Raw genomic sequence first — 57,671 nt, 5'->3', positions numbered from 1 at the left:
CAGCCGTCCGAGATCATGAAGATCGCGATGCCGCTCATGCTCGCGTGGTACTACCAGCGGCGCGAGAGCAATATTCGCTGGTGGGACTACATCGTCGGCTTCGTGATTCTGATGCTGCCCGTCGGCCTGATCGCGAAGCAGCCGGACCTCGGCACGGCGGTGCTGGTGTTCGCGGCGGGCGTGTTCGTCATCTATTTCGCCGGGCTCAGTTTCAAGCTGATCGTGCCGGTGCTCGCGGCGGCGGTGGTCGTGGTGGCGAGCGTCGCGGTATTTCAGGACCGCATCTGCCAGCCCGAAGTCAACTGGCCGCTGATGCACGATTATCAAAAGCACCGCATCTGCACGCTGCTCGATCCGACATCCGATCCGCTGGGCAAGGGCTTTCACACCATTCAGGCGGTGATTGCAATCGGCTCGGGCGGCACGCTGGGCAAGGGCTGGCTCAAGGGCACGCAGGCGCACCTCGAATTCATCCCTGAAAAGCACACGGACTTCATCTTCGCGGTGTTTTCGGAAGAGTTCGGGCTGGCGGGCGGGCTCGTGCTGCTCTTTCTCTACATGGCGCTGATCGCGCGCGGGCTGTACATCGCGGCGAACGGCGCGACCTTCTTCGGGCGATTATTGGCCGGATCGCTCACGCTCGCGTTCTTCACCTACGCGTTCGTCAACATCGGCATGGTGAGCGGCATTCTGCCGGTCGTGGGCGTGCCGCTGCCGTTCATGAGTTACGGGGGCACGGCGTTGACCACGCTGGGCGTCGCGGTCGGGCTCATCATGAGCGTCGCGCGACAGAAACGGCTGATGCAAAGCTGACGCCGCGAGCGATTACTGCGGCTGCGCCTGTGGCGGCGGCTTCTGCTGCTCTATCTCGGCGCTCAGCTGCAGGTATTTGAGCTTCGCAGCCGGATCACCCTGCGCCGCGGCCGCCGCGTAGTACGCGCGCGCGACGTTGAGATTGCGCTCGACGCCATCGCCGCCGCGCTCATAGAACGATCCCGCGACGTACTGCGCCGTCATGTCGCCGCCCTGCGCGGCCTTCTTGTACCAGGTGAACGCCTGCGTGTTGTCGCGAGCGGTGCCGCGGCCGTCCAGAAACTGATTCGCGAGCGCCAATTCCGCCTGCACGTGCCCCTGATTCGCGGCGCGCAGGAACCATCGGTGCGCTTCCGCCGGGTCTTTCTCTACGAACTCGCCGTCGTCGTACATCTTGCCGTAGACGTACTGCGCGTGCGTCATGTTCGCATCGGCCGCGCGGCGCAGCCACTTCTTGCCTTCGGGCACGTCGGCGGCGCCGCCTTCGCCGTTGAGCAGCATCATCGCGTAATTGAACTGCGCGAGACGGCTGCCCTTCTCCGCCGCGCGACGAAACTCCGAGCGCGCGGCGACGAGGTTGCCCGCGTTGTAATCGGCGACGGCGTTTTGCGTCGCCAGATCGGTCGGCTTCGGCATGCCTTGCGCGTGCGCGCCGCCCGCCGTCATCAAGACGAGCGCAGCCGTTGCCGCCGCCACGCCGCCACGCCAAGCGCCCTTCATGCTCGGGCCTCCTGCAACGCCTGCCGCGTCGCCTTCAAGAGCCACATCACGTCGGCGGCAATCGAAACGAGCTTGATGCCCGCTTCCGCGTACTGCCGCGCGCTCGCGACATCGAGCGCGAAAATGCCGCTGCACTTGCCCGCGCGCTTCGCGGCGTCCGCGATTTTGGTGATGGCCGCGTGCACGTCCGGATGCTTGCTATCGCCGAGATGGCCGAGGCTCGCGGCGAGATCCGCGGGGCCGATGAACAGGCAATCGACGCCCGGCGTCGCGGCGATCTCATCGACGGCGGCGAGCGCCGCCACGGACTCGATCTGCACGATGGTCGCGATCTGATCGTTCGCGCCGGACACGTAGTCGCGCCGCATGCCGTATGCCGCCGCGCGCACCGCGCCCGCGACGCCGCGCAGTCCTTCGAGCTGCGCCTCGGTCGGATAGCGCGTGAGCCGCACGATGCGCGCCGCGTCTTCCGCCGACTGCACGTTGGGGAACATGAGCGTACGCGCGCCTGCATCGAGCACGCGCTTGACGAGCCAGCCTTCGGCGAACGGCACGCGCACGACCGGCTCGGTCGGCAAGTGCGCGGCGGCGATCGCGCGAAGCTGCTCGACCACATCGCGACTATCGTTCGGCGAGTGTTCCATGTCGATGCACAGCCAGTCGAAACCGGCATGCGCGAGCGCTTCGGCGGCATCGGCGCTGCACAGCGACAGCCACAGGCCGAAGAGCGGACCCGGATCGGCGAGACGTTGCTTGAGGGGATTCGTGAAGGTGCTCATCGCGCGGCTCCGTGGGAGCGCACCCTGCGCAATGTGAGGAAGGGACACGACTGGATGACTAACGGCATGTTGCGCTCCGGATGATCGACATGCACTGCGCGGCGTCGGCCAGAGTTGGCCGACTCACCGAGCGATCATACCGTGACAACGGCGCGGACGTTCGCCGCGCCTTCGACGCGCAAGCGCTTACGCCCGCTCGACGTCCGCCCAGCAGTTCGGCGTTTCGTACAGCCGCACGCGCTTGAGCTTGAGATCGACGCCGTAGTGGGCGTCATAGACATCCGCAAGAATGCGAAACGCGACCGCCGCCATGTTCTCGACGGTCGGAATGCGGTCGAACACGACGGTCTTGTGATCGGTCATCGATTGCAGGAATTCGCGCACTTTCACGTCGCCTTCGTAGACGATGAACGCGTGATCCCACTTGCTGACGAGATGTTCCATTGCGAGCGACTTCACGTCGGCGAAGTCCATCACCATGCCGCGATCCGGCGCGCCTTCCGTATCGACGAGTTCGCCTTGCAGCGTGATTTCGAGCACGTAACGATGCCCGTGCAGATTGCGGCACTGGCTGCGGTGATCGGGAATGCGGTGGCCCGCATCGAATTCGAGTTTTCGGGTAATCGTCTGCACGTCGGCTCGATCGTCTCTCAGGGGATGTTCAGGTATTTGTGCGTCTGCATCGACAGCCGCCATTTCGGATGCCGCTTGCACCAGTCGATCGCGAGCTTCGTATTGATGTCGCGCGACGGGCCATCCATCGGCTGCACGAGGAAGTACTCGAAGTCGAGCTTTTCGTACTCCGCGAGCCGTTGATTGTCCTGCGGCACGACGACCTTAAGCTCGTTGCCCTTTGTCACGACCAGCGGCGCGTCGGCCTTCGGGCTTACGCAAATCCAGTCGATGCTCTCCAGCACGGCCATCGACCCGTTCGTTTCGATCGCAATTTCGAAGCCCGCCGCGTGAAGCGCGTCGACGAACGGCTGGTCGATCTGCAACATCGGCTCGCCACCCGTGCACACGACGAACTTGTGCGCCGCGCCCTCGGGCCACAGCGACGCGATCTTCGCGACGAGTTCCGCCGGCGTCTTGTACTTGCCGCCGTTCTCGCCGTCCGTGCCGACGAAATCCGTGTCGCAGAAGCGGCACACCGCGTCCGCGCGATCTTCCTCGCGGCCCGACCACAGATTGCAGCCGGCGAAGCGGCAGAACACGGCCGGACGCCCGGCGTTCGCGCCCTCGCCCTGCAACGTGTAGAAGATTTCCTTTACCGCGTACGTCATGACTGCTCTGTAGTCCGTGTGATCTGGCTGTGGTCTGTCTTCGGAATCAGACCGGTTCGATGGTGACCTGCTCGCCCGCGCGATACGCCTCGTAGCCGCGCTTGCGCAGCTTGCACGCCGGGCATTGGCCGCAGCCGAAGCCCCAGTCGTGCAGTTCCGAACGCTCGCCCACATAGCACGTATGCGTTTCCACGCGAACCAATTCGACGAGCGCCTCGCCGCCGAGCGTTTCCGCGAGACGCCAGGTGTCGGCCTTGTCGAGCCACATGAGCGGCGTTTCCAGCGCGTAGCGCGTTTCCATGCCGAGATTCAGCGCCACCTGCAACGCTTTCATGGTGTCGTCGCGGCAATCGGGATACCCGGAGAAATCCGTCTCGCACATGCCACCGACGAGCACTTTCAATCCGCGCCGATACGCGAGCGCCGCCGCGATAGTCATGAACAGCAGGTTGCGCCCCGGCACGAAGGTGTTCGGCAGGCCGTTCGCTGTCGACTGAATCTCGATCTCGCGGGTCATGGCCGTATCGCTGATCGCGCCGAGCACCGACAAGTCGATCATGTGGTCTTCGCCGAGCCGATCGGCCCAATGCGGGAACTCACGCGCAACCGCTGCGCGAAACCCGTCGCGGCATTCCAGTTCAACGCGATGCCGCTGGCCATAATCGAAGCCGAGCGTCTCGACGGTCTTATAGCGTTCGAGCGCCCATGCAAGGCACGTGGCCGAGTCCTGTCCGCCGGAAAACAGCACGAGAGCGCTGTCCTTCGCGTCTATCCGAGTCACCGTGAAAACTCCGTGTATGAGATTGGCGTCGTGCGCCGCATGGCCGGTGGAATGACCGGCGTCGCGTTGAACGCGCGCTGCGGCGATCTGCGAATCCAGTATAGGCCGGTGGCGTTTTGTCGGACGCAGGCGGCCTTTATGCCTCCGATAGCAATCTGCGAGGTGATTCGCCGATGCTTTTCGGGCATCGAAAAGAAAAGGACTTGCGGTCCGAGGACGAGGCAAGTCCTTAATTCGACGCGGATTTTATCACGCTGAACGATTGTTCGCCGGGGTTGCCGTCCGGCGCTTTCGGCGCATGAGCGCGCCGCCCGACGACACAAATGAAAAAGCCCGAGAGCGAAAACACTCTCGGGCTTCTTGCATTCTGGTGGCCTGGGGCGGAATCGAACCACCGACACGCGGATTTTCAATCCGCTGCTCTACCAACTGAGCTACCGGGCCAACGAAGAAGTGAGACTATATCAGAGACAGGCACGGTGCTCAAGCCTTTCACCGAATTTTTCACGCTTTCGTCCGGATCGGCTCCAGCATGCCGCTCAAACTTCGCTCTTGTTCTTTCCGAGATCGACGCCGAGCTGCTTCAGCTTCCGATACAGGTGCGTGCGCTCCAGCCCCGTCTTTTCCGCGACGCGCGTCATGCTGCCGTTCTCGCGCGCGAGGTGATATTCGAAGTACGCGCGCTCGAAGGCGTCGCGGGCATCGCGCAGAGGAATGTCGAACGAGATCGACGCCGTCTGCCCCGCCTGACTCTGCCCCGCGCTGCCCGTGCCCGCATCGCCCGACGATGCGTTCAGCGCCGAAGCCGTCGGCAACGCCGCCGCGATCGGCACGCCCGATGAGCCCGCGTTCAGCGCGGGCTTGGCCGCCGCCACCGCAGCCGGCGCGGCCGTGCCGTGCGCGAGTCCCTGCTCGACCGCCTTCAAGAGCTTCTGCAGCGCGATCGGCTTCTCGAGAAAGTTGAGCGCGCCGATCTTCGTCGCTTCGACGGCCGTGTCGATGGTCGCGTGGCCCGACATCATGATGACCGGCATCGTGAGCTTGCCCTGCGCGGCCCATTCCTTCAGAAGCGTGACGCCATCGGTATCGGGCATCCAGATGTCGAGCAGGACGAGATCGGGTGTCTGCTGCAAGCGGTACTCGCGCGCGTGCTGCGCGTTCTCCGCCACGTCCACCACGTGCCCCTCGTCGCTCAGGATCTCGGAGAGCAGTTCCCGGATCCCCATTTCATCGTCTACCACCAGGATGGTTGCCATTTAAGCTGCCCTTGTCTGCACTGTTGCTTTTGTCGTTCCGTGTTTCGCGGCCGCCGGAGTCGAAGGCGCTGCGCCATCGGCGGCGGTCTCGTCCGCGAGTTGAAGAAACAGAATCGAGATTTGCGCGCCTTCCACCACGTCGCCTGTTTTCGACCGATTGCGAATGTCGATGCGCGCGCCATGCTCGTCGACGATCTTCTTCACCGTTGCAAGTCCCAGACCCGTGCCCTTCGCCTTCGTGGTCACGTAAGGCTCGAACGCCCGCGACAGGATGCGCGCGGGAAAGCCCGCGCCGTTATCCGAAACGCTCAGACGAACCGCGACGCGCGCATGACCCGAGGCATCGGGCTCGCCATATTCTACTGTCCTCGTTTCGAGCAGCACGCGCGGCTCGGGCACATCGGCGACGGCGTCCTGCGCGTTCTGCAGCAGGTTGTGGATGACCTGGCGGATCTGCGTCGCGTCGCCCCGGATCACGGGCAGCTTCGCGAGGTCCACCTTGATCGGGCTCTTGCCTTCTTCGATGCCGTAAAGCGCCAGCACTTCGCCGACGAGATCGTTCAGTTGCAGATTGCCGAGCACCGCGGGCGGCGTGCGCGCGTATTCGCGGAAGTCGTCGACCATGTGCTTCATCGCCTGCACCTGATTCACGATGGTCGTCGATGCGCGCTTGAGCACTTCGGCATCTTGCGGCGCGAGCTTGTCGGCGAGCTTCATTTGCAGGCGCTCGGCGGAAAGCTGAATAGGCGTGAGCGGATTCTTGATCTCATGCGCGAGACGCCGCGCCACTTCGCCCCACGCCACGGAACGCTGCGCGGAAATGACGTCGGAGATGTCGTCGAACACGACGACATAGCCGGTGGTCTCGGCGTCTTCCGTGTCGCTCTCGGTGGCGCTCAGCAATTGCGTGCCGCGCACGAGCAGCGTCAGCGGATCGTTCTCGCCGGGCACGGTCACGGCCACCTGCTGCTGCCAGTGCCCGCGATCCCCCGTCGGATGCCCGCTGCCGATAGCCGCCGCATCGCGCTCGGCGAACGCTTTCTTGACCATCGCGCCGAATTCAGCGAGCACGTCGATCTGATCGAGCGAATGGCCCTGCAACGCGCGAAACGGCTGCCGGAAGATGCGCTCCGCGCCGCGATTCGCGGTGGTGAGCCGGAACTGCCGGTCGAACACGAACACGCCCGCCGTGAGGTTCGCGAGAATGCTTTCGAGATACGCCTTCGAATGTTCGAGCGCGATGCGGTTGTTTTCGACCGCCGCCCGCGCTTCCGAAAGCTGGCGCGTCATCGCATTGAAGGACTGCGTGAGGAAGCCGAGTTCATCGCGCGAATTGATCTCGCGCTTGGGCGTGTAGTCGCCTTCGGCCACTTCCTTCGTGCCTTGCGCGAGCAGGAAGAGCGGCCGCGCAAGCTGATTGCCGAGCGCGAGCGCGAGCATCATCGCGATGAAGGTGGCGAGAAAGAGCGCAAGCGTCAGCGTGCCGATATACATCTTGCGCAAGCCCGTGCGCCCGAGCCGCTTTTCCTGATACTCGCGATAGGCGCGCTGCACGGCGTCGGCATTGCGCGCGAGTTCCTGACTCACCGGCTGCTCGATCTGCAAGAAGCGGTCGACGTGCTGGAATTCGGTGGTCGTCGTCGGGTCCGGAATCTTCGTGATGACGCGCAGCCGCAGCGCGCCCTTCGGCCCGTTCGATTTCGGATCGCCGTCGATTTCGCCTTCTATCGCGCCGAACGGACGATCCTGCGCTTCCTTCAGCATGGAGCTGGTCGGCTCGTTCGTGGGCAAGAGCGAATAGTAATTCCCCGACGCCTGCGCGATGGTCCGCAAGCCCGCCACGCGCTGCAACGGTCCGCCTGCGTTCAGGTCTTCCCGGTTGTACTGATCGCGCGGACGCTCGAACACGACGGCGTCCTGCACACCGAACTGATCGCGCAGGCGCAAGAGCGTCAGCGTGAGGCTCGACGGATCGGCGCTCGCGAGTTGATCGCTCATTTGCCGGCCGCGATTCTTGAAATCCGCGAGCGACGTTTCGAGCATGCCGCGCCCGAGCGTCAAGCCCGACGTGAGCGCGGTTTCCACGTTCACGTCGAACCACGACTCGATACTTCGGGACACGAACTGATACGACACGACGTAGATGATCGCGCCCGGCAGCACGCCCACGAGCGCGAAGATCAACGCGAGCTTGGCGAGCAGCCGCGTGCCGAAGCGCCCCTGCCGCACGCGCGACACGATAATCAGCGTCAGGCTGATGACGATCAGCATAAAGATGAGCGCCACCGCCACATTCGCCGCGTAGAGCCAGCCGTAATAGCGGTCGAAGAATTCCGTATTCGCGCTCGCGAGCGCGAGCATCACGAGCAGCAGAACCGCCGTGAGCGCGACTGTGGTGACCAGCAACCGAACCACGAAACTCTTCATGTCCGTGCGGCCGCGTCGAAATCTATTTCGCACGTTCCGCCGCCGTAAAAGTGAACCGCTTCCAATCCGAGGACAGGTTCCAGTCGCGGTTGTTGACCGCGTCGATCTGGAACGGCTTGGGCATCAGCGCGATATCCAACTGCATGCGCACCGATGCGGTGTACGTTTCTCCGCCATGCACCTGATTACGGTCGATCACATGCCACGACGCCACATGCTTGATGACCGCGAGCGCCTCATTGAGCGATGCGAAGCGCAATTGCAAGCCGCCCGTCGAGACGCGGTACTCGTTCGTGAGCGGCTGAAAGGAGAGCCGAATGCTTTGCGAGACATTGACCGGCTCTTCGTCGAACCAGTACCAGCGCGGCCGTGAAAGCGTGAAGTCGATGGTGAAGTAGAGCGGCACGCTGCGATTCACGGCTTCTTCGAGACTGCTGTTGAGATCGAAGTCGAAATGCGCATCGAGGCTCCAGCCGTTGTTATCCGCCTGCAAGGACGCGCGCTGCACCGAGATGGTCTCGGCGAAGGCGGGCGCAGCCGGCATGAAACTCAGCCAGAGCGTCAGCGCAGTCCAGATGACGGCCGCGAGCCGAAGCGGAAAAAAGCGTTTGATCGTCACCGTTTCTGAAAGCGCGCGTAGAAGAATCCGTCGTGATCCGCGAAGGTTTCCGCGTTGACACTCGACGGCGGACCTGCGTTCTCTGCCTCGCCGGAACCGGCGCGTTCGGCATGTGTACCATCCGGTGACGCTTGAACCGCACCCGCGCTTGCGCGCGCCGCTGTCGGCAACAGTTGCCCCGGCGCGTCCAATCGTACCGCATCTTCATGCGACGCTCCAAACCAGCGGGCTTGTTCCTCGCCCTCCTCCGGGAAGATGGAGCACGTCACGTAGAGCAGTTCGCCGCCTTTCGCGACGAGCGGCCACAGCGCCGCGAGAATGCGTCTTTGTTCAGCGACGAGCGCGGCAATGTCGGACGAGCGACGCAGCCAGCGAATGTCCGGATGCCGCCGCACGATGCCCGACGCCGAACACGGCACGTCGGCAAGAATGCGATCGAACGGCGCGCCGTCGAACCACTGCGAAGGATCGCCGGCATCGCCCACGCGAATGTCCGCGTGCAGCTTCAGGCGCTCCAGATTCTGCGCGATGCGGCCCGCTCGCGTCGCATCGCTTTCCAGCGCGACGAGTTCGACGTTCGCCAGCTCCAGAATGTGGCCGGTCTTGCCGCCGGGCGCGGCGCAGGCGTCAAGCACGCGCATGCCGTCGCGAACATCGAGCAACTGCGCGGCGAGCTGCGCGCCGGCGTCCTGCACGGACACGACGCCGTCCGCGAAGCCGGGAATGCGATCGACCGGCATCGGCGTGTTTAGCCGAACCGCGTGCTGCCCCGCTGCGCGCGCTTCGATACCTTCGGACTTCAGAACGTCCAGATACGCGCTCACGCTCATGTGCCGCGCATTGACGCGCAACGTGAGCGGCCCCTGCACGTTGCCCGCCGCGAGAATGCGCTCCCATGCGTCGGGCTGGGCGCGCTTCACAGCGTCGTTCCACCACTGCGGATAGTTCCAGCGCGCGACGGGGCTTTGCATCGCTTCGGCGATGAGCGCGTCGCGTTCGCGCAGGAAGTTGCGCAGCACCGCGTTCACGAGCCCCTTCGCGAAGGAAAATTCGCGCCGCGCGGCGATCGAACTCACCGCCTGGTCGACCACGGTGAACGGCGCGTATGCCGCGTGCGCCTCGTCGTCCGCGAGCAAAGCGAACGCGCACGCGAGCACGTTGCTCACATGCGGCGGCGGCGCCTTGCGCACGAGCTTGTGCAGGAGCGCATCGGCGAGGGCAAGCCGGCGCATCGTGCGATACGCGATGTCCTGAATCGCGCCACGCGCCGCCGCGTGCTTGCCCGACGCCGCGACCGTCTGGATGGCCGCGGGCAACGCCGAACCTGCCCGGACCGCGCCGACGGCTTGTGCCGCGCCGTCGAGCGCGAACGCGAGCGAATCGGGCGCGAGATGCAGCGCGCTCATGCGAGCGTGCGCGTGCGGCGGGTGCGCGGCGGCGGATCGCCGGGAAGGCTTGTCTGTCATGTCGAGATGGGGTCTTGCGGCTGGCGCGCGCATATCAAACGACGATTGTAACGTGCGCCACAAAGGCGACCGATGCGCCGGGAGTAAAGAAAAAGGCCGCTCCGGACATGCCGGAGCGGCCTTGCTTTCGACTACCGATGCGACGCGCTTACATGCGCCCGGTCCGCGCCATTTCCATGAGACGCGCGACGCGCTCTTCGGTGGCCGGGTGCGTCGAGAACAGATTCGCGATGCTGCCACCCGACAGCGGATTCATGATCATCATCTGCGCGGTGGCAGGATGCGCTTCCGCCGTCGGGAACGGCACGCCGGACGCGTACGCGTGAATCTTCTCCAGCGCGCTCGCGAGCGCCTGCGGATCGCCCGAGATCTGCGCGCCGCCGCGGTCCGCCTCGAATTCGCGCGCGCGGGAAATCGCCATCTGGATCATCGCGCCCGCGATAGGCGCAAGAATCGCCACGGCAATGCTCGCGATCGGATTGGCCGGACGGCCTTCCTCGTCGCGCCCGCCGAAGAACATCGCGAAATTCGCGAGTGCGGAAATCGCGCCGGCCATCGTCGCGGAGATGGTCGAGATGAGAATGTCGCGATGCTTCACGTGCGCGAGTTCGTGCGCCATCACGCCGCGCATCTCGCGCTCGGACAGCACGCGCAGGATGCCGGTCGTCGCCGCGACCGCCGCGTGCTCCGGATTGCGGCCGGTGGCGAACGCGTTCGGCGCGTCTTCGTTGATGAGATAGACGCGCGGCATCGGCAATTGCGCGCGCGTGGCCAGCTCGCGCACCATGCGATAGAACTGCGGCGCGGTGGTTTCGTCGACTTCCTGCGCGTTGTACATGCGCAGGACCATCTTGTCCGAGAACCAGTACGAGAAGAAATTCATGCCGAGCGCCACGACGAGCGCGAGCATCATGCCCTTCGACCCGCCGATCATGCCGCCGATCACGACGAAAAGGGCCGTGATCGCTGCCATCAGCATCGCGGTTTTGACCCAGTTGAACATATGCGGAGCTCCTTCTCCCTAAACACGGTGCGCCATCTGCGCGGTGGTCCCGGCCACGTCGGCCGGGACGCTCATTGTAAGCAAAACGTTAGATAGGGGCATCCGCAAAAAATTCAACTATCGGTGCGAAGTGGCCAGTTTGATGCCGAGACCGACGAACGCGCCGCCCACGCCGCGATCCAGCCACTTCTTCACGCCCGGTTTGCCGGAGAAGCGTTCCGTGACGCTGCCCGCGATCCACGCGACGAAGCTGTTCCAGACGGTGCTCATCGCGATGAACACGAGGCCGAGCGTGAGAAACGCGAGCGTCTTGTGCTGGCTGTCCGCCGCGACGAACTGCGGGAAAAACGAGACGAAAAAGAGCACGACCTTCGGGTTGAGGACGTTGGTGACGAAGCCCTGCGTGAAAAGCTGGCGCAGCGACTTCGGCGCGCCCTTGGCGCTGGCTTTGGCGGATGCCACGTCGCTCGCGGCCTCGTGCTTCGTGAAGATCAGCCGAACGCCGAGGTAGATCAGATAGATCGCGCCCGCGATCTTGACGACGGTAAACGCCGCCGCCGATGCCGCGAGAATCGCCGTGAGGCCGAACGCGCAGGCAAGCGTGTGCACGACGCATCCCGCCGAAATGCCGAGCGCCGAGACAATGCCGGCTCCGCGCCCTTGCGCGACGCTGCGCCCGACGATATACGCGGTGTCCGGCCCCGGCGTGACGTTCAGCAGGAACACGGCGACGAGAAAGAAGGCGAAACCTGTGATGCCGAGCATGGGGAAACCCGAAAAACGTGAGCGACTTTTTATTCTATGCTGCGCGCGTCGTCGTGAACGGCGAAACGTTGCCCCTTCGACAGAGGCGTTCCCGCCAGAAATTCGCGCGCCGCGAGCCGCTTGCCGCCCGGCTTCTGTAGCTGCGTCAGCCTGAGCGCGCCATAGCCGCAAGCCACGACGATGCCTTCCGCGGAGACGTCCAGGATGATGCCCGGCTGCTGCCCGTGCGCTTTGTCGAGCGGCTGCGCCGACCAGATTTTGATCGCCGTGTCGTCGAGCGTGCTGGACGCGCCCGGGAACGGATCGAACGCGCGGACCTGTCGCGCGAGTTCGTCCGCCGGGCGACGCCAGTCGAGCGCCGCCTCGTGCTTCGCAATCTTTTCGGCGTAGGTGGTGCCGTCTTCCGGCTGAGGCGTGGCGGAAAGCGTGCCGTCGCGTTCGAGATCGCGCAGGGCCGCGACGATAAGTTCCGCGCCCATCTGCGCGAGCCGGTCGTGCAACGTAGCCGTGGTGTCGTCCGGAAGGATGGGCGTGCGGACTTCGCGGATCATGGCGCCGGTGTCGAGACCTGCGTCCATCTGCATGAGCGTGATGCCCGTTTGCGCGTCGCCGGCTTCGATCGCGCGATGGATCGGCGCGGCCCCGCGCCAGCGCGGCAACAGCGACGCGTGGATATTGATCGCGCCGCGCGGCGGGATATCGAGCACTTCCTGCGGCAGGATCAGCCCGTAGGCCGCGACCACCATCACATCGTGCGGCGTGGCGCGCAACAAGTCGATGGCTTGCGCCGCCTCTTGCGGGTATTTGCCCGCGCGCCTGAGCGACGTCGGCTGCGCGACCGGAAGACCGTGCTCGACCGCGAAACGCTTGACCGGACTGGCGGTCAGTTTCATGCCGCGGCCGGCGGGGCGATCGGGCTGCGTGAGAACGAGAGGAACCGGAAAGCCAGCCGCATGGATGGCCGCGAGCGCGGCGGCGGCGAATTCAGGCGTACCGGCGAAAACGACACGCAGCGATTGAGTCATCGGAGAAAGCGCCGTTCGGCGCGCCTGCAAAAACGTGAATCGTACCGCCGGTTACAGCGCCTTTTCGAGCTTTTTCATCTTCCCGCGAATGCGCGTCTGCTTGAGTTGGGACAGATACTCCACGAACACGTGCCCGTCGAGGTGATCGATTTCGTGCTGCACGCATACGGCGAGCAACCCTTCGCAATCGAGCTCGAACGTCTCGCCCTTCTCATTCAGCGCCCTCACGCGAACCCGCTCCGGCCGCTCGACGACGTCGTAAATACCCGGCACGGACAGGCAGCCTTCTTCCCAGTCCTTCTTAACCTCGCTCGCCCAGACGATTTCCGGATTGATGAAGACCATCAGTTCGTCGTGCGCGTCCGAAACGTCGATGACGATCACCCGCTCGTGCACGTCTACCTGCGTGGCCGCGAGGCCGACGCCGGGCGCGGCGTACATCGTCTCGGCCATGTCGGCGACGAGCTTGCGGATGCGGTCGTCCACCACGGCGACGGGCTTCGCCACCTTGTTCAGCCGCTTGTCCGGGTAGTTGAGTATCTTGAGCAGAGCCATGATTCGGATTATCTACGCGCGCCACGACGCGGTGAAGTCGGCCATTCGGCCAGGTTGCGGGGGCCTTGCGGCTTGCCGAAGATATGCGGGCGAATCCACGGGATTCAACGCCGCCGGCAAGCGGCAGACAGCGTCGCTACGGACCGGCAGCGCGGCCGGGCGACGATTCTTGATTTATACGGGATCAAAAATCTTAACATGACGACCGACACCCTGCCGACCGACCCGGCGCCCCTTGCTGAAAGCGCCGCGCCGGCAACCGAATCCGACGAGTTTCGCGCGTGGCTGCGGCTCGCGCACGCGAAAGGCTTGCGCCCGCTCGCGCTGCGCACGTTGCTCGGCGCGTTCGGCGGGCCGCTCGAAGTGCTGTCGGAGAGCTTCGCCGCGCTCGCCCGCGCCACCGACGAAAGCGCGGCGAAAGCCGTGACCGCGCCGCCAGCGGACATCGAAGGCGTTCCCTTCGATGACTATATTGAATGCGTGCGCGATTGGGCGTCCGAGCCGGGCAATCATCTGCTCACGCTGGCGGACGCCGACTACCCGCAGGCGCTCTTGACCTTGCCTGACCCGCCGCCCGTGCTCTACGCGAAAGGGCGGCTCGACGTGCTTCAGTCACGGGCTGTGGCGATCGTCGGCAGCCGGAACGCGACGCCGCAAGGCGCAGAAGACGCGCGGCGCTTCGCGCGGGCGCTTTCGGATGCCGGGCTCGCCGTCGTATCGGGGCTTGCCCTTGGCATCGACGCCGCCGCGCATCGCGGCGCGCTCGACGGCCGCGCGGGGACCATCGCCGTCATCGGCACGGGCGCGGATCTCGTGTATCCCGCTCAGAACCACACGCTCGCGCACGAAATCGCTCGCGACGGTGCGATTCTGTCGGAATGGCCGCTCGGGACGCCCGCGCGATCCGCGAACTTCCCGCAGCGCAACCGACTGATCGCGGGATTGTCGAGCGGCGTACTAATCGTCGAAGCTGCGATGCGCTCGGGTTCGCTCATCACCGCGCGCCTGGCCGCCGAGATCGGGCGCGATGTCTTCGCCATTCCCGGATCGATTCACGCGCCGCTGTCGCAGGGCTGCCACCGGCTCATCAAGCAGGGCGCGAAGCTCGTCGAGACGCCGGAAGACGTGCTCGAAGAGTTCGGCTTCCCGGCCGCTCAGGCGCCCGCGTCGGGCCGGCGCGGCAAGCCGCGAGCGCCGAGCGCGTCGTGGGCGTCCGCCCGCGTGCCTGCCGACGCCCCGACGGACGACGCCGAACGCGTGCTGGCCGCGCTCGGTCACGCGCCCGCGACGCTTGAAATTCTGGCCGAGCGCACCGATCTCGACGGCGCGGCGCTTCAAGGCGCGCTGCTTCAGCTCGAACTCGCCGGGCTGGCGGCGGCGCTGCCGGGCGGCCGGTACGGGGCGCTCGAACGCTCCTGAGCCCGCCTCGTGCTACATTCGCGAGAAATTGCGCCGCACGGCTTTGCCATAAGAAAGGATCGTCTCCACCCCATGTCCGCGTTCAATCTCGATACCGACGCCGAACAAATCGCCGAACGCCTCGCCGTGCCGGGCACGCTGTTCGTCGCCTGCCTGTGCGCGGAGTGGTGCGGAACGTGCCGGGATTATCGCGAAGGTTTCAATAAGCTGGCCGACGCGCATCCGGACATCTGCTTCGCGTGGATCGACATCGAAAACCAGGCGGACCGCTTCGATGACCTGGACGTCGAGAACTTCCCGACCATTCTGATCGAGGATTCCGCCACGACCCGATTTTTCGGCACGGTGCTGCCGCAGGTCTCAATCGTCGAGCGCATGCTCACGGACCTCACCGCCCTGCCCGACATGACCGGCGCGCCCAAGCTGCGCCCGGCGCTTGCTATAGCGTAGACAAAACGGATCGGCGCCACCCGATTGCGCCTTCCGAAACGCGCCCGGACGCGGGTTCGGCGGGCGTCGTTATCGAAACCGCGACGCTCACGGCCTAAACCGTGTGCTATAAAGCGGTCGTTAAAGCGGTCCAAACGGGGCCGCTGCCAGTTCCCAACCATATTGAGTCATGTCCAAAGCCCTGATCATCGCTGAGAAGCCCTCCGTCGCGAACGACATCGCGCGCGCGCTGGGCGGCTTCACCAAGCATGACGAGTATTACGAGAGCGACGACTACGTGCTCTCGTCCGCGGTCGGCCACCTGCTGGAAATTGCCGCGCCGGAGGAATACGACGTCAAGCGCGGCAAATGGAGCTTCGCGAATCTGCCGGTGATTCCGCCGCATTTCGACCTGAATCCCATCGCGAAGAGCGAATCGCGGCTGAAAGTGCTGACCAAGCTGCTGAAGCGCAAGGATATCGACCGGCTCATTAACGCATGCGACGCGGGGCGCGAGGGCGAGTTGATTTTCCGCCTCATCGCGCAGCACGCCAAAGCGAAGCAGCCTATCCAGCGTCTGTGGCTTCAGTCGATGACGCCCGCCGCCATCCGCGAAGGCTTCGCGAATCTGCGCAGCGACGCGGACATGCAGCCGCTCGCGGACGCCGCGCGTTGCCGCTCGGAGGCGGACTGGCTCGTCGGCATCAACGGCACGCGGGCGATGACCGCGTTCAACAGCAAGGGCGGCGGTTTCTTCCTGACGACCGTCGGCCGCGTTCAGACGCCAACGCTGTCGATCGTCGTCGAACGTGAAGAGAAGATTCGCCGTTTCGTGCCGCGCGACTACTGGGAAGTGCGGGCGGAATTCATCGCGGCGAAGGGCCTCTACGAAGGTCGCTGGTTCGACCCGAAGTTCAAGCGCGTCGAGAACGATCCCGAGCAGCGCGACTCGCGTCTGTGGAGTCTCGCGGCGGCGGAATCGGTCGTGGCTGCGTGCCGCGGCAAGACCGGCACGGTGACGGAAGAATCGAAGCCGTCCACGCAGATGTCGCCGCTGTTGTTCGACCTGACGAGCCTTCAGCGCGAAGCCAACAGCCGCTTCGGCTTCTCGGCGAAGAACACGCTCGGGCTCGCGCAGGCGCTGTATGAAAAGCACAAGGTCCTGACCTACCCGCGTACGGATTCGCGCGCGCTGCCAGAGGACTATCTGGGCACGGTCAAGGAAACGCTGACCATGCTCAAAGAGAGCAACAACTACTTGCCGTTCGCCAAGCAGGTGCTCGACAAGGGCTGGGTGAAGCCGAACAAGCGCATCTTCGACAACTCGAAGATCAGCGACCACTTCGCCATCATCCCGACGCTGCAAGCGCCCAAAGCGCTGTCCGAGCCCGAGCAGAAGCTGTATGACCTCGTCGTGAAGCGCTTCCTGTCGGTGTTCTTCCCGGCGGCGGAGTACCTCGTCACCACGCGCATCACCGAAGTCTCGGGGCATCACTTCAAGACCGAAGGCAAGGTGCTCGTGGAGCCGGGCTGGTTGCAGGTCTACGGCCGCGAAGCCGCAGGCGAGGAAGGCAATCTGGTGCCGGTGCAAAAGGGCGAAACGGTCGATGTCGAGAAGGTCGAGGCGCATGGGCTCGTGACCAAGCCGCCCGCGCGTTACAACGAGGCGTCGCTGCTTTCCGCGATGGAAGGCGCGGGCAAGCTCGTCGAGGACGAGGAATTGCGCGAGGCGATGGCCGCGAAGGGCCTGGGCACGCCGGCCACGCGCGCCGCCATCATCGAAGGGCTGCTCGGCGAGAAGTACATGGTGCGCGAGGGCCGCGAGCTGATTCCGACCGCCAAGGCGTTCCAGTTGATGACGCTCTTGCGCGGGCTCGGCGTCGAGGAACTGACCGCGCCGGAGTTGACCGGCGAATGGGAGCACAAGCTCTCGCAGATGGAACGCGGCAATCTGCATCGCGACGCGTTCATGCAGGAAATCGCGCGTATGACGCAGACCATCGTGAAGCGCGCGAAGGAATACGACTCCGACACGATCCCCGGCGATTACGCGACGCTGGAGACGCCGTGCCCGAATTGCGGCGCGCAGGTGAAGGAGAACTACCGGCGCTTTGCCTGTACGAAGTGCGAGTTTTCGATTTCGAAGATTCCGGGCGGGCGTCAGTTCGAGATCCCGGAAGTCGAGGAACTGCTGCGCGAGAAGACCATCGGTCCGCTGTCGGGTTTCCGCAGCAAGATGGGGCGTCCGTTCTCGGCCATCCTCAAGCTCGCGTTCGACGACGAGATCAAGAACTTCAAGCTGGAGTTCGATTTCGGTCAGGACACCGGCGGCGAGGACGGCGAACCGCCCGATTTCTCCGAGCAGACGCCGGTCGGCGCGTGTCCGAAGTGCCAGTCGCGCGTGTTCGAGCACGGCATGAGTTTCGTGTGCGAGAACTCGGTCGCGAATCCGAAGACTTGCGATTTCCGCTCGGGCAAAGTCATCCTGCAACAGGAGATCGCGCGCGAGCAGATGGAGAAGCTGCTGAACGAAGGCCGAACCGATTTGCTGACGAACTTCAAGTCGTCGCGGACGGGGCGCAACTTCAAGGCGTATCTGGTCAAGCAACCGGACGGCAAGATCGGCTTTGAATTCGAGAAGAAAGAGGCCAAGCCGGGCGCGAAGACAGCGGCCGCGAAGCGCGGCGCGACCGCCGATGCCCAGACCGACAGCGCGGACGAAGGCGATAGCGACGTCGCCGTAGCCGCGAAGACGACGCGGAAGGCGGCCACGAAGACGGTCGCGGCCAAGAAAGCCCCGGCAAAGAAAGCGGCGGCGAAAAAGTCGGCGGCGCGTAAAGCGAGTTAATCCGCCGCGCCGGCCTAAAAGCAAAAAAGCCCGCGAAGCGATTCGCGGGCTTTTTTTCGTCCGATGCGCGCTACGACGCGCGCAGCCGATCAGAACGGCGACGCTGCCGGCACGCGCCCTCGCGTTCGCGAAGGCTTCGCCAGCTTCGGGCCCAGTTCGCCGTCCATCGAGCGGGAACGCGGCGCGGGCGGCGGCGCTTTGGCTTCATCGGCGTGAGCGTAGTGAGCTTCCGCGCTGCTCGCGGCCGCCGGCTTGCCAATGCCATCCCGAATCCACTGCTCGCCGAGCTGATGATTCGGCGTCTGGCTGAAGTGCTCGACGAGATGATCGATGAACGTGCGAACTTTCGCGGGCAAGTGCCGCCGGCTCGGATACGCGACGTTGATTTCGACTTGCGGCAACTGATAGTCGCCGAGCAGGCGCACCAGTTGATTGCGGTTCATGTCGTTGCCGATCAAATAGCTCGGCAAGATCGCGATGCCCATGCCGAGCAACGCGAACTGCCGCAGCATTTCGGTATTGTTCGCGATGATCACATTCTGCGGACGCACGCGCACTTCGCCGTCCGGACCCGTGAACACGCGCTCGTCGCCCCAATACTCGGACGGCAGGCTGAGGCACGGATGCTCCAGCAGATGTTCCGGCCGCGTCGGCGTACCGTGCTTTTCGAGGTATTCGGGCGTCGCGCACACGGTCATGCAGCCCGTGGTCAGGCGTCGCGTCACGACGCTCGCGCTCTTCACCTGCCGCGCGATGACGATGCCGACATCGAACCCTTCTTCCACGAGATCGACCTGACGGTCCACCAGCGTCACGTCGGGCACGACTTTCGGATAGCGCTGCGCGTACGTCTGCAACACGGGCGCGAGGTTGTGCAGGCCGAACACGACCGGCGCGACGATGCGCAGCGAACCCAGCGGCTCGTGATTGCGCGCGACCACCATCTGTTCGACATCTTCGAGTTCATCGAGAATCTGGCGCGCCCGCTCCAGATACACCTGACCGGATTCCGTGAGCGAAAGGCTGCGCGTCGTGCGGTTGAGCAGACGCGTGCCGAGACGACTTTCCAGATCGGCGACGTGGCGCGTCGCCACCGCGTTCGAGATGTCCATCGCGCTTGCGGCCCGGGCAAAACTGCCGAGATCGGCCACGCGAACGAACACCTTCATCGACTGCAAATGATCCATGGGACAACTCCTGCCGCCACGCGGCTATAAATCCTGCTGCAAGGCAATTCAGAATTATCCTAGGACTCGAAGATTCGTGCAGAAGTTGCGGACGCGCCGTGGTTTTTGGAAAAAAATCGTGGAGAAACGCGTGGGCGGAGAAAGATGACCGTTCGGTCATCTTCTTGAAGGGAACACGCCCGGCAGCGTCAGTCACCGGGCGATGCAACGCAGAGACGATCAGGCAGCGAGACGCTTTTCCATGTCCGCCTTGGCTTCCGGAAGCGCGTCCGGCAGCCCTTGCTGAAGCTTCGCGAACAACTCGTCATGCAGGGTGAGTTCGTCGCGCCACGCGGCGTCGTTCACCGAGATGACCTGCTGGAACTGCTCGCGCGTGAAATCGAGCGCGCCCCAGTCGATGTCTTCATAGCGCGGCGAGATGCCGAACGCGTGTTCCTCGCCGCTCGCCGTGCCTTCGATGCGTCCGACCATCCAGTTCAGCACGCGCATGTTCTCGCCGAAGCCTGGCCACACGAACTTGCCGTCCTCGCCCTTGCGGAACCAGTTGACGCAGAAGAACTTCGGCGGCTTCGCGTTCTGCGCTTGCAGGCGCTCGCCCATCTTGAGCCAATGGCCGAAGTAGTCGCTCATGTTGTAGCCGCAGAACGGCAGCATCGCAAACGGATCGCGGCGCACGACGCCCTGCTGGCCCGCCGCGGCGGCCGTGGTTTCGGAGCCCATCGTCGCGGCCATGTAGACGCCTTCCTTCCAGTCGCGCGCTTCGGTCACGAGCGGCACCGTGTTCGAGCGCCGTCCGCCGAAGACGAACGCGTCGATCGGCACGCCGGCCGGGTTCTCCCAGTCCGGATCGATCGACGGACACTGCGACGCGGGCGCCGTAAACCGCGCGTTCGGGTGCGCGGCCTTCGCGCCGGTCTCCTTCGCGATTTGCGGCGTCCAGTCGCGGCCCTGCCAGTCGATCAGATGCGCGGGCGGCGCGTCTGTCATGCCTTCCCACCAGACGTCGCCGTCGTCGGTCAGCGCGACGTTGGTGAAGATCACGTTCTCCTTGAGCGTCGCCATCGCGTTGAAGTTGGTTTTTTCGCTCGTGCCCGGCGCGACGCCGAAATAGCCCGCTTCCGGGTTGATCGCGTAGAGACGGCCGTCGCGGCCCGGCTTGATCCACGCGATATCGTCGCCGATGGTTGTCACTTTCCAGCCGTTGAGGTCGGAAGGCGGAATCAGCATCGCGAAGTTGGTCTTGCCGCACGCGGACGGGAATGCCGCCGCGACGTGGTACTTGCGCCCTTGCGGCGACGTGACGCCCAAAATCAGCATGTGCTCGGCGAGCCAGCCCTCGTCGCGGCCCATGGTCGATGCAATGCGCAGCGCGAAGCACTTCTTGCCGAGCAGCGCGTTGCCGCCGTAGCCGGAGCCGAAGCTCCAGATCTCGCGCGATTCGGGGAAATGAACGATGTACTTCGTGTCGTTGCACGGCCACGGCACGTCCTTGCGACCGTCCGCGAGCGGCGCGCCGACCGAGTGAACGCACGGCACGAACTCGCCGTCCGCGCCGAGCACGTCGTACACCTCGCGGCCCATGCGCGTCATGATCCGCATGTTCGTGACGACGTACGGACTATCCGACAGTTCCACGCCGATATGCGCGATAGGCGAGCCCAGTGGACCCATCGAAAACGGCACGACGTACATCGTGCGGCCGCGCATGGCGCCGTCGAAGAGGCCGTCGAGCGTCGTGCGCATTTCCTGCGGATCGATCCAGTTGTTCGTCGGGCCGGCGTCTTCGCGACGCTGCGAGCAGATGAACGTGCGGTCCTCGACGCGCGCCACGTCCGACGGATCGGAGCACGCGAGATACGAGTTCGGGCGTTTTTCGGGATTGAGCTTCTTCATGGTGCCGGCGGCGACCATCTGTGCGCAGAGCCGGTCGTATTCCTCCTGCGAGCCGTCGCACCAGACGATGCGTTCCGGCTTGGTGAGCGCCGCGACGCGTTGAACCCATTCGATCAGTCTTGCGTGCCGGACGTAGGCCGGCGCTTCGACGTCGATGGCATTGTTATTGTTTTGTTCGACTACTGCGGGCTGGTTCATCGAGCTGTCTCCGTTCTTCTGCAATGAAAAACCGTGCGCCCGGACGCTGCGTGCGAGAGGCGTTTCGACGGGACCGCGGGCGCTTCACACAAGCGCGCTCACGCAAATGCGGTCGACCAGCCGAGTGCGGCGTCCTCGGGGCGTGACTCTTGCTGACCTTCGGGCGCTTCCTGCCGTGGCTTGCGCCGCAAAGGAACAAACTGTTAAAAAGAGATACTAATCGGCCTGTCCCCTTGCTGATTACCGTGTTTTCCGCAATGGGCGCCGCGATTTTCGCTTTTCGACGCGGACCTTTATCCGCCGCCGATTGAGGGGAATCAAGCGGGAATCAAGCATAACACCGCATGGCAGCGAGACATTGACGCTGCGCATAAAGCACAGGTTTCGGCGGATTAGCACGGATTTATCGGTAATTACCCGAAGTTAATCCGCGCTTCCTTCAATCGCCGGTTAGACGACGCAGCAGGTTTAATGCCCAACAATACGCAATCACATTCCATGAAAATCGCCATTCTCGACGACTACCAGGACGCCGTCCGGAAGCTCGACTGCTTCCATCTGCTCGATGACCATGAGGTGAAGGTCTTCAATAACACGGTGCGTGGGCTCGGACAGTTGGCTAGCAGACTGTCGGAAGTGGACGCGCTGGTGCTCATTCGCGAACGCACGCGCATTAGCTCGCAGTTGCTCGATAAATGCCCGAAGTTGCGCATGATTAGTCAGACCGGCCGCGCGGGCGGCGGCCACATCGACATCGACGCGTGTACGGAGCGCGGAATCGCGGTACTGGAAGGAACCGGTTCACCCGTCGCGCCGGCCGAACTGACGTGGGCGCTCATCATGGCGGCGCAGCGGCGCATTCCGCAGTACGTCGCGAACCTGAAGCAGGGCGCGTGGCAACAGTCGGGATTGAAGACGTCCGCGCTGCCGCCGAACTTCGGGCTCGGGCAAGTGCTGCGCGGCCAGACGCTCGGCATCTGGGGCTACGGAAAGATCGGCAGGCTCGTGGCGGGCTACGGCAAGGCGTTCGGCATGAACGTGCTCGTCTACGGCCGCGAGCACTCGCAGGAGGCGGCGCGCGAGGACGGCGTGGCGATCGCGGAAAGCCGTGAGATGTTGTTCGAGCAGAGCGACGTGCTCACCGTGCATTTGCGTCTGAACGACGAAACGCGCGCCATCGTCAAGACGGACGATCTCATGCGCATGAAACCGACCGCGCTTTTCGTCAACACGAGCCGCGCCGAACTGCTCGAAGAGAACGCGCTGCTGAATTCGCTGCATCACAACCGGCCAGGCATGGTCGCGGTGGACGTCTACGAAAGCGAGCCGATTCTGCAAGGCTACGGGCTCTTGCGCATGGAAAACGTGATCTGCACGCCGCACATCGGCTATGTGGAGCGCGAAAGCTACGAGCTTTATTTCAGCGCGGCGTTCAAGAACATTCTCGCGTTCGATGCCGGCGATATGTCGAGCGTGGCGAATCCGGAGGCGCTTCAGCACGCGCGCCGCCGTTGACGTTCAGAGCGTCGACACGTCGATAGCCGGCTCGCAGCGCACCGGGAAATTCACCGAATTCGCGATGAAGCAGTTCCGGTGCGCTTCCTCATGCAGCCGCGCGGCGAGCGCCGCGTCGCCGCCCGCGCCGATGGTCACTTTCGGGCGCAGCAGCACATCGACGAAGCGCCCGCTGCCGCCCGGCTCTTCCTGCATCGTGCCGATGGCTTCATCGACATAGCCGGTGACGACGACCTTGTTCGTCGCGCACAGGTGCAGATACCAGAGCATGTGGCACGACGAGAGCGACGCCACGAACAACTCCTCCGGATTGTGACGCGCGGCGTCGCCGCGAAACGCCGGATCGCTCGATGCCTCGATTGCGGGCTTCGTGCCGACCCGCACGAGATGATCGCGCGAGTACGCGTCGTAGGCGGACGTGCCGGAGCCGAGATCGCCGGTCCACGCGACGGTCAGTTCATAGCGATGCAGCTTCGACACGGCATGCCTCCATGCACACTCAGGCGAGATGCGACGCGGCGTCAAGAAGACGCGGCAGGCGTTCCAGGAAGTCTTCGCCGTCCGCGCGACCCAGGTCGTAAGCATGCTCCATCTGCGACGGGCTCGTATAGTCCCAGCTCGAAATCGGCACCTTACGCGACGGCTGCACGTAAAGACGCCGCTGCTCGCCGTGCGGCACGACGAACGTGCGCTCGCGCGGATACAGCCGCGTGACCATCACGAGCACCATGCCCGGCGACGCGTCGAGCGCGGAAACCGGCACGTTGTCGACCATGCCGCCGTCGAGCACCGGACGCCCGTTGCGACGCAGGATCGGCGTGAACGGCGGCGTGCTCGACGATTGCAGAATGAGGTCGGCCAGGTCTTCGATCGTCGCGCATTCCTGCGCCGTCACGAACTCGGGATGGAAGCCGAGCGCCTGACCGAGCGTCGGATGCAGCGTCTTGCGCACGTATTTTTCGATGTTATAGGCGATCAGGCCCGCCGCGACGGCGCTGCGCGCGCCGAGCCAGCGCGGCAGATGCGACACGCCGATGCGAATTTCCGGCGCCGATGCCAGTTCGTGGAAGCGATCCGCGAAGATGTCGAGCAGCGCCTGCCGGTAGATGCGGTAATGCGGAAACACCGACTGGCGCCGCAACAGATTGCCCCAGTAAGCGTTCTTCGTGTTGCCGCGTAGGACGTCCGCGTAATAGCGCATGACCCAGCGCGCGTCGTTGGTGTAGAGCATGCAGGCGGTGGCCGCGCCCGCCGAGATGCCCGCGATGATCCGCGGCCGCAGGTCCAGCTCCGGCTGCACGACGTTCCAGAATCCGGCTTGCCACCAGCAGCGGTTGCCGCCGCCGGCGAATACGACTTGATCGAACATTGCTTACTGGTCTTTGTTGATGAGCGCGTAGGTGGTCGTGGCGTGAGCGGCGAGCTCGCCTTTGTCGTCGTGCATGTCGATTTCGCCGAAGACGAGATTGCGCCCGCGCCGCATGACGCGCGCCGTGACGAGCACGTCGCCGGACTTCACCGGGCGCATGAACGTGGTGTTGAGCGAGACGGTGGTCATCGGCGAGAAACCGCCCATGACGTGCGATATGGCGACGACCATCGCGGTATCCGCGGCGGCCATGAACACCTGACCGCAGATGACGCCGCCCGCGTGCCGCACATGGTCCGAGTACGGCAGACGCAGCGTGACGGAGTCGGTCCCGATGGCTTCGGGCGCAAGCGACAACTCGCGGACCCACGGCGCGAGAATGCTGTCCAGCAACGCGCGGATGGCGGCTTCGTCCATGTCTTCCTGTTCCGTGATGAGTTGACGAATCGAACGATGGTTCGGCGATGCGTCATGATAACGGCTGTTGTGGCGCGCGATGTTCGGCGGGCGGCTTGTTGCGGCGTCGAATTTTCGCGCGGGGGGCTTGCGCTTTTCGAAATTTTGCCGCTATAATTTCGCTTCTGTTGGGGCGTTAGCTCAGTTGGTAGAGCAGCGGACTCTTAATCCGTAGGTCGAGTGTTCGAGTCACTCACGCCCCACCAAGGAAATCAAGCACTTAGCCCGGTCATAGCGACCGGGCTTTTTGCTTTCTGGGTTCCATGTAACCGCCATGTAACCGATTTCGTGAGCTGCCCGCAAGGGCTACCGCCACACCGCACCCGAAAGCCGAGAGGCCGTCTAGATTGCATGCGTGACCTCAAACCGGTTCGCGCGGGCATCGCGTCGCCGTCGGCGCTTGATTGTTGCGTAACGAATTGAAAGACAGCGTTCGCCGTACCGGCCCACGCGCGGGAACTTCAGACGTACCCCCTGTCGATCGCTCCGCCAGCGCATCTTCCCCTTCGCCAGTTATTCTGATAGCTTCGTTCGCTTATCCGGCCCGTCGAACGAAGGCCAGGAAGGTAAAAATTAACCAAGGTTGGAATCATGCAGGTAATCAAACGGATCGGGAGCGGTGGCTTCGGTAACGTAGATCTTATCCAAGACCCCGCCGGCAATCAGTTCGCAAGAAAGACGTTTAGCGTCAACCAACCCGGGAATTTCGGGCCAGCGTTAGTCGAGAACGTCAAGAAGCGGTTCATCCGTGAAGCCGACGTGCAGGCGGCACTGGCTCATAGGAACATCATGCCAGTCGTGCAAAAGGAGCTGGCTCTGGATCCGCCTTCCTTCATCATGCCTCTCGCCGCATCGTCTCTAGACAGAGACATGTCTGTGGACCGAACCCTTGGCGGCCAAGCGATACACGCGCTGATGGATATCTTAGCCGGACTCGAAGAACTTCATTCATACGGAATCACCCATCGCGACCTAAAACCGCAAAATGTATTGCGACTATCGTCGAACGATGGCGATAGATATGTCATCAGTGATTTTGGTCTGATGTCCATCAAAGACACGCAGCTGTCGGTCCTTACACAAACCGGCATGCGGATGGGCTCGGACTATTACACCGCCCCGGAGATCGTCGCGGATTTGCGGATGGCATCCCCCGCATCGGACATCTACTCTGTCGGATGCATTCTGCACGACATGTTCGGCACGGGGCAGCGGATTCCATGCAACGAAATCCGTGATGCCGGTTTCTATGCGGACGTCATGAGCATCTGCACTCGTCGCGACCCAAGGCGGCGATTCGGCACCGTGTCGAACTTGCGCGATGCCATTCTTTCTCTGGGCGCCGCAGGACACACCGCGACCGAACAGCAGGTGACTGACTTCATGGCCTTGCTTGCGTCTAACACCCCTATCGACGGAGCTACTTGGGAACGTATAGTGGGGAAGGTCGAACATCTCTATCCGTCAAGCGATGCACGCGCACTTTTGAACGTCGTTAGTCTGCAAAGAATTAACGAACTGATCGCATGTGCACCGCAGCTCGCCGCCCGGTTCGGTATGGTCTACACCACGTGGGCGAAAGAAACGGCGTTTGATTTCGACGTCTGCGATGGCATCGCGAACCGTTTGGAAGCATTGCTAGCGGTTGCGGACATTGCTTGTCAGGCAGAAGTCGTGCTTGCGATGCTTTTCATGGGAACATCGCATAATCGCTGGTACGTGGAAAGGAAATTCGCGAGCTTAGCATCGCCGACTATGCCGCTTGGCGTCGCGAAGCGCGTCGCGATGGAGCTGCGCGTGTCTAATAGACAAGCATGCAGCGCGATTTCCCACTGGGAACGGTCAATCAATGCCAGCCGGTCGAGTTTGCATCCGCTCATCCTCGAAACGCTGAATCAGGTTTGTTGATGCCACGCACCTTTTCCTGCAGTAACAAGGGTCCTCGGTCGGAAAACCAGGACTCGTTTTGCGTTGAATCTGTAGAAGGCCGTTTCATCCTGGCCGTCGCTGACGGCGTGGGCGGGAACAAAGGAGGCGAGGTCGCGTCTCGCTACACTATCGCGACCTTGCTAGAGGGCGTACATGCTGGAAGGAGCTTGCTGGATACTGTCGACGCAGCGCACTCAGGGCTTCTCAATAAGGCGGACCAGTCGCCCGAACTCGACGGCATGGCAACGACGTTGACCGCCGTCATTTGCGATAGCACGTTGATCTCAGGCGTGCATTGTGGCGACTCGCGCGCGTACGTTTTGCGGGGCAACGGGTTAAAGCAATTAACCGAGGATCATACGGAGGTTGCGCGCCTATACGCCGAAGGAAAGTTGACGAAAGAAGAAGCTCTACATTATCCCCGAAAGAACGTGCTCAGCAGCGCGGTCGGCACCCATCGCGAATTGATTAAGCAATCTTTTACTTTCAACATCGAGCGGGGCGACCGCCTTCTTTTAATGACGGACGGTGTGTACGAAGCATTCTCCAAACGGGAAATCCAGGCGCGTTCCGCTGAAGAAGGCGATTTCGACAATTTTTGTCGTCGTCTCATGCTAGAGCTGGAGGAACGGGGCGCGACGGACAATTTTACGCTCGTCGGAATCGAGTTCGATTAACGCCCGCCGTGTTCGCGGCCGTTGCCGTATAGCCGATTGCCAGGCGGTCGTGCAACGTTGAGTCCCAGCGGGTGGCCGCTTTGCCCTCGATGCCAGTTGTATCTCGCGCGGTCGCAGCAACGTGTGCACAGGCCGATGCTGCGTCCGCGAGCCTCGCTGCACCAAGCAACGGCCGGATCACTTTGCAAGAAAAGGTCGTGGAGTTCTAGCTCGCCATCACTTCGATGAGGTCGGGTTCTGCCGGACGGAAGTGTGCGTGTCCGCCCTTACACGAGCGCGCGCGTAGCGTGTAACTGTTGATCTCCTCGTCCGAGCTTTCCGCTCCTCGTCGGTCCAATACGCCGGCCGTTCGGCTGCCGCACCCAGTAGCAACCGCTCCAGCGCTCGGCCGCCGCATTCGCCCGGCCGCCGTTCGGCCGCAAGCAACGCTGCAAGGTCGCCGCACACCCACACCGATAGGCGCTTGAATCCCTCCGCCCGCAGTCGGGCCTTGTGCCGCTCCAACCGAGCGGCGTTTGTCGATGCCATAACCTACCCCGTCAGAATGCAGGAAAAGCGCCCACTGACCGGCCGCGTAGAAATGACGCAAAGGACACAAGAGACGCAGTTGCGTCTCTTGTGTCCAGCCGATAGCAACGCCGAAAGGACGCAAAGACGCAGCCGCCCTTTAGGGCGGCGTCTTTGCGTCTCGGCTTTGGGTTCATTTTTCCCAAACCCATCCATCGAACTCCGCGTAGTGCTGCCCCTCGATCAGTGAGTCGAGCGCTCGCGCGGCGTATTGTCTACGGCGGCGCCGCTCGCACGTCATCTCGCTTGCGAGGGCCGTCACTGCCTCATCTTTTCGCACGCAGGGACGCCCGGCAGGTGCGCCCGCCTTACCGTGGTGCTCAGAAACGAACAAGAGCAGTTGCATCGCCTCATGCACGACCCTTTGCGTCGCTCCCTTCGGCGCTTGCGGGCCGCCCTGTGCCGGGCCGTTGGCGGGCTCGACTACGCAGGACGTGACGGCCTCGCCGTCCTCGCATTCGCCAAGATCGACCAACTGGAGTCGGAACGGATTGGACGCGCCGTCTTCATCATCTTTGCTCTTTGCTACACACCATTCGCGGCGGTCGCCGTCGCGCTTCACTTCAATAGCCGCATCGAGCGCCGCAAACAGACTACTATGGCCGCGTAGGCCCTTCGCCGCGTCTTTGCCGGTGTGATGCACGACTAGCACCGCCCCGCCGTTCTCGCGCTGAATTTCCTTACACGCCTCGATTAGTGTGCCCATGTCCGCGCTCGCGTTTTCATCGGCGCCGGGCGCGGCGCGGTTCAACGTGTCGATTACGATCAAGCCTTCGCGTAAGCCGGCCGCTGAAATGGCTGCGCAAAGGGCGTCAACGTCAGCCGCGCTCCGCAGGTCGAGCGGCTGCGTAATAAACCCCATCCGCTCAGGCACCGTGCGGCCGTGATGCTTGCTCCATGCATTGATGCGCTTTCCCATACCGGCCGCACCTTCAAGGCACACATACAACACTGGCGCGGCGTCGACGCGCCGCTCAAACCACTCCTCGCCACCTGCGATCGCCGCGCACAGATCGAGTGCGAGAAATGATTTGCCCGACCCTGAGGGGCCGTAAAGCGCAGCCAAGCCCGACGCCGGTAGGACGCCGCGCACACGCCAGCGAAGCGGCGGCGCGTTCGCTAAATCATCGGCCGACAGCACCCGATACCGTTCAACGTCCGTTTCGAGGGTGTCTCGCGGCTTCGCCGGATGAGTCCATCCCGCTTCCTTTGCTTCGTGAAACAGCGTCGCCGCCGTTACGCGCACTGCCTTATCTTCCTTGAACGAATTCCATGCGACGGCGCAATCATCCTCGGTCGTGTAATTCGAGCCGTTACGGCTCCACTCGTGGAACGCCTGGAAGGAGACGCCCGCATCCTTCGCGGCCATACCAAGTCGGATCCATGTGCCGCGATCGCATCCGGCATCAAGCCAGAATAGAGCGGAGAGAGCACGCGCCACTTCGTCCGGCTGCCGCGTGGAACCGTTCATAGGGCCGCTCGCGGGCTCACGACCGCAAACGTACATCCATTGCGGCAATTCCGGCACCGGCAGCGCCTCAAGCAGACTACAGCCCGCATGCCACCGATATGGCGTTCCGTTCGGGTGGATGCTCGGCGGCAACAAGCCATAGCCTTTATGCAGGAGATCGACGCCCGGGCCCGCCTTGCCGGGCAACTGGACCCCCTGGGGCGCGCGATAATAGCGATGCTCGCCGCCGCCGCCCGATGTTACGACGACTGGGGAGCGCAACAGACCGTAGTCCGCTTCAAGCTTCGAAAGGGTGTCGAAGCCGTTTGCCTTACCTTCGTGGCGGTCCACATCGACGACGACGAGCCCAGACGGGGCAAGACTGACGCCGATGTTCGCGTTCGGCACGGCGCCCCACCACCGTCTGATCGTCTCTGCGTCGCACGTCGCATCATCCTTGCCATTGGGCACAAGCACCCCGAGCGGCGCTTTGCCCTTCGGCTTCAGTGGGATCACCTGCAAGCCTCGCGCGGCATAGGCGAGCGCATGGTCGAGCATGGTTACCGGTTCCGGTTGCCGGCACCCCGCCGCGCCGTTATAATCTGCATAACGAATCATTGTCGTTTCAAGATAGAAATGAACCACCCCGGCCTCATGGCCGGGGTCTTTTTTTATTTGAACTTCATTCGCGTAAATGCACTCGGCGGGCGCTCGAATACGTGGTAGTCGTAGCGGTGCACGTTCTTTTCATCGATGTTCATGTCGAATGTGCAATTGGGGTCGCCGATACCGCAGCGCCTACACTCGTATCCGCAGATGAGCGCGGCGAGAATGAAAGCGCCGGTCGAGATGTAGGCGGTCAGACCGGTTTCTTTCCCCCAGTTCTCTGCGCAGTGTTTCAGGCGATACGAATGCGTTTTTTTGTCGACGGTCTTTCCGCGCTTGCAGAAGGTGAGCACGAACAGAACCGCCGTGCGCACCGCCTCATAGTCGAAGTCGCGGCTATTGGCGGGCGAACGCTGCGAGCACCAACCGCTAACGGCCAGTTGCGGATGCGTGCGCAGCACGATGGCCGCGCGCCGCCTGACTTCGCGCATTTCCGCCTCGCCTGATTCGAGAAGCTGGATGTCCCCGCTCATGCTACGGCTCCCGTCAATTGCTCAACAGCATCAATCGGCCACCAAAGGCGGCGATTTGGGAGCTTGATGGGGCGAACGCTGAAATATGCGCCGGTCTGGCTGTAACGCTTGCGGATAGAGCGCGGACGGACGTTCAGACGTTCGGCCGCTTCGTCGGTTGTCAAGAACTTGCGGACGCAAGTCGGGAGGGGGACTACGTTCGTTTGTTTATGGTTCATTTCAAAGTCGGATAGCAATGACCCCTGCTGGCCCAACTACTGCCGTGGCACGCTAGCCGACTGTTTGACTGCAACTGCGCATCTCGCCGGACGACACGTGGGGAGGATTCGTGTTCCGATCATGCGAGGCGCGACGTTGGTGAACTATACCAGTTTATTTAGGATGACGGACGTTCCTGCACATACTCACCCAATTTTCACGCCTTCGAGCATTCGATGGCCGATCGGGTGCCAAGGCTGTGGCCGACCACGACCAGCCGTTCGCCATCACCGTGATACGGCCATTCGAGGGACCGCTATGGGTCAGGCAACGCACAACGAGTCAGCTTTCGTTCCTGGGCAGACGGCGGCGAGGCGCGTAGGCCGTTCAGTCACCAAGCATTGGGCAGCGACCAAGGATCGCGAAACCCCTCGAAGCTTGCTTGAGAGCTCCCTTCCGTCGCCGTGGTGCCACGTGCCTTCGATATTCCGACCGGCGTCTATATGTGATCGCCCCTCGTCAAGATCACCTCCGCCTCGATCCTATCTTACTCAGCCTGCTTCGTCTTCGGCAGCCAGTGCAATGCCTATAATCCAAAACCGGCCGTCTTTATAGCGTGCCATCATGTCGATCGATGCGTTCGTCTGCTTTTTTGTAACGCGAGTGTCATGTATGGGGCAGACCCGAGCAGACCGCATCGAGCATAAGGCGGGCGATACAGGGACATCTGACGCAATCTAGAGACGTTCGCACGAAGATGTAACTCTTTCAATCATCGTCTAAGTTCTGCGAATAGAACGCAATCACCTGTGTAAGGTTTACGACAATGCCTTTTTCCGTAAGACCAGCCTGTCTTCGAAGCAACAAGCTCCGCAGGGCCGATTTTTTTTCTACTGGCGTCGCATGGTGGAGCATGCGATGACAGTTTGGGCAGAGAGCTACGATGTTTCCCGTGACGTCGAGGCTCACCTCGAAGCGTGGCTGAGCGCTCATGGGAATCAGATGGTGCGCCTCGACGTAAGGTCTGCCGGTCTTTTTTGCCGTGAAGCTCGTATGCGTGACGTCGAGCTCGCACTTAAAGTCGGCATACAGTAGCGCTGCGGCTGCCTTGCGAGAGTCTCGGCAATATTGGGCCCCGGTTTTCGCACGAGATTTCGCTGGTGGGGGCTCCACCCCTCTTTTTTCCTCTGGGAAAGGAGCGCCGCCTATCATTTCTAGAGCCGCCTGGATAGCATCGTCCTGATAGTCGTTGTCAACTACAGGCGCGAAATCGATGAGTGATAAGCCGGCGAACTTATAGACTTCGTTATATAGGTTGAGCAAGCTAACGAAGTCGGACGAGAGCTGGCGCTCATCCGGCAGTTCACTCGCGGGATAGTAATATGAGACTATAGCGGCCTGTTCATAACCCTTACCCAATCCGCCCTTGGCTCCTAGATCGATGGGACCGAATTGTGCCCGAATAGGTCGCGATAAATGCATAGCTACTTCTCGGGCGACATCCCGTGATTTCTGAAGGGCGAGCGCTTCAGAGTGAAAGGCTTCGCGAAACTGACTATAGCCCTGATTAAGAGACAAATAGCAACCTTTCATGTTTTCGGCGAACAACAGCACAATGTAGTATCCGTTTCTGGCGCTCTCGGTTATCCGCCTGTCGAAAATTCCCACCCAGGGACAAAGGGCCATGTTCCCTAGACCGTATGAACCTTCGAATTTATGCGTCTCCGCTTGAGCCGATATAGACGACGCACGTTTGAAGAAACCCGGTAAGGCTTCGACGATCGCGCGTTGCGCTGGCGTGGACGGCGCATAAGCTTTCTTCATGCTTACACGTGTTTCTATGTAATTTTCAAGTACATCTCTCAGCGCTTGCAAGATCGGCCCCGTTCTCTCTGTTATACATAAGCTAGAAGACGTTTAATGTTTCACCGCCTGATTACAAAAGGGGTGGGTCAATTGGCAGTTGCCGACGTGCCCGGCTCCGCCGTCCTGTAGTCGAACAATATGGTCATAGGAAACTGACTTTTGTGGGTCAAGGTACCCTTGGCAAATGGGACACTTCATAGCCGATGCAAGGGACGACCGGAGGAAGGCAGCGCTCTTCGAGTCGTCCGAGAAACCTGCGCCGCCAGCCATCTCTGAGCCCACTATAATTTTTCCAACAAGACCTGCATAGCTAACCAGGTCGGCATCCGACACTGTCAGCCCCTCGTTCAGGGCGTTGATAACTTTGTCCAGCAAATCGGCATACTGACTTGTTCTGTATCGACTAATCGTCCTCTGGAGGATCGTCGCCAGCAAGTCCTTATGTGAAATAAGCAGGGCTTCCAACGACGCACGCACCGCTGTAAATTTATAGAAAAATAGCGAATCGTTATTGACGATCTTCCTTGCGAGTAGCGTAGCCGTTCCCATGAACAGCGGTCCCACGTGCCTTCCGGTTGGACCATAGAAATAGATTGCCGGATGAAGACCAAGGCTACCTTTGTCGTTACCTGTGAATCGAGTCGCCAAGTTGACGGCCTTTTTTAGAACCTTGATCGTTGAGCTACCGTCGTCATCCTCCGGCGTTGTATCGAGCGCGCTTGGCTCACCACTTTGATTCTTGTTCGCCGTAACTATGAACTCAATAAGAACCTGGAGTGCCGTCCTGACCCCGGTTGAGCCCCCAAGCGGTAGATCAAGTGTTTTTATGGGAGCGTTGAGTTCCGGTTCGAACAACGTGGTGTGAAGCCGTTGCGCGAGGGTCTCGATCTCGACTACATTTTCATGCGAGAATGACGACCAATACTTATGGCCCATGCCGGCGCGGATAACAGCGCGCGCTGCAATTGCAACGGGCCTCTTGCGATTCGCTAATAGGAGCTCTTCGATTGAGTCCAGCGGAGTACCCTTCGTATTAATCTTGAAGAAGGATCCTTCCGCTTTTTCTGCATTTCCTTGGACCCATTGAACTGGCAGTCCGCGCGAGACAATCGTATTAATTTTTCTGAGTTCAGTTTCGGTAACAGACGTTCGATCCATCCTTTGGAAGTGTTGCCACGTACCAATCCTCGTTTTCACTAGTTCCCGCGTCTGCTTCGCGGAGCGCCTCTGTTCATCCGAGATTTGGTGGCCAAAGAATGCGGTCGACAACGGCCCATCGCCGTAGTCATCCTCGACCCAGGCGCGTAAGACACTCAATCGGTGTCCTCCGTCAATAACGAACAAGTAGGTTGGCGATCGCCAAAGAATAACCGAAGGAATGAGGTCGCCATTTACAAAACACTCGAGAAGTGACACGACCTGGTCTGGCGTCCAATGGTTTGTCTCGCGCTGAAAATCTGGCTTGCGGAGGCTCGACGGCAGTAGGCTACCGGGTGCGAAGTCGCGTAGAGAAATTGTGGCAACTGCATCATACGAAGAGGGCACTTCACTATCTGCCACTGCGAAATCTGCGCGGAGGATCATGGCATCCAGGTTCACTAAGCGACTTCTGCTGGCCATCTTCGTTCTCGGAAATTGTTTTCATGAATTTTATATCGGAAGCACCCGTCATTTGTAGGCCAAGCGGCAGAAGGAAGAACGCCGCGCGATCGACGTCAAGCGGTAGGAAAAGGAACGTTGCAGCCGAGGCCAAGTCCGAGGAGGAAGAACGCGCCGCGGCCGAGGGCAACCGTTTTGAACGAGCAACGTTCGACCCTGGAGGTGGAAGCTAGAAAGTCTTCGATGGCGCTCTTGCAAGGGTGGGCATCAGTCGTTCGCCCACTGATTCGATGCTGGTCGCAATGTCGAGACGCTCGCAAAGCCGGCCCGACAACCATCCGCACACGGCCGATACTATCTTGCATCAGTTGAAGGGCTGTTGTCGGGTCGGGAGTATGCACTGACGACCGTCCGTTCCGGGCAGCGAGATTCCGGTGGCCGCTTTCCGAGGTTCAGTTTGAAAAACCGAACGGACGCCCGCCGACCCTCAGCAGCCGCCGGTCGACGGATCGATGGTTTAGGGGCCGTTCATCGGCCAAACTACTCATTGATTTGAGCAGATTCGCCTGCGACTTCAGCCCTGCTCCGTCTTCTTTGCATCTAGGACCGTCTGCATTCTTACTCCGCTTTTGCCGCGATGCACCTCCTCCAATTCGGTTTGTGTCTCCAGACTTCAAAAGCTGCAAGGCACCATTACAGCTTTAGTCGCTCAAGAGCCTCTTCGTACTCGAGCGATCGGGCGGAGCGAGCTTTAGTCGTTTGCGATGGGCTGAGCATCTTCAGGCCTTCGAAGCGCTCGCAGCGACCTTCGAACTCGCCGCACCATTCTGAGAACAATTCGTTCGCCTCCTCTGCGGTAAGATCGGGCGCTTCTAGCATTTGTTGGTACGCCGTAATCAGTAATGACTTACCTCGCTTAACGCCGGATTTTCCTTCCGCAACGGCACGGAGAGCTTCGACCTTAAGCTTGTAGAACGGGAACGTGCTCTCGTCTGCGCGTCGTGACGACCCTATAACGTTCCAAAGCACAAAATCTGACGCAACGAAGAACAGCTCTTTGCCTTCATTTTCGTCAAAGTACATTAACCGCCTTTCTCGGACTCGCACGTTTTGGAGGTCGGTTTTTCCCGGGGTGGCAAGCAGCAGAGTGAAGCCGGAAGTCAACGGAGAAAATGGCGAAGGTGTGAGACACGCACGTTGCCCAGCCAATAGCGAAGTTTGGTCAAGACCAAGCAAAGCCTCGACCCCTTCCAGTAGGGGTGTACCAACTTTCGCAATCATCTCGAACTGACCGGCGCCCGCGAATAAACTCGATAGTCCCTCCACCATCTTTAAAAGCGTCCGCGCGCGGTTGTCTCGTTCAATACGGTATAAGCTTAGCGACACATCGACATCGCCGCCACGGTAGGGGTAAGGTCCAGCCACCAGCGCGTCGTTCAGAACTGATCCATATTTCGGTTGATCACTAGCCCACTGCCGTTTTATTGTGTGCGGTCCAATCGCCACTGGCAGCGCTACCCGAGTTCCCCCGTAATTGAACTCCACCACGCAGAAGACAAGCGGATCGTACTTCACCCACCATTTTGCGTTGTCGCGCAGGCCCATCTCATTCACGCGTATGGTAAAGTAATCTTTATTACGAACAATTTCCGCGTCCAACCCGGAAGCAGGAAAGCACTGGGCCACCGGTATCTTAGTGGCAGACGGCAGCATCTCGTGGTGTCCGCTGAGATAGACGAGCCGTTCCTTTAGGGTTTCTGCAAAATTTGACATGGCGCGCCTGCTAAGAAGATGGGCAAGGACTTGCTTTCTTCAGGTCTTGAACGTTTAGCATCGAGTCAGCGTCTAATGACAGATTCTCGTCGTCGTCGGACTCAATAATTGCACACGCCAGGTGTCTCAGTGATTTTTCTTTCGCCTGATTAAGCAGCCAATCGTTTCTGGAAGACCGGATATCCCAAATTCTCGCGTAAATTCCGCTCTGAGAACGACGTTGCTGTTGTAAGAGAAGGAAGTTTCCGTTTTGAAAAAACTTTAAACTCAGAGGATTCGCATCACCATTTATCAGCGGCCCGGTGAAGCCGGACAGCGTATGCGCTTCAGTGAACGCCGGCCCGTTCGACGAAAAGAGCCAGACCCCAGCCCCGGTTGTCCAAGAGAACTTCAGACTGCTATCCGACATCGACGCAGCAAATGGCGGCGGAAACCAGGGAAATGCGCTCGGCAGGATTTTGAGTGGCGCCACGTCTCGATATAATCCGGTCCTTTGGCGCGGGTTATTTGGCGCAGGCAAAGAAATGCCGGTCGATGCGACCGTGGACGAATCAAAACTATCCAATGAAACATGATGCAACGAGCCTTCAGCATCTAAAAAAAGCATTGAATTGGCACCATCCACGAACGTAAAGGCGGCCGGCTGCAGTGCCCCGTGCGCGCTCTTTTCAATGATTTCAAAGTCGATATGGAAAAGCTCGTTATCAGATAGACGCCCGACATACAAGCGATTACTGGGAAGAAACTGGCGTCGCTCGGTGTTCGTCGACGCATCGAATGGATCAGCGGACTGCGGCTGAGGCGCCTCTATGCGCGCCGTGCGTTCGACCAGATAGGCAAAGTATTGCGGCTCATGGCTTGACTGCGAGAATATGGGGCCGACCGCTGTTCGATCATAGAATATAACCCGTTCTGGGGCGGACGCGGACATGCTCTGAGTTTCAGTAATATCCGCCGCTTTTAGCGACAGTATGTGGACCTCCGTAGGCTTCTCCGCCGATATCTTGACGCCCTGCACAAAAACCATACCCCTGGCAAATTCAATCTTCGTAAAAGTTGCGGTGGAGAACCACTTCGGTATTCTCAGTCGGAGTTCGATGGCATGCGACGTGCCGTCTGGGGACCAAAAATAAAGCCTTCCGCCAACAAAGGCGACCGGTCCAAGTTCGTCAACGAATCCAACGGCAGGAATCGATTTGGGATCGTTACTAATCAGTCGCAGATCAAACTGTCGGGTCCGGCTTTCACCAGCGAATGTTATGTAGTCGGAAGATGTCGGGACATCGAATACGCGAAGTTTTGTTCCGCTGGTATCGAGGGCCGCAATCCGCCGACCCTCTCGGTCAATGCCCACAGCAAGAAATTTCCCCGAAAACACCGGAACTCGAGCCAGCGTACTCCGTAATACTGCGACCGTCTCACTGGCCCGCAATCTTGTTTCGCTTTGTCCGAAAACCCGCGGTCGATCTGTGACGTAGAGATTAGCCATTAACCAAAAAAGGCTCTGCTTGAAATCTGAGCGGGGCGCGGCTGCCGCCAGGCTGTTGCGTGACCGGATTATTTCTCCCTGCGTCTCGAGCAGTGCCTGATTTTTGTCATACAAGACGTAAGTCGCACCAAACAGCAGTGGCAGCATTAAACCGATGGCGAGTAAGTATCTGTGCCGCCTGTGCTTTTCCTCGTCTCTGACGGCGTTGGCTGACTCCCACGAGAACTGCCATTTTACAAGTGGAAGGGCTAGAATGTCATGCTTCAAACTAAAGTGGCTTGGGCTAACCGGCGGCTCGGCGCGCAGTAGCGGTTTCTTGCCGGAGGACAATCTGCCCAGAGCAACGTTGACCTTCTTGTCGATTCCGCACTCGTGGGCGCGTTCAATCAGCGTATCGCGGGACTCCATAAAGGACACCACCGTGCCGCCTCCCTGGCGGCTCACTAATGAACAAAGCAGCCTATACCAACTCTCGCTCTTTGCTCCCGTCAGGCGGGCAGCACGCTTGATACCACGGTCTACGTAGGTGCTTAAAATGCCGTCAATGCGACCGAGGTTATCATAATCGTCGATAGTTATATCCCGGTTCGAATCCGTTAAACCATCGTAAAGACTTGCGCAGATCACTTGTAGGATCGGCGTAACAGAACCGTGTTGGCGCAACTCGAGAAGGTCGGAAATTATCTTTTCCAGTACTCCAGGTGCAAACTTCAGGTTATACACTGCCCTACCAGCTTCATCTTTCGCCTCTTCGGCGGCCCGCACTGTTCGGATTAGAGCATTGCGGTCCCTGATTGGGTAGAGAACGCAAGATTCAAGCCCCCCACTGCGCGGACGCTTCGAAAGGCGCTCGTCATCGATACGCATCTCCTCCTGGAACCGCCCGTAGTATTCGGTGCGCATCGCTATAATGATTCGGATAGCGATATTACGAATATATACCTCTTCAATGAAGTCGAAGAAGGCGCCGGAATTCTCGTCGAAGGAGCGGTCCCCGGGTAGTCTAGTTAGGACTTCTTCTGCTTGGTCCAAGATCAGGCAGAATTTTCCCGGAAGCTCGCCACACACAAGCTCGAAGGCTTCAACCAGCGCGAAGGCAAGTGCATGGCGGCTCTTATTCCAGGAGCTGTCGAGGAGCGCTAGCGCCTTATCTTTTACAGCCGGGTCGATAAAGATTTGCTCAGTCGGTACACCGTCGCTGTCGTTACTGCCCGTCACGAATAGATTGGCGGCGAGCGCATGCTTAAGCGCTGTTGCGATTGCCGGCACGGGATCCGATGTGCAGCGAATTACGCAGTCATTTTCACTGAGAAACACGCACTGGGCGTCGTCAATCTCCCGTAGTTTGGGAATTAGCCCGGCGCGCAAAAAGGAAGATTTCCCAGCTCCACTGGAGCCTTGCAAGACGAGGATTTTCACTTCGAAGCTAAGAAACGCTCTGACGCAACGTCTCACATCTTCGTCTCTTTCACGGAACAAGGCAGCGTCCGATGCTCGATAATAGTCCAAGCCCATGAATGGTCGAACAGGCCAATGCTGGACGGTTGTGAGTGTGTCCATGGTCAGGCGGCGGTCAGCTGCGGTGCGAGCGCGCCGAGTCGGAACTCGCGGTCGGCATAGCACGTGTAAAGTAAATTGAGGGGGAACAGGTCCGGGGCGTACTGCATTTTGTCGAACGCTTCACCCAGTGAGTTGCCGCCCTCTAGTTGTCCAATCAAGCGGAGTCCGCATCGAAGCGCGTGTTTGTTTAAGATGCCCGCTTCAGTTCCGACGAGCCCGCAAAATCCGCGACGTGCGACACACGACAGCAGCGATCGCTGCTCAGGCCCCGCCACTGAGCGACAGCAGTTCAGAATGACGAGGACGGGCGGAGTTGGAAAGCGCCGGCTGTGTAACATTCGTTTGAAACGAACGCTCTCCATCCGCTCGCTGTTTGAAAGTTCTAGCCAGTCACCATTCGAATGGGCGAGGATAAAGACGACGCTGCCATAAGCGGCCATCTCCGCATACGCGGAGCGGGCATCCGCCCATGTGTAGCATATCCGTCGAATAGGCGGTTTTATTCCCGGGATCAGCGTACAGTCGGAATCTTCTTGGTGCAAAGCGTAAAGTTCGCTGAATTCATTCGGAGGTACGGCTAGATCGTTTCTGTCGCATCCGCCTCCGTCAACTAGCATCGTGATCCGAAAGCGCGTCAACCAGAATCCGGCAAAGTCGCTGATGGAAGGCCTAGTGAAGGCAATTGGTTCTTGTTGAGAGAAGGTGAACCCTAGCGGCAACGTTCCGTCTTCCTCTGAGCAGTGGACTATCAGCTCTGAGCCCACTGGAAGCCGTTCTATACGCGCGATCATCTCTGCGGCTCGCTGATCCGCTTCGTCGAACATCGCTGCGTGAAGGGCGTCGCCACACTGCCGAATTCTTGTCAGGTGCCATAGATACTCCCGCCATCCGGGGTCAAGCTCCTCCCTCATGTCGTCAGTGTCTCTTACATAATTGCTTAAATCTTCGAGCTCTGCTCGAATCTCACTGCTCCGTTCTTCTAGCAGTGCTGCGCCTAATTTGGCGCTGCTCCAATTTCGCTCACCGTCGGGCCTGCAAAGGAGCTTCGTGATCTTTCCGTTTGGTTCAAATCTGAGTTCCATGCGGGGCTCCCGGCGAGTAGGTTGCCTGGCGATTTGTCTTCTTAGATTAGGATAAATTTTTGGCGGAGTACTAACGACTTAAGCGTGCGGTAGCACCGCCGATGTTTTCGGCCGACGCAATGAACGTAAGAATCCCTGATTGGCGGTCCGGATGATCATCCGGCGGACGGTCGCGGAAGCCAGCCTCGATGCGACGGCGCCGTTTGAGCCTGGCCGTTCAGTGGACGTGGATGACCGTTGATTGCCGGGTGCCGCCTCGTATGAGCCCGTACCCGACCCCAGCCATTGCTTAGCGTGACAAGTGGTGAGGCTGCAGGGCATTGCGAGACGCGAACGCCAGCCGAGCGGGATGAGCAAGCTTGGTGCGGACCCGTGTGCGGCATCGAACCAACCTGCGCAATACCTGCTTACGGTTTCGAAAGCAATCGCCTACGTTTCAACTGGAACCGGCGAGGGCGACGAGAGACTCGTGAGGAGAACATCATGGATGCGCAATCGCTACAGCAAGGCGATAGTGGGAACAACGTCAAGCAACTGCAGCTAGCACTCCTGCAGTATGGTTTCAACCCGGGCATGATTGACGGAGAATATGGTCAGGGCACCGTTGCAGCAATTATTGCTTTTCAGCGGAGCGAAGGCCTGTTGCCGGACGGCGTAGCAGGGCCGCGAACGCTGTTCGCACTACAGCTTGCCGAATCGAACGCGCTACCCTCGCCGATTACAGGCGTAACTGTCGAAGCGGTAAGTCGGATGTTTCCGGCGACGCCAATCTGCAACATCAAGGCGAACCTACCACCATTGCTGTCCGCGCTGTTGAGCAACAGGGTGGCCGACAAGCCTATGATATTGATGGCACTTGCTACAGTGCGTGCTGAAGTGGAATGCTTTGAACCGGTAAGTGAGGGGCAGTCGCGCTATAACACCTCGCCGGCCGGCCACCCCTTTGATCTTTACGACAACCGTCGAGATCTCGGCAACAAGGGGGCACCAGACGGCGAGACGTTCAAGGGGCGCGGGTTTATTCAGCTCACGGGTCGCAATAATTATGCTGCATATGGACGCCGGCTGACCGTTCCAGTGGATCTTGTCGCCAATCCTGAGCGCGCCAGCGACACAACCGTGGCGGCGAATCTACTCGCGTTGTTCCTTGCAGACAAGGAGCTAGATATAAAGAACGCGCTACTAGCCGGCGACACCCGGCTTGCACGTCGGCTGGTGAACGGCGGGAGCCACGGTCTGGACCGCTTTGAGGACGCTTATCGTCGCGGCTTGGCGCTGATTCCAAACTAAGCAAGCAGTCGTCGCGAGTCCGGCCGAAGGGCAGCAATGTGGCGGTTGACGTTAGTGATTCGCATGGACGCGTTCACTGCGCCCTGCAGGTATCGCTCGTTGCACTCGTCGTGCAGGTTTGACGGACGCAGTGACTTGACTACGGAGATCAGAATGGCCGGGCTTCGCGTGGCGATAGCGGTGTGGCTGTGCGTGCTGCCGTTGTCCGCTTTGCATGCGGCGGGTGCGCCGGCAAGCTGCATGAATGGTACCGTCACCTCGGTCGACACAGACGCATCGTTGAGATTAGCGTCAGCAGCGCCGGTGACCCGCGTTCTCCCAGCGGAGGGAGACGCCCGCATCGCCTACAGCGCACAGAAATCACTTGATACACCACAGCATTTTTTTGCTTACGAGCGCGGCCATCGTTATCGAGTGCGTGTAACCTCCGTCGAACAAACTACGGACAAGGTGCTGCCTGACTATCCCGCTGAAAAAAGCATTGTCCTTCATCTCGACATTACCAAGGAAGGCGACGGGTTCCCTCTTTGGCATCGGCGGTCTTTCGTCCTTGTCGAATGCCGGGGAGATGCGCCGGTCTCGTGGGCACCGGTCGAGGCCAGCGTCAGTTCGCCCATTGTTGGGCTGCTGTGGATTCCGACCGCGTCGCTCATCTACGCGCTCTCCATAACCGCGGTTTACCTATCGCGAAAGAAATCCGTGGAGGGCGCAAAAAAAAACAAGGACGGCTTAGCGGAAAAATATCCATCTGTTTTCGCGATGAAGCCTTTCGAGTTTCGCGACTTCTTCAACCCAATTCAGCTTGCGGCCAACGCATTTAACCAAGCCAGCGTGCAGAAACTGCAAGTTCTAATGTTCTCGTTTGTCATCGGCTCTTTGGTTCTTTCTCTTGTTTTGAGAACCGGGACACTCGCGAATATGTCCGCAACCGTCGTCGCCCTCCTTGGAATATCCGGCTTCGGCGCCACCGTATCGCAAATTACCTACACCACCAAGACGCGGCTGTCTTTCGACAACTGGGCCTGGCTACAGACCAACCACGTCCTGGCTGACGACAAGCTGCGCGGGCCAGAGTGGAAGGACCTCGTCTTGACGAACCGAGAGTTCGATGTCTACAAACTGCAGACAATCATTTTCAGCTTATCAGTTGCAGCAGCGCTGCTCGTCGATGGCGCCTCCAATCTTGCAACGTTCTCCATCCCCGAGGCCATGCTCGGGGTTCTCGGCTTGTCGCAAGTGGTGTTTGTCGGTGGCATCCTCGTGCGCCCACCCGCGACGGAAGATCTCGATAAGCGCCTGGTCGAGCTGCGCGGAGCAGCACAAAAAGTCATCGAAGCGCGCGCTCGCAACACGGATGTGGATGAGAATGGCAAGCTCCTTAGCGTTCTCCCGCCGGGAGGCAAGCCCGCCGAGAACGCAGCGCGCCAATACCGCGAACTTGTTTTCCAAGTCATGCCCATGCTCGAATCTACGCTTGAAATCGAAGCAGATGAAGCCGCTCTTCTTGACGCCATACTGCCGCAAGACGAGAAGCTCAGCCGAAAGGCGCTTCGCGATGCACTGCTCGATGGCTTGTCAACAAACAACATCTAGATCCCGCCATCGGAAGTCCATGCCTGCGCAGAGACGCTGAGCCGATTACTTGCAGGCTCGCTACGTCGCCATGAGAATGTCAGTGCCGTTGCCCTTCGGGCGATGAGTGATGCAGGCTTCGCCGCGCTTCCGTTTAGCGATCAGAAGGCTCGGCAATATATGAAGGCCGCGGTAAAAAGGCAGAATATACCGCTGTCTGCCGCACAAGTTTTACAAGCTCTCACGCTTGTTCGGAGTGCTCAAAAGAACAAAGTGATGCGACTCGCTCGAACGAGACGTCTACCATTGATCGCATGTGCGTCAATTCTATTTCGATGGCGCACATCCGTTCGCGCTAACGACTCGATGGTCGCTTCTGCCGGGCACGCCCCCTTTAGCGTCCCATAACGGCAGCCAGCGACGGTCGAATATTCGCCGATTAGGTAAGATCACGAGCGGCCGCTTGCGGAGACAGCAGTCTTCAAAACCGACATTCCCGCACTGACCTGTTGCGAAAGTCGTTCGACCGATGCGGTCAGTGAAGCGCCTCCCGCGCAAATACACGGAGGACCATTTCTCAAGTTGCAAGCCGAAGCTCGCTAGGTGTAGGGGAGCGCCTTGGCAGCCGCCCTCTCAGGACCCCCGAGGCCGGGGGTCGTGCCGCACTTCCGTCCAAACAGCACGCAAATGGCGCGGCTAGAAGTGTCTTGCGGCCAGCGGGCTGCTGATCGCGGTCGCCTACTCGTTTTGAACAACACGCAGTCCGGCTGTAGCGATGTCGACCCTGAAATCGACGGCCGCCTGTTCGAGCATCCATACCTCAATATTGTCGTGCCACTTGCGTAACAGGTCGAGCGGGCGCCGGCGATAATGTTTTTCAGCAATCGCGCTCGGCCTGTGCCCTTGAATTTGCGCCACCACCCCAACTGGGACCTCGCACCATTCAGCGAGCGTGCCAAACGAACGCCGCAAGCCGTGCAGTGAGACGTGCGGTAGGCCAGCAACGCCGAGCGCCTGATTGTGTGCGACTCGCGGCTCCTCGACATGCCCGCTCTGCGAGCCCGTGCTCGAAAACACCCATTCGTTGCGGCGCGGCAGCGCCCCAAGCAAAGCAGCAAGATACGGCGTGAGCGGAATCGTCCGGCCCGTGTGCTGTTCGACCTTATCCGCAATCGACAGGCTGCGCCATTGAAAATCGACGTCGACCCACCGGAGCGCGAGCATTTCCTCGCGACGCGCGCCGGTAATGAGCAACGCCTGCAAATATGCAGAAATGACAGGGTTGCCAATGTTGCGTACCGACGCGAACCATGCGGGCAGTTGCTCGCGCTGCAAGCTATCACCTTCCTTTGCCCTCACGCGCGGCACTGCATCCTTGACGCTGCGTGACCGGTACGAGTCGGTCGGGATAACGCCGCGATAGGCCGGCGTGTCGTCGGCCCACCGGATAAAACCTCGCAGCAGACGGAACGACAGTGCAGCCATTGTCGGCCGCTCGCGCGCCTCGCCATCGAGCCACTGTGCGATGCTCTCGCTCGTGAGCGCGGACAGTTTGAGCGGGCGAAGCGAAGCCAACGGTCCGGCAGTTGTTACCCCTTGTCCGCGCTTCCTGGGCTTGCCGCCTTCGTCGGCGTGCTGAACATGGTCTTGATAATGCCGCTCGCTCCAGCGCGATTTGCGTGCGTGCAGATAGGCCCCCCATGCGTCGCCGAACCGTGCGTCTTGGCGGCGCGCTTCCGCCTTCCGGGCGTCGTCGGCCGCGCGCTCCTTCAGGGCATGCTCGCGGGGATCGATGCCTCTATCGAAGAAAGAGCTTTGCAGTTCCCGGGCCCGCTCCTGAGCCTGCTCGATCGTCCAATTCAGTGCGTCGCCGACAGTAACGCGTACCGTGGCGCCGTTGAGCTTGCTTTGGAAGATATAGGACTTCGAGCCATTCGCCGTCGCTCGAAGGCCAAGTCCGGGCGCCCGGCTGTCCCACAAGAAAGATTGCGACTTACCTTCGTGGCACATATGAGCGGCGACGCGTGCTGCGGTGAAATTGATTTTGGCCATTCGGGATAGACGCTCGCTTCTCTGTAGTCGGTAAACGAAGGGTACGGCTCATGTAACTGCCGTGTAACCCGATTATGGGGCACTTGATCAACTCAAAGCAACAATGAATCCGTGGGGATTCTGCCCGAAAGCCGCGCTGGGACTAGGTTTTGGAGCTTACATACCCTTCGATCAATCTAAATAAACCTTGATCCTTGCGGACTCTTAATCCGTAGGTCGAGTGTTCGAGTCACTCACGCCCCACCAAGATTCTCAAGGCCGGTCTAGCGAAAGCTGACCGGCCTTTCCTTTTGCGCGTTCCACTGCGCGCGCAGCGCTGGCACAGCCTCGCCAGCATGACAAGCCCTTCGAACTTTCGGACCGCTCCGAAAAACCCGCTCCCCGAATGGCTTAACAATTTGCCTCCCTTTTCCGCCGTCCGACCATTCTGTCGCAGTCAGACAGACACGAGACAACGACGGCGCATTCCCGGAGGCAAATCATGAAATTCCCCAAAGCCCGCACGGCGCTCGTCGCTGCGTCCGTCGCCGCCGTCCTGTGCGGATGCGCGACCGAAGCATCGCGCTCACTGCCGGTACCCGAAGTCAGCAGCGCCCGCACGCCTTACGCCGGCAAACCGGTCGCCGTATCCGTCGGCAAGTTCGACAACCGTTCGAGCTACATGCGCGGCGTGTTCTCGGACGGCGTCGATCGCGTCGGCAGTCAGGCGAAGACCATTCTGCTCACGACGCTGCAGCAGAGCGGCCGCTTCACCGTCCTCGAGCGCGACAACCTGAACGAACTCAAGCAGGAAGCCACGTTCGCCAACAAGAACCAGGCGCTCAAGGGCGCGAGCTACGTCATCACCGGCGACGTCACGGAGTTCGGCCGCAAGGACGTCGGCGATCGCGAACTCTTCGGCGTGCTCGGAAGCGGCAAGACGCAAGTGGCGTACGCGAAGGTCAGCCTCAACATCGTCGATACCACGACCTCCGAAGTCGTCGCATCCAGCCAGGGCGCGGGCGAATACAGTCTGTCGAACCGCGAAGTGATCGGCTTCGGCGGCACCGCCAGCTACGACTCGACGCTCAACGGCAAAGTGCTCGATCTGGCGATTCAGGAAGCCGTCAACCACCTCGTCGAAAAGGTCGACGCGGGCGCGTTGCAAGCCGCGAAGTAACAGCATCAACACTCATCAGCAGGTCTTATCATGTATTTCAAGAAGCATTTCCTGACCGGCCTCGCGCTGCCGATCGCGGCAGCGTGCGCGCTGCTGACCGGTTGCGCCACCCAAGGCACGCCGCCGCTCTACCAATGGGACGGCTATCAGCCGCAGGTGTACGAATACTTCAAAGGCCAGAAGAGCCCGGCCGAGCAGATCGACGCACTCGAAAAAGCGCGCCAGCAGATTCTCGCGAAGGGCAATGCGTTGCCGCCGGGATTCCATGCGCATCTCGGTACGCTGTACGCAAGCGTCGGGCAAATCGATTCCGCCCGGCAGGAACTGAATGCCGAGAAGCAATCCTTTCCCGAGTCGTCCGTTTATATGGACTTTCTGTTGAGCCATCTCAAATAAGCGCCGGCCATGAACATGAATTTTTATCGCAAGCTCTTCACGATGCTCTCCGCTCTGCTGATGCTGAGCGCCTGCGCCTCGCGCGCGCCGCACCAGACGGACTACACGGCGTTCCGCAATAGCAAGCCGCATTCGATTCTCGTGCTGCCGCCGATCAACGACACTTCCGACATCGGCGCGACGCACGGCATGTTGGCGCAAATGACGATGCCGCTCGCCGAAGCCGGCTACTACGTCGTGCCGGTCGCCGAGATGGACGAAACGTTCAAGCACAACGGCCTCACCACGCCCACCGACATCCAGAACGTCGCGCCCGCGAAGCTCCGCGAAATCTTCGGCGCGGACGCCGCGCTGTACACGACGGTCACGAGCTACGGCACGAAGTTCATCGTCGTCGACAGCAAGACGGTCGTGTCGGCGAACGCGAAGCTCGTCGACCTGCGCTCGGGCGACGAACTGTGGAAAGGTTCCGCCTCGGCCAACGGCAACGAAGTCGGCTACAACGTCGGCGTGGGCAACGGCAGCCTGATCGGCATGGTGGTCGGCGGCATCGCCAAACAGGTCACCCACTCGCTGACGGATAAATCGTTCGACGTCGCGGGCCTGACGAGCCAGCGCCTGCTCGCGACGGGCGACAAGACCGGCCTGCTCTACGGCCCGCGCTCGCCGAAATTCGGCACCGACTGAAGCATTCGCGATAGACGTCCTCACGGGCGTCTATCGCGCCTAGACCACCTCCGCGCCGCGCTTTAGCAAAAGCTCTCGCAGCACCGACCGGTGACAGCGCGCCTCGTTCTCGCAGTAGCACCCGACTGACAGATTGGTCGTATGCGAGAGCGCCGCGAGCAGGTCGAGCGACCTGCTCGCCTCCGGCGTCGCCATCTCCGCTTTATATTTCCGCACGAAGGCGCTCCACTCCTTCTCCGTCTGCGCGCTCAGCGCCTCGGCCACCCGCTCCGCCGATGGCGCCAGGTTCGGGTACCACACGTCGTAGAAGTTGCGACTCGCGAATTCGGCTTTCGGCACGCCGCGCGGCGGCCGGCGAACGGTGCCGATGCGCAAGCCTTCGTTTTCGCTGCGCGGTGAGCCGAGCCGCACGATTCGAATGGCCATACTCCGTCTCCCTGTTTTGCTCGTCACAGCATAACCGCCGCCGATGTGTTCGAGCGCGATCCGTCGCGTTCCCGTATCGTTTCGGATTATTCTTTGTCCGCTTACTTCCGGAACACGACGTGCCCGCCGATCCCGCCCAATCCGCCCCCCGCGACCCCGATGCGCCGATGACCTCCCGCGAGCGGCGTGGCATGGCCGCCATTCTGCTGGCCGTCGCGCTGGCGACACTCGATACCGCCATCGCGAATACCGCGCTGCCTGCGATCGCCGCCGATCTCGGCTCGACGCCCGCGGCCTCCGTCTGGATCATCAACGCGTACCAGCTCGCGATGGTCGCCACGCTGCTGCCGTTTGCGGCGCTCGGCGGCATCGTCGGGCATCGGCGCGTATATCTGGGCGGCCTCGTCGTGTTCACGATCGCATCCGCGATATGCGCGTTCTCGTGGTCGCTGCCGACGCTCGTCGCCGCGCGCCTGCTTCAAGGGCTCGGCGCGAGCGCGATCATGAGCGTCAATACGGCGCTGATCAGCGCGCTGTTTCCGCTACACCGGCTCGGGCGCGGCGTGGGACTGAACGCGCTGATTGTCGGCATTGCGTTCGCGGTCGGGCCGACGGTCGCGTCCATCGTGCTGTCGCTCGGGACGTGGCCGTGGCTCTTCGCGGTGAATCTGCCGGTCGGCGTGCTCGCGCTTTTCATCGCGTGGCCCTCGCTGCCGCAGACGAAGCGCAGCGCGCACGGCTTCGATCGCGTGGCCGCGGCGCTCAACGTCGTCACGTTCGCGTCGCTCATCTTCGCGCTCGGCGAAGCGGCGCAGCGCGCGCCGTCGCGCACGGTGCTCGCGGCGCTGGCCGTTGCGCTCGTCGCGGGCGCGCTGATGCTTCGACGCGAACGCGGCCATCCCGCGCCGATGCTGCCCGTCGATCTGTTTCGACGCCCGATGTTCGCGCTGTCCACGATGACCGCCGTCTGCTCGTTCGCCGCGCAAGGACTCGCGTTCGTGTCGCTGCCGTTTTACTTCGAGACCGTGCTCGGCCGCACGCAGGTGGAAACCGGCTTTCTGATGACGCCGTGGTCGGTGCTCGTCGCGTTGATGGCGCCCATCGCGGGGCGCTTGTCCGACCGCTACGCGCCGGGGCTGCTCGGCGGCATCGGGCTCGCCATTCTGTGCGCGGGCATGGTGTCGCTCGCGGCGCTGCCGGCGAATCCGCATGCGCTCGATATCTGCATCCGCATGTCGATTTGCGGCGCGGGCTTCGGGTTCTTTCAGTCGCCGAACTTGAAGGCGTTCATGGCCAGCGCGCCGCGCGAGCGGAGCGGCGGGGCGAGCGGCGTGGTCGCGACCGCGCGGCTCGTCGGGCAGGCGACGGGCGCGGCGCTCGTCGCGTTGTGCTTCGGCATCGCGGGAAAACACGGTCCGGCGCTCGCGCTTTCGCTGGGTGCGGGCTTTGCCGGAGCGGCGAGCGTCGCGAGTGGGTTAAGGCTGGTGACGCGTGATGCCGGCTCGGCGGCGGGGATGGCGCAGGAGTGAACCGAAGGCGCGCAGATGCCCCGCTCGTGACGTGCAATACCGGCACCGCCTCGGCTTGCGTCGCGCTGGTCTAGATCAGAGGCGCTCCGACTCGCCGCTCGTCACGCGACGCAAGAGTGAACGACGGCGCTCAACCGTGATCGCGACGCGACGTCCGCGACCGTGGCACGCGGGTAACTCAAAAGCGCTCAACCGCGATGCGCGCGCCATCTCGCTGACACGGCACGCGACCACGTCGAAAGGCCCGCCGCTCAAATCCGCCGCACCTTCACCTTGCGCCCCTTCAGCTTCCCGGCGCCGAGCCTGCGGATGGCGTCATCGGCGATGCCGCGCTCTACCGCCACATAAGTCACCATATCCATCACATTGATCTTGCCGATCTGCGTGCCGTCGAACCCCGCTTCGCCGGTGAGCGCGCCCAGCACGTCGCCCGGGCGGATCTTGTCCTTACGTCCGCCGAGAATCTGCAACGTGGCCATCGGCGGCTTCAGATGCCCCGGCTCGGCCGACGTCAATTCCGACAGCGGATGCCACTCCACTTCCGCGCGCTGCGCCTCTTCGATCGCGCCCACGCGCCCCATCTCGTCCATGCTCGCGAGCGACAGCGCCCAGCCCTCCTCGCCCGCGCGCCCCGTGCGGCCGATGCGATGCACATGCACTTCCGGGTCCGGCGTCACGTCGACGTTGATGACCGCTTCCAGTTGCGCGATGTCGAGTCCGCGCGCCGCCACATCGGTCGCGACGAGCACGGAGCAACTGCGATTGGCGAACTGCACGAGCACCTGATCGCGTTCGCGCTGCTCCAGCTCGCCATGCAGCGTGAGCGCCTCGAAGCCTTGCGCGCGCAACACATCGAGCAAGTCGCGGCACTGCTGCTTGGTATTGCAGAACGCGAGCGTGCTTACCGGACGATAGTGATCCAGCAGCAGCCCGACGGCGTGCAGGCGCTCGTGGTCTTCCACCTGATAGAACCGCTGCTTGATCTTGGCATTGCTGTGCTGCTCGGTGAGCTTGATTTCACGCGGATTGCGCAGGAACTGCTGGCTCAGCTTCGCGATGCCTTCGGGATACGTCGCGGAAAAGAGTAGCGTCTGCCGATCCTTCGGGCACTGCCGCGCGACGGACGCGATATCGTCGAAGAAGCCCATGTCGAGCATGCGGTCGGCTTCGTCGAGGACGAGCGTGCGGACCCCGGCGAGCGAAAGCGTTTCGCGCTGCAGATGATCCATGATGCGCCCCGGCGTGCCCACGACGATATGCGCGCCGTGCTCGAGACTCGCGATCTGCGGACGCATGGGCGTTCCGCCGCACAGCGTCAGCACCTTCACGTTTTCTTCCGCGCGCGCGAGGCGGCGGATTTCCTGCGTGACCTGATCGGCGAGCTCGCGCGTCGGGCAGAGCACGAGCGCCTGCACGGCGAACTGCTTCGCGTCGAGCCGCGAGAGCAGCGGCAGAGTGAAGGCGGCGGTCTTGCCGCTGCCGGTTTTCGCCTGCGCGATGAGGTCGTGCCCGGCGAGCGCATGCGGCAGGCTGGCCGCCTGAATCGGCGTCATCGACGCGTAGCCGAGTTGTTGCAGGTTCGCCTGCATCGCCGGGGAAAGCGGCAGGTTGGCGAAGGAGGTGTCGGTGGTCATGGCGTTAATGCGAGCCTCGCGGCGGGATGTCGCTGACTTGTTCGTAGGAGACGGCGCCCTCCGGCGACTCGTGGCGCGTCACGTAGTTACGCGCGCCGCACATCGGGCAGCGGAACAGCAGACCCTGGCCTTCGTTTTTGATGACGACGTCCGAGGGCTGCCATTCTGCTTGGCAGGACTGGTTTCGGCAGGTGAACATGGGGGAAGTTCTCTTGATTGCGATCCGCGCGGGTGGGCCCGCGCAAGATGGATTGGCTCGAAGCGGAAGTGTACGCGGGTTGGGGCGGGGGCTTCGGGGATTAAAGCGGGCGGGGTTGTCCACGGAAGACTTGGGCGCGATGCCAGGCGACGAACTGGCTCGACGGGTGATGCTCCGCTCTGACCGGCGCGTTCAGCAGACTGCCGTGATGCCGCAACAAAATGTGGTCGAACTGGTCGGTGCCGTGCGCTTCTTCGGAGACCAGCACGCGACGCTCATCGCCAAGCGTGAAAGCGCCGATATCGAAGAGCTTGTGATGCAGGCAGCACAGCGCGATGCCGTTTTCCACGACGTCCGGTCCTTCGAACTGGAACCATTTGATGTGCGCGGCCTCTAGGCCAATCGTGCGGTTGCTGATGCGCATGTCGAGATTGCACAGCGCGCAGCGGTACTGGTACGCCCTGAGTACGTCGTCGCGAAAGTCTGGACTGCGACGCGTTCTGGCTGTCAGCGGTGCGTGAAGCGTGAGGCCGACGGCGGCGAGAATGTCCTCGTGCATGCTGTCGGGGAAATGCGCGTCGAGTAATATGCGCGCGACGTCGCGGATGGATTGCGGATTGCTGTCGAAGGTGCGTTGGACGTCATCGGACAAGCGGCCGGTCGCCTCGATGCTGCGCAGCTGCGTCTTGGTCAATGCCGCGTTGGACGCGAGCGCAACGCCCGAGCCGTGCGCCGCGACGCGCCACACGTCGTCGCTTTGCAGGCGAAGAAACGGCATCTCCGGATACAGCGTGCGCCGCCAAGGGCCGAACTCGCGCAAGAGTTCGTTCAGCTTGCTTTCGTACTGATTGAACGGCACCTCGCGGACTCCGCGGCTGTACAAGCCGAGCGCGAGCAATGCCAGTAAGGGCTTATGAGGCGCGCGCTCGTCACCGCGTTGCCAGACCTTCAACGCCTCGAAGCGCCGAAGGATGTCGAGCGGGTGACGGCGCTGCATGCTGCGATTCAAATGCGGGCGACGGGGTTGGCCCCGCTCCCCTCAAACATCAATATTCCCCGCCCGCAACGCATTGCTCTCGATAAACGCCCGACGCGGCTCGACATCATCGCCCATCAGCGTGGTAAAGATGCCATCCGCCGCGATCGCGTCTTCGATCTGCACGCGCAGCAGCCGCCGCACGTTCGGATCCATCGTCGTTTCCCAAAGCTGCTCGGGATTCATCTCCCCGAGCCCCTTATAGCGCTGCTTCGACACGTTGCGTTCCGCGTCCGCGATCAGCCACTTCATCGCGCTCTTGAAGTCCGACACGGCCATCGACCGCTCGCCGCGCTTGATCAACGCGCCTTCGCCGATCAAGCCCTTGAACGTATCCGCCGTCGAAACCAGTTGCTTATAGTCAGCGGTCAGTTGCAGGTCTTCGTCGAACACGGAAACCTTCACGTTGCCGTGATGGCGCCGCTTGATATGCAGCGAGCGTACTTCGCGCACCTGATCGTAGGCCGGCTCCACCGTGACTTCCGGCTTCAGCGGATCGGCGCGCAGCCGGGCCTCGAGCGCCTTCGCCGATGCAGCCGCCGCTTCTTCCGTCGACAGGTCGATCACGACGCCATCCATCACGGCTTCCAGCGCCGCTGCGTCGTAGATGCGGCTGATGCGATCCACCACCGCCTGCGCCAGCAGATACGCACGCGCCAGTTCGCCGAGCGCATCGCCCGAAATCGGGTCCGCGCCTTCGCTCGGAATCAGTTCAGAACCCTGTAGCGCGAGCTTCAGCATGTGCTGGTTGAGCTCGTGCGCGTCCTTCATATACCGCTCGTCCTTGCCCGCCTTGATCTTGTAGAGCGGCGGCTGCGCGATGTAGATATACCCGCGCTCGACGATCTCCGGCATCTGCCGGTAGAAGAACGTCAGCAAGAGCGTGCGGATATGTGCGCCATCCACGTCCGCATCCGTCATGATGATGATGCGGTGATAGCGCAGCTTGTCGAGGTTGTAATCGTCCTTGCCGATGCCGCAGCCAAGCGCCGTCACGAGCGTCACGATCTGCTCCGACGAGATCAGCTTGTCGAAGCGCGCCTTCTCCACGTTCAGCACCTTGCCGCGCAGCGGAAGAATCGCCTGGAACTTGCGGTCGCGGCCCTGCTTCGCCGAGCCGCCCGCCGAGTCGCCCTCGACGATATAGATCTCCGACTTCGCCGGGTCTTTCTCCTGGCAGTCCGCGAGCTTGCCCGGCAGGCCGATGCCATCGAGCACGCCCTTGCGCCGCGTCATCTCGCGCGCCTTGCGGGCCGCGTCGCGCGCGCGCGCGGCATCGACGATCTTGCTCGTGATGATCTTCGCGTCGTTCGGCGTTTCCTGCAGGTAGTCTTCCAGCGCCTTCGCGACGATCTCTTCAACCGGCGCGCGCACTTCGGACGACACCAGCTTGTCCTTCGTCTGCGAACTGAACTTCGGCTCCGGCACCTTCACGGAGAGCACGCACGACAAACCCTCGCGCATGTCGTCGCCGGTGGTTTCCACCTTCGCCTTTTTCGCGATGTCGTTGTCCGTGATGTACTTGTTGATAACGCGCGTCATCGCGGCGCGCAAGCCGGTCAGGTGCGTGCCGCCGTCGCGCTGCGGAATGTTGTTCGTGAAGCAGAGCACGCTTTCATTGAAGCTGTCGTTCCACTGCATGGCCACTTCGACGGTCACGTTCTCGCGCTCGCCGGTCGCGTGGAAGACGGTCGGATGCAGCACCTGCTTCTGCTTGTTGATGTATTCGACGAAGCCCTTCACGCCGCCCGCAAACGCGAAGTCGTCTTCCTTGCCGGTGCGCAGGTCCGTCAGCCGGATACGCACGCCGTTGTTCAGGAAGGACAGTTCGCGCATGCGCTTGGCGAGAATGTCGTAATGGAATTCGACATTGCCGAAGATCGTCGCGTCCGCGAGAAAGTGCACTTCCGTGCCGCGCTTTTCGGTGTCGCCGACGACGGGCATCGGCGAATACTGCACGCCGTCTTCCTCGACGATCTCGCGGTTCTGCACCACGCCGCGCGCGAATTCCATGAAGTGCTTCTTGCCGTCGCGGCGCACCGTGAGGCGCAGCCATTCCGACAGCGCGTTCACGCACGAGACGCCCACGCCGTGCAGGCCGCCCGACACCTTGTAGCTGTTCTGGTCGAACTTGCCGCCCGCGTGCAGTTCCGTCATCACGATTTCGGCGGCGCTGCGCTTCGGGTCGTGCTTGTCGTCGCGCTTCAGTCCCGTGGGCACGCCGCGGCCGTTGTCCGTCACGGAAATGGAGTTGTCCGCGTGAATCGTCACGTGGATGTCGTCGCAGTAGCCGGCCAGCGCCTCGTCGATGGAGTTGTCGAGCACTTCGAACACGAGGTGATGCAGACCGGTGCCATCCGACGTATCGCCGATATACATGCCCGGACGCTTGCGCACCGCCTCCAGCCCTTCGAGGATCTGAATGGAGGATGCGCCGTAGCTGTTGTCGGGTTGCGAATGTGTGTTTTCAGTCATGGATTTCTTCCGGTTCTGCGTCACTGCTTCGACACTACTTCGATAACTGCTCGTAAATGCTCGAACTTTTCAAAACACCTTAAAAACGCCAAAGGGGCGCGCCGCCCCTTGGAGTGTGATCGGTGTCGTATGCGTCAGATGCGCATCGGCATCACCACGTATTTGAATTCCTCGTTCTCCGGAATGGTGATCAGCGCGCTGGAATTCGCGTCGCCGAGCGCCACCTGGAGCGTGTCGACCTTCAGATTCGCGAGCACGTCGAGCAGATACGTGACGTTGAATCCGATATCGACGGTATCGCCCTGATACGCGATTTCGAGTTCTTCTTGCGCTTCTTCCTGGTCCGCGTTCGTGGACATGATCTTGAGCTGGCCCGGCTCGACGAGGCAGCGCACGCCCTTGAACTTGTCCGAAGTCAGAATGGCCGCGCGCTGGAGCGAACGCTGCAGTTCTTCGCGGCCGATCTCGAACGTGTTCTTGTGCGACTTCGGAATCACGCGCTGGAAGTCGGGGAACTTGCCTTCGACGAGCTTGGACACCAGTTCCACCTGACCGAACGTGAACTTCACCTGCGTCGCGGCGATGTCGATCTTCAGCGTGTCGTCGATGTCTTCCAGCAGGCGCTGCAATTCGAGAATGGTCTTGCGCGGAATGATGACTTCCTGACGCGGGAACGCGCCTTCGATCTTCATGGACGAGAACGCGAGGCGGTGGCCGTCGGTGGCGACCGCCATCAGCTGGTCGCCGTCCACTACCAGCAGCATACCGTTCAGGTAATAGCGAATGTCCTGCTGCGCCATCGCGAAGTACACCATGCCGAGCAGCTGGCGGAACGTCTTTTGGGGAACCGACAGGCTCGCGCCGAAGTCAGTAGCCTGGTTGACCGTGGGGAACTCGTCCGCGGCGAGCGTCTGCAAGTTGAAGCGGCTCTTGCCCGAGCGCACGGTGAGGCGCTTGTCGGAGAGGTCGAGCGCGACTTCGCCGGCCGGCATGGCGCGCAGGATGTCGAGCAGCTTGCGCGCGGCGACGGTGGTGGCGACCTGATCGCCGCCGACGCCGAAATCGGCGCGCGTGGTGATCTGGAGTTCGAGGTCCGTCGAAAGGAACGACACATCCGCGCCGTTCTTGGTGATGAGCAGATTGGCGAGGATAGGCAACGTATGGCGGCGTTCTACGATACCGCTCACGGTTTGCAGCGGCCTTAGAAGATTATCTCGTTCGGTCTTGACCAGTTGCATAGAGTTCCTTCATTGATGTGACGGCCTGTCCGGGCGGTTCGCCACCGTAGCGCCACCGTTCGCCCGCCGGACAACCTCGTAACACGCGTTGCCGGCCCCCCGCCGGTCACTCGCGAAAGCTTGCGCTTCAGAACCGTCCAGGCCAGCGGACGGCAAACCTGTATTGTGCCTGAAAACAGCACGGCTCCCCAGAAATTGGGGGCGTTTTCGCCAATAAACAGGCCCGCACGCGCAACAATCGACGCCTGCCGCCGCGCGCCGCCCGGCGGCTTCATCAGCCCTTCAGCGTCTGTTCCAGCACGTGCAGTTCGTGGTTCAGCTGCGCGTCGTTGCCGCGCTCGGCGGCAATCTTGCGCACTGCGTGCAGCACCGTCGTGTGGTCGCGGCCGCCGAAGAGTTCGCCGATTTCGGGCAGGCTTTTCTGCGTCAGTTCCTTCGCCAGATACATGGCAATCTGACGCGGACGGGCGATATTGGCCGGTCGCTTTTTCGAGTACATGTCGGCGACCTTGATGTTGTAGAAATCGGCGACCGTCTTCTGGATGTTCTCGACCGAGATCTGCCGGTTCTGCACCGTCAGCAGGTCTTTGAGCGCCTCTTTGGTCAACTCGATGGTGATGTCGCGGCCGTGAAACTTCGAGTACGCCAGAATCTTGCGCAGCGCGCCTTCGAGTTCGCGCACGTTCGAGCGCAAATGCTTGGCGACGAAGAACGCCACGTCTTCCGACAGGCTCACGCCTTCGGAGATCGCCTTGCGCATCAGAATGGCGACGCGCATTTCCAGTTCCGGCGGCTCGATGGCGACCGTCAGACCCGAGTCGAAGCGCGAGATAAGGCGATCGTCGATACCGGAGATTTCCTTCGGATACGTGTCGCTCGTGATGATGACCTGCGCCTTGTTGGCGACGAGCGCCTCGAACGCGTAGAAGAATTCTTCCTGCGTGCGCGACTTGCCCGAGAAGAACTGAATATCGTCGATCAGCAGCAGGTCGAGCGAGTGGTAGTAACGCTTGAAGTCGTCGAACGCCTTGCGCTGGTACGCCTTCACCACGTCGGACACGTACTGTTCCGCATGGATGTAGCGGATGCGCGCGCCGGCCTTGTCCATCAGCAGCTGATTGCCGATGGCGTGGATCAGGTGCGTCTTGCCGAGGCCCACGCCGCCATACAGAAAGAGCGGGTTGTACGAGATGCCCGGGTTGTCCGCGACCTGAATGGCCGCCGCGCGGGCAAGCTGGTTCGCCTTACCGGTCACGAAGTTGTCGAACGTGAGCACCGGATTGAGCTTCGAACGTTCGTAGGCGGAATCGGTTTCACCGCCCGCCGACGGCGCGCCGCCCGGCCGCCACGTGCGCCGGCCAGCGGCGGCTTCGTTGGCGTCGAGGCTCGGCAGGTCGAGATCGACTTGTTCTTCCTGCGTGGCCTGCGCCTGCTGCGCGGCTTCGGCAGCGAGCGCGTTGACGTGCGCCGTTGCGTTCGCGTGCGCCACCACCGAAGGCGCGGCGGGCGCCGCCGCCGGCGCGGGCGGGCGCGGCGGCGTGACGCTCACGCGCGGCGCGGCGTTCGGCGCGCCGCCGACGGCGCTGCGAGCGGTCGCTTTCGGATCGAGAACGAATTGCACGTCGATAGGCGCGCTGAAGAACTCGCGCGCCACGTCCGCGATGCGTCCGGAGAACTGGCTCTTCACCCAGTCGAGCTTGAAGCGGTTCGGCGCGGCGATGCGCAGCGTGCTCGCGTCGGCATCGAAGTCGACCGGGGTCAGCGGCTTGATCCACGTGACGTACTGCTGAGGCGTGAGCTCGCGCTCCAGCAGTGCGGAACAGTGTTCCCAGAAATCGTTCAT

Annotated in this window: 46 protein-coding genes and 2 tRNA genes (1 of these 48 running past the window's edge); 14 read left to right on the top strand and 34 right to left on the bottom strand. The window is 61.6% G+C overall.

Annotation, left to right across the window (positions count from 1 at the left end):
- Nucleotides 1-813, top strand: the 3' portion of a protein-coding gene (gene rodA / locus LDZ24_RS00245; protein ID WP_371747360.1) for a rod shape-determining protein RodA. It extends 348 nt beyond the left edge of the window; only the last 813 of its 1,161 coding nucleotides appear in the window; its start codon lies off the left edge, out of view; its stop codon occupies nucleotides 811-813.
- 12 nt (nucleotides 814-825) lie between these two features.
- Here the strand turns inward: rodA and LDZ24_RS00240 are convergent, their stop codons facing one another.
- The 14 genes from LDZ24_RS00240 to def form a co-directional block, all read right to left on the bottom strand.
- Complete coding sequence (locus LDZ24_RS00240) at nucleotides 826-1,533, bottom strand: tetratricopeptide repeat protein (RefSeq protein ID WP_371747359.1); 708 nt, start codon at nucleotides 1,531-1,533, stop codon at nucleotides 826-828.
- The gene (locus LDZ24_RS00235; protein WP_248320867.1) at nucleotides 1,530-2,312 is read right to left on the bottom strand and encodes an HpcH/HpaI aldolase/citrate lyase family protein; all 783 of its coding nucleotides are present in this window, start codon (nucleotides 2,310-2,312) and stop codon (nucleotides 1,530-1,532) included. Before LDZ24_RS00235 ends, LDZ24_RS00240 begins: the two co-directional genes overlap by 4 nt.
- Before the next feature lie 186 nt (nucleotides 2,313-2,498).
- A complete protein-coding gene (gene queD, locus LDZ24_RS00230) occupies nucleotides 2,499-2,945 on the bottom strand; it encodes a 6-carboxytetrahydropterin synthase QueD (protein WP_248320866.1) in 447 nt (148 codons plus the stop codon).
- Nucleotides 2,946-2,962: 17 nt separating this feature from the next.
- Nucleotides 2,963-3,595 carry a 7-carboxy-7-deazaguanine synthase gene (queE, locus tag LDZ24_RS00225; RefSeq protein ID WP_248320864.1) on the bottom strand — a complete coding sequence of 211 codons (633 nt, stop codon included), beginning with the start codon at nucleotides 3,593-3,595 and terminating at the stop codon, nucleotides 2,963-2,965.
- A gap of 46 nt (nucleotides 3,596-3,641) precedes the next feature.
- On the bottom strand, nucleotides 3,642-4,376 hold the full coding sequence (gene queC, locus LDZ24_RS00220) for a 7-cyano-7-deazaguanine synthase QueC (protein ID WP_248320863.1): 735 nt from the start codon (nucleotides 4,374-4,376) through the stop codon (nucleotides 3,642-3,644).
- Between the two features lie 368 nt (nucleotides 4,377-4,744).
- Nucleotides 4,745-4,820 (bottom strand) — tRNA-Phe (locus LDZ24_RS00215).
- Between the two features lie 95 nt (nucleotides 4,821-4,915).
- The gene (esaR, locus tag LDZ24_RS00210) at nucleotides 4,916-5,632 is read right to left on the bottom strand and encodes a response regulator (protein ID WP_248320862.1); all 717 of its coding nucleotides are present in this window, start codon (nucleotides 5,630-5,632) and stop codon (nucleotides 4,916-4,918) included.
- Nucleotides 5,633-8,059, bottom strand: a complete 2,427-nt coding sequence (locus LDZ24_RS00205; RefSeq protein ID WP_305854674.1) for a PAS domain-containing sensor histidine kinase — start codon at nucleotides 8,057-8,059, stop codon at nucleotides 5,633-5,635.
- 22 nt (nucleotides 8,060-8,081) lie between these two features.
- Nucleotides 8,082-8,678, bottom strand: coding sequence for a DUF4390 domain-containing protein (locus LDZ24_RS00200; protein ID WP_248320860.1), 597 nt, complete (start codon nucleotides 8,676-8,678; stop codon nucleotides 8,082-8,084).
- Nucleotides 8,675-10,144 (bottom strand): 16S rRNA (cytosine(967)-C(5))-methyltransferase RsmB, encoded by a 1,470-nt coding sequence (gene rsmB / locus LDZ24_RS00195; protein WP_248320859.1) that lies wholly within the window; start codon nucleotides 10,142-10,144, stop codon nucleotides 8,675-8,677. Before rsmB ends, LDZ24_RS00200 begins: the two co-directional genes overlap by 4 nt.
- A 148-nt stretch (nucleotides 10,145-10,292) precedes the next feature.
- Entirely contained in the window at nucleotides 10,293-11,147 is an 855-nt protein-coding gene (htpX, locus tag LDZ24_RS00190) for a zinc metalloprotease HtpX (protein ID WP_206467320.1), read from the bottom strand.
- Nucleotides 11,148-11,264: 117 nt separating this feature from the next.
- Entirely contained in the window at nucleotides 11,265-11,912 is a 648-nt protein-coding gene (locus tag LDZ24_RS00185) for a LysE family translocator (protein WP_248320858.1), read from the bottom strand.
- A 29-nt stretch (nucleotides 11,913-11,941) separates the two neighbouring features.
- Nucleotides 11,942-12,937, bottom strand: a complete 996-nt coding sequence (gene fmt, locus LDZ24_RS00180) for a methionyl-tRNA formyltransferase (RefSeq protein ID WP_248320857.1) — start codon at nucleotides 12,935-12,937, stop codon at nucleotides 11,942-11,944.
- A gap of 51 nt (nucleotides 12,938-12,988) precedes the next feature.
- Nucleotides 12,989-13,492, bottom strand: a complete 504-nt coding sequence (def, locus tag LDZ24_RS00175) for a peptide deformylase (protein WP_248320856.1) — start codon at nucleotides 13,490-13,492, stop codon at nucleotides 12,989-12,991.
- Nucleotides 13,493-13,690: 198 nt separating this feature from the next.
- Here def and dprA point away from each other — a divergent pair, with 198 nt between their 5' ends.
- The 3 genes from dprA (at nucleotide 13,691) to LDZ24_RS00160 (ending at nucleotide 18,188) form a co-directional block, all read left to right on the top strand.
- Complete coding sequence (gene dprA, locus LDZ24_RS00170; RefSeq protein WP_248320855.1) at nucleotides 13,691-14,911, top strand: DNA-processing protein DprA; 1,221 nt, start codon at nucleotides 13,691-13,693, stop codon at nucleotides 14,909-14,911.
- A gap of 72 nt (nucleotides 14,912-14,983) precedes the next feature.
- Nucleotides 14,984-15,361 (top strand): thioredoxin family protein, encoded by a 378-nt coding sequence (locus LDZ24_RS00165; protein WP_248320854.1) that lies wholly within the window; start codon nucleotides 14,984-14,986, stop codon nucleotides 15,359-15,361.
- A 169-nt stretch (nucleotides 15,362-15,530) separates the two neighbouring features.
- Nucleotides 15,531-18,188, top strand: a complete 2,658-nt coding sequence (locus LDZ24_RS00160; protein ID WP_248320853.1) for a DNA topoisomerase III — start codon at nucleotides 15,531-15,533, stop codon at nucleotides 18,186-18,188.
- 89 nt (nucleotides 18,189-18,277) lie between these two features.
- On the opposite strand, the gene LDZ24_RS00155 is transcribed toward LDZ24_RS00160, so the two are convergent.
- Both LDZ24_RS00155 and LDZ24_RS00150 read right to left on the bottom strand, forming a co-directional pair.
- Nucleotides 18,278-19,375: a LysR family transcriptional regulator gene (locus LDZ24_RS00155; protein WP_175938889.1), complete on the bottom strand. Its 1,098-nt coding sequence runs from the start codon at nucleotides 19,373-19,375 to the stop codon at nucleotides 18,278-18,280.
- Nucleotides 19,376-19,594: 219 nt separating this feature from the next.
- On the bottom strand, nucleotides 19,595-21,466 hold the full coding sequence (locus LDZ24_RS00150) for a phosphoenolpyruvate carboxykinase (GTP) (protein WP_248320852.1): 1,872 nt from the start codon (nucleotides 21,464-21,466) through the stop codon (nucleotides 19,595-19,597).
- A 498-nt stretch (nucleotides 21,467-21,964) separates the two neighbouring features.
- Between LDZ24_RS00150 and LDZ24_RS00145 the strand changes: the two genes are divergently transcribed.
- A complete protein-coding gene (locus tag LDZ24_RS00145; protein ID WP_175938885.1) occupies nucleotides 21,965-22,981 on the top strand; it encodes a D-2-hydroxyacid dehydrogenase family protein in 1,017 nt (338 codons plus the stop codon).
- A 3-nt stretch (nucleotides 22,982-22,984) separates the two neighbouring features.
- On the opposite strand, the gene LDZ24_RS00140 is transcribed toward LDZ24_RS00145, so the two are convergent.
- Genes LDZ24_RS00140 through LDZ24_RS00130 form a run of 3 tightly spaced genes read right to left on the bottom strand, consistent with a single transcriptional unit; the run spans nucleotide 22,985 to nucleotide 24,767 of the window.
- On the bottom strand, nucleotides 22,985-23,461 hold the full coding sequence (locus LDZ24_RS00140) for an OsmC family protein (RefSeq protein ID WP_248320851.1): 477 nt from the start codon (nucleotides 23,459-23,461) through the stop codon (nucleotides 22,985-22,987).
- 19 nt (nucleotides 23,462-23,480) lie between these two features.
- On the bottom strand, nucleotides 23,481-24,350 hold the full coding sequence (locus tag LDZ24_RS00135) for a patatin-like phospholipase family protein (RefSeq protein ID WP_248320850.1): 870 nt from the start codon (nucleotides 24,348-24,350) through the stop codon (nucleotides 23,481-23,483).
- A 3-nt stretch (nucleotides 24,351-24,353) separates the two neighbouring features.
- The gene (locus LDZ24_RS00130; protein ID WP_248320849.1) at nucleotides 24,354-24,767 is read right to left on the bottom strand and encodes a PaaI family thioesterase; all 414 of its coding nucleotides are present in this window, start codon (nucleotides 24,765-24,767) and stop codon (nucleotides 24,354-24,356) included.
- 169 nt (nucleotides 24,768-24,936) lie between these two features.
- Between LDZ24_RS00130 and LDZ24_RS00125 the strand changes: the two genes are divergently transcribed.
- The 3 genes from LDZ24_RS00125 to LDZ24_RS00115 all read left to right on the top strand — a co-directional run bounded on the left by LDZ24_RS00125 (nucleotide 24,937) and on the right by LDZ24_RS00115 (nucleotide 27,412).
- A tRNA-Lys gene (locus LDZ24_RS00125) sits at nucleotides 24,937-25,012 on the top strand.
- A gap of 385 nt (nucleotides 25,013-25,397) precedes the next feature.
- On the top strand, nucleotides 25,398-26,714 hold the full coding sequence (locus LDZ24_RS00120) for a serine/threonine-protein kinase (RefSeq protein WP_248320848.1): 1,317 nt from the start codon (nucleotides 25,398-25,400) through the stop codon (nucleotides 26,712-26,714).
- Nucleotides 26,621-27,412: a PP2C family serine/threonine-protein phosphatase gene (locus tag LDZ24_RS00115; RefSeq protein ID WP_371747358.1), complete on the top strand. Its 792-nt coding sequence runs from the start codon at nucleotides 26,621-26,623 to the stop codon at nucleotides 27,410-27,412. Before LDZ24_RS00120 ends, LDZ24_RS00115 begins: the two co-directional genes overlap by 94 nt.
- A gap of 700 nt (nucleotides 27,413-28,112) precedes the next feature.
- Here the strand turns inward: LDZ24_RS00115 and LDZ24_RS00110 are convergent.
- The 7 genes from LDZ24_RS00110 to LDZ24_RS00075 all read right to left on the bottom strand — a co-directional run bounded on the left by LDZ24_RS00110 (nucleotide 28,113) and on the right by LDZ24_RS00075 (nucleotide 40,135).
- Nucleotides 28,113-30,074: an AAA family ATPase gene (locus LDZ24_RS00110; RefSeq protein ID WP_248320846.1), complete on the bottom strand. Its 1,962-nt coding sequence runs from the start codon at nucleotides 30,072-30,074 to the stop codon at nucleotides 28,113-28,115.
- A gap of 26 nt (nucleotides 30,075-30,100) precedes the next feature.
- Nucleotides 30,101-30,568: a hypothetical protein gene (locus LDZ24_RS00105; protein ID WP_248320845.1), complete on the bottom strand. Its 468-nt coding sequence runs from the start codon at nucleotides 30,566-30,568 to the stop codon at nucleotides 30,101-30,103.
- Between the two features lie 966 nt (nucleotides 30,569-31,534).
- Entirely contained in the window at nucleotides 31,535-32,590 is a 1,056-nt protein-coding gene (locus tag LDZ24_RS28045) for an MrcB family domain-containing protein (RefSeq protein WP_305854673.1), read from the bottom strand.
- A gap of 93 nt (nucleotides 32,591-32,683) precedes the next feature.
- A complete protein-coding gene (locus LDZ24_RS00090) occupies nucleotides 32,684-34,252 on the bottom strand; it encodes a DUF262 domain-containing protein (RefSeq protein ID WP_248320844.1) in 1,569 nt (522 codons plus the stop codon).
- A 672-nt stretch (nucleotides 34,253-34,924) separates the two neighbouring features.
- Complete coding sequence (locus LDZ24_RS00085; RefSeq protein ID WP_248320843.1) at nucleotides 34,925-36,004, bottom strand: hypothetical protein; 1,080 nt, start codon at nucleotides 36,002-36,004, stop codon at nucleotides 34,925-34,927.
- Nucleotides 36,005-36,014: 10 nt separating this feature from the next.
- A complete protein-coding gene (locus LDZ24_RS00080; RefSeq protein WP_248320842.1) occupies nucleotides 36,015-39,053 on the bottom strand; it encodes a hypothetical protein in 3,039 nt (1,012 codons plus the stop codon).
- A 2-nt stretch (nucleotides 39,054-39,055) separates the two neighbouring features.
- Nucleotides 39,056-40,135: a hypothetical protein gene (locus LDZ24_RS00075; RefSeq protein ID WP_248320841.1), complete on the bottom strand. Its 1,080-nt coding sequence runs from the start codon at nucleotides 40,133-40,135 to the stop codon at nucleotides 39,056-39,058.
- Nucleotides 40,136-40,618: 483 nt separating this feature from the next.
- Here LDZ24_RS00075 and LDZ24_RS00070 point away from each other — a divergent pair, with 483 nt between their 5' ends.
- Together LDZ24_RS00070 and LDZ24_RS00065 are read left to right on the top strand one after the other, a co-directional pair.
- Nucleotides 40,619-41,425 (top strand): peptidoglycan-binding protein, encoded by an 807-nt coding sequence (locus tag LDZ24_RS00070; RefSeq protein WP_248320840.1) that lies wholly within the window; start codon nucleotides 40,619-40,621, stop codon nucleotides 41,423-41,425.
- A gap of 153 nt (nucleotides 41,426-41,578) precedes the next feature.
- Nucleotides 41,579-43,018: a hypothetical protein gene (locus LDZ24_RS00065; RefSeq protein WP_248320839.1), complete on the top strand. Its 1,440-nt coding sequence runs from the start codon at nucleotides 41,579-41,581 to the stop codon at nucleotides 43,016-43,018.
- Nucleotides 43,019-43,735: 717 nt separating this feature from the next.
- Here LDZ24_RS00065 and LDZ24_RS00060 read toward each other — a convergent pair.
- Nucleotides 43,736-45,049 carry an integrase family protein gene (locus tag LDZ24_RS00060; RefSeq protein ID WP_248320838.1) on the bottom strand — a complete coding sequence of 438 codons (1,314 nt, stop codon included), beginning with the start codon at nucleotides 45,047-45,049 and terminating at the stop codon, nucleotides 43,736-43,738.
- A gap of 481 nt (nucleotides 45,050-45,530) precedes the next feature.
- On the opposite strand from LDZ24_RS00060, the gene LDZ24_RS00055 reads away from it, so the two are divergent.
- The 3 genes from LDZ24_RS00055 to LDZ24_RS00045 are packed head-to-tail and all read left to right on the top strand — an operon-like array spanning nucleotide 45,531 to nucleotide 47,291.
- Nucleotides 45,531-46,208: a CsgG/HfaB family protein gene (locus LDZ24_RS00055; RefSeq protein WP_248320837.1), complete on the top strand. Its 678-nt coding sequence runs from the start codon at nucleotides 45,531-45,533 to the stop codon at nucleotides 46,206-46,208.
- Between the two features lie 30 nt (nucleotides 46,209-46,238).
- Nucleotides 46,239-46,604 (top strand): DUF4810 domain-containing protein, encoded by a 366-nt coding sequence (locus tag LDZ24_RS00050; protein WP_248320836.1) that lies wholly within the window; start codon nucleotides 46,239-46,241, stop codon nucleotides 46,602-46,604.
- Between the two features lie 9 nt (nucleotides 46,605-46,613).
- Nucleotides 46,614-47,291: a DUF799 domain-containing protein gene (locus LDZ24_RS00045; RefSeq protein WP_248320835.1), complete on the top strand. Its 678-nt coding sequence runs from the start codon at nucleotides 46,614-46,616 to the stop codon at nucleotides 47,289-47,291.
- 39 nt (nucleotides 47,292-47,330) lie between these two features.
- Here the strand turns inward: LDZ24_RS00045 and LDZ24_RS00040 are convergent, their stop codons facing one another.
- Nucleotides 47,331-47,717, bottom strand: a complete 387-nt coding sequence (locus tag LDZ24_RS00040; RefSeq protein WP_248320834.1) for a DUF488 domain-containing protein — start codon at nucleotides 47,715-47,717, stop codon at nucleotides 47,331-47,333.
- A 167-nt stretch (nucleotides 47,718-47,884) separates the two neighbouring features.
- Here LDZ24_RS00040 and LDZ24_RS00035 point away from each other — a divergent pair, with 167 nt between their 5' ends.
- Nucleotides 47,885-49,246 (top strand): MFS transporter, encoded by a 1,362-nt coding sequence (locus tag LDZ24_RS00035; protein WP_248322371.1) that lies wholly within the window; start codon nucleotides 47,885-47,887, stop codon nucleotides 49,244-49,246.
- Between the two features lie 251 nt (nucleotides 49,247-49,497).
- On the opposite strand, the gene dbpA is transcribed toward LDZ24_RS00035, so the two are convergent.
- The 6 genes from dbpA to dnaA form a co-directional block, all read right to left on the bottom strand.
- Complete coding sequence (gene dbpA / locus LDZ24_RS00030; RefSeq protein WP_248320833.1) at nucleotides 49,498-50,880, bottom strand: ATP-dependent RNA helicase DbpA; 1,383 nt, start codon at nucleotides 50,878-50,880, stop codon at nucleotides 49,498-49,500.
- A gap of 4 nt (nucleotides 50,881-50,884) precedes the next feature.
- Nucleotides 50,885-51,079, bottom strand: a complete 195-nt coding sequence (locus tag LDZ24_RS00025) for a hypothetical protein (protein WP_244847619.1) — start codon at nucleotides 51,077-51,079, stop codon at nucleotides 50,885-50,887.
- A 100-nt stretch (nucleotides 51,080-51,179) separates the two neighbouring features.
- On the bottom strand, nucleotides 51,180-52,076 hold the full coding sequence (locus tag LDZ24_RS00020; protein WP_248320832.1) for a phosphorothioated DNA-binding restriction endonuclease: 897 nt from the start codon (nucleotides 52,074-52,076) through the stop codon (nucleotides 51,180-51,182).
- Between the two features lie 42 nt (nucleotides 52,077-52,118).
- Entirely contained in the window at nucleotides 52,119-54,590 is a 2,472-nt protein-coding gene (gyrB, locus tag LDZ24_RS00015; RefSeq protein ID WP_206467309.1) for a DNA topoisomerase (ATP-hydrolyzing) subunit B, read from the bottom strand.
- A gap of 134 nt (nucleotides 54,591-54,724) precedes the next feature.
- A complete protein-coding gene (gene dnaN, locus LDZ24_RS00010) occupies nucleotides 54,725-55,828 on the bottom strand; it encodes a DNA polymerase III subunit beta (protein WP_244847616.1) in 1,104 nt (367 codons plus the stop codon).
- A 274-nt stretch (nucleotides 55,829-56,102) separates the two neighbouring features.
- Complete coding sequence (gene dnaA, locus LDZ24_RS00005; RefSeq protein WP_248320831.1) at nucleotides 56,103-57,671, bottom strand: chromosomal replication initiator protein DnaA; 1,569 nt, start codon at nucleotides 57,669-57,671, stop codon at nucleotides 56,103-56,105.

The organism is Caballeronia sp. Sq4a (genome assembly GCF_023170545.1).
Lineage (GTDB): Bacteria > Pseudomonadota > Gammaproteobacteria > Burkholderiales > Burkholderiaceae > Caballeronia.
Note: the sequence above shows the minus strand (reverse complement) of the source record. Positions and strands in the feature narration are given on the sequence as shown.

Coding starts and splice junctions, on each gene's coding strand:
- LDZ24_RS00240 (WP_371747359.1), bottom strand. CDS start 1,533: ATGAAGGGCGCTTGGCGTGGCGGCGTGGCGGCGGCAACGGCTGCGCTC.
- LDZ24_RS00235 (WP_248320867.1), bottom strand. CDS start 2,312: ATGAGCACCTTCACGAATCCCCTCAAGCAACGTCTCGCCGATCCGGGT.
- queE (WP_248320864.1), bottom strand. CDS start 3,595: ATGACGTACGCGGTAAAGGAAATCTTCTACACGTTGCAGGGCGAGGGC.
- esaR (WP_248320862.1), bottom strand. CDS start 5,632: ATGGCAACCATCCTGGTGGTAGACGATGAAATGGGGATCCGGGAACTG.
- LDZ24_RS00205 (WP_305854674.1), bottom strand. CDS start 8,059: ATGAAGAGTTTCGTGGTTCGGTTGCTGGTCACCACAGTCGCGCTCACG.
- rsmB (WP_248320859.1), bottom strand. CDS start 10,144: ATGACAGACAAGCCTTCCCGGCGATCCGCCGCCGCGCACCCGCCGCAC.
- htpX (WP_206467320.1), bottom strand. CDS start 11,147: ATGTTCAACTGGGTCAAAACCGCGATGCTGATGGCAGCGATCACGGCC.
- LDZ24_RS00185 (WP_248320858.1), bottom strand. CDS start 11,912: ATGCTCGGCATCACAGGTTTCGCCTTCTTTCTCGTCGCCGTGTTCCTG.
- fmt (WP_248320857.1), bottom strand. CDS start 12,937: ATGACTCAATCGCTGCGTGTCGTTTTCGCCGGTACGCCTGAATTCGCC.
- def (WP_248320856.1), bottom strand. CDS start 13,492: ATGGCTCTGCTCAAGATACTCAACTACCCGGACAAGCGGCTGAACAAG.
- dprA (WP_248320855.1), top strand. CDS start 13,691: ATGACGACCGACACCCTGCCGACCGACCCGGCGCCCCTTGCTGAAAGC.
- LDZ24_RS00165 (WP_248320854.1), top strand. CDS start 14,984: ATGTCCGCGTTCAATCTCGATACCGACGCCGAACAAATCGCCGAACGC.
- LDZ24_RS00160 (WP_248320853.1), top strand. CDS start 15,531: ATGTCCAAAGCCCTGATCATCGCTGAGAAGCCCTCCGTCGCGAACGAC.
- LDZ24_RS00155 (WP_175938889.1), bottom strand. CDS start 19,375: ATGGATCATTTGCAGTCGATGAAGGTGTTCGTTCGCGTGGCCGATCTC.
- LDZ24_RS00150 (WP_248320852.1), bottom strand. CDS start 21,466: ATGAACCAGCCCGCAGTAGTCGAACAAAACAATAACAATGCCATCGAC.
- LDZ24_RS00145 (WP_175938885.1), top strand. CDS start 21,965: ATGAAAATCGCCATTCTCGACGACTACCAGGACGCCGTCCGGAAGCTC.
- LDZ24_RS00135 (WP_248320850.1), bottom strand. CDS start 24,350: ATGTTCGATCAAGTCGTATTCGCCGGCGGCGGCAACCGCTGCTGGTGG.
- LDZ24_RS00130 (WP_248320849.1), bottom strand. CDS start 24,767: ATGGACGAAGCCGCCATCCGCGCGTTGCTGGACAGCATTCTCGCGCCG.
- LDZ24_RS00120 (WP_248320848.1), top strand. CDS start 25,398: ATGCAGGTAATCAAACGGATCGGGAGCGGTGGCTTCGGTAACGTAGAT.
- LDZ24_RS00115 (WP_371747358.1), top strand. CDS start 26,621: ATGCAGCGCGATTTCCCACTGGGAACGGTCAATCAATGCCAGCCGGTC.
- LDZ24_RS00105 (WP_248320845.1), bottom strand. CDS start 30,568: ATGAGCGGGGACATCCAGCTTCTCGAATCAGGCGAGGCGGAAATGCGC.
- LDZ24_RS28045 (WP_305854673.1), bottom strand. CDS start 32,590: ATGAAGAAAGCTTATGCGCCGTCCACGCCAGCGCAACGCGCGATCGTC.
- LDZ24_RS00090 (WP_248320844.1), bottom strand. CDS start 34,252: ATGGCCAGCAGAAGTCGCTTAGTGAACCTGGATGCCATGATCCTCCGC.
- LDZ24_RS00085 (WP_248320843.1), bottom strand. CDS start 36,004: ATGTCAAATTTTGCAGAAACCCTAAAGGAACGGCTCGTCTATCTCAGC.
- LDZ24_RS00080 (WP_248320842.1), bottom strand. CDS start 39,053: ATGGACACACTCACAACCGTCCAGCATTGGCCTGTTCGACCATTCATG.
- LDZ24_RS00075 (WP_248320841.1), bottom strand. CDS start 40,135: ATGGAACTCAGATTTGAACCAAACGGAAAGATCACGAAGCTCCTTTGC.
- LDZ24_RS00070 (WP_248320840.1), top strand. CDS start 40,619: ATGGATGCGCAATCGCTACAGCAAGGCGATAGTGGGAACAACGTCAAG.
- LDZ24_RS00065 (WP_248320839.1), top strand. CDS start 41,579: ATGGCCGGGCTTCGCGTGGCGATAGCGGTGTGGCTGTGCGTGCTGCCG.
- LDZ24_RS00060 (WP_248320838.1), bottom strand. CDS start 45,049: ATGGCCAAAATCAATTTCACCGCAGCACGCGTCGCCGCTCATATGTGC.
- LDZ24_RS00055 (WP_248320837.1), top strand. CDS start 45,531: ATGAAATTCCCCAAAGCCCGCACGGCGCTCGTCGCTGCGTCCGTCGCC.
- LDZ24_RS00050 (WP_248320836.1), top strand. CDS start 46,239: ATGTATTTCAAGAAGCATTTCCTGACCGGCCTCGCGCTGCCGATCGCG.
- LDZ24_RS00045 (WP_248320835.1), top strand. CDS start 46,614: ATGAACATGAATTTTTATCGCAAGCTCTTCACGATGCTCTCCGCTCTG.
- LDZ24_RS00040 (WP_248320834.1), bottom strand. CDS start 47,717: ATGGCCATTCGAATCGTGCGGCTCGGCTCACCGCGCAGCGAAAACGAA.
- LDZ24_RS00035 (WP_248322371.1), top strand. CDS start 47,885: ATGACCTCCCGCGAGCGGCGTGGCATGGCCGCCATTCTGCTGGCCGTC.
- dbpA (WP_248320833.1), bottom strand. CDS start 50,880: ATGACCACCGACACCTCCTTCGCCAACCTGCCGCTTTCCCCGGCGATG.
- LDZ24_RS00025 (WP_244847619.1), bottom strand. CDS start 51,079: ATGTTCACCTGCCGAAACCAGTCCTGCCAAGCAGAATGGCAGCCCTCG.
- LDZ24_RS00020 (WP_248320832.1), bottom strand. CDS start 52,076: ATGCAGCGCCGTCACCCGCTCGACATCCTTCGGCGCTTCGAGGCGTTG.
- gyrB (WP_206467309.1), bottom strand. CDS start 54,590: ATGACTGAAAACACACATTCGCAACCCGACAACAGCTACGGCGCATCC.
- dnaN (WP_244847616.1), bottom strand. CDS start 55,828: ATGCAACTGGTCAAGACCGAACGAGATAATCTTCTAAGGCCGCTGCAA.
- dnaA (WP_248320831.1), bottom strand. CDS start 57,671: ATGAACGATTTCTGGGAACACTGTTCCGCACTGCTGGAGCGCGAGCTC.